The organism is Cellulomonas humilata (assembly GCF_030814415.1).
Lineage (GTDB): Bacteria > Actinomycetota > Actinomycetes > Actinomycetales > Cellulomonadaceae > Cellulomonas > Cellulomonas humilata_A.
Map to the genome: position 1 here is coordinate 170509 of NZ_JAUSVB010000005.1, position 55874 is coordinate 226382.

53 protein-coding genes (2 of these 53 only partly in view) are annotated in these 55874 nt (G+C 72.3%); 33 read left to right on the forward strand and 20 right to left on the reverse strand.

What is annotated here, in order from left to right:
- The 4 genes in view from J2X26_RS17100 to narI are tightly spaced (each overlapping or abutting the next) and all read left to right on the forward strand, a layout consistent with a single transcriptional unit that may run on beyond the window.
- Positions 1 to 1876, forward strand: the 3' portion of a protein-coding gene (locus J2X26_RS17100) for a nitrate reductase subunit alpha (protein WP_307493909.1). The gene continues 1817 nt to the left of window position 1, outside the view; only the last 1876 of its 3693 coding nucleotides appear in the window; its start codon lies beyond the left edge, outside the window; the stop codon is at positions 1874 to 1876.
- Positions 1876 to 3537 (forward strand): nitrate reductase subunit beta, encoded by a 1662-nt coding sequence (narH, locus tag J2X26_RS17105; RefSeq protein WP_307493910.1) that lies wholly within the window; start codon positions 1876 to 1878, stop codon positions 3535 to 3537. Before J2X26_RS17100 ends, narH begins: the two co-directional genes overlap by 1 nt.
- Complete coding sequence (narJ, locus tag J2X26_RS17110; RefSeq protein WP_307493911.1) at positions 3534 to 4142, forward strand: nitrate reductase molybdenum cofactor assembly chaperone; 609 nt, start codon at positions 3534 to 3536, stop codon at positions 4140 to 4142. Before narH ends, narJ begins: the two co-directional genes overlap by 4 nt.
- A complete protein-coding gene (gene narI / locus J2X26_RS17115; protein WP_307493912.1) occupies positions 4139 to 4882 on the forward strand; it encodes a respiratory nitrate reductase subunit gamma in 744 nt (247 codons plus the stop codon). Before narJ ends, narI begins: the two co-directional genes overlap by 4 nt.
- Here the strand turns inward: narI and J2X26_RS17120 are convergent.
- Entirely contained in the window at positions 4879 to 5118 is a 240-nt protein-coding gene (locus tag J2X26_RS17120) for a hypothetical protein (protein WP_307493913.1), read from the reverse strand. The two genes, narI and J2X26_RS17120, sit on opposite strands and share 4 nt — an antisense overlap.
- Positions 5119 to 5479: 361 nt before the next feature.
- On the opposite strand from J2X26_RS17120, the gene J2X26_RS17125 reads away from it, so the two are divergent.
- Together J2X26_RS17125 and J2X26_RS17130 are read left to right on the forward strand one after the other, a co-directional pair.
- On the forward strand, positions 5480 to 7126 hold the full coding sequence (locus J2X26_RS17125) for a glycosyl hydrolase family 18 protein (RefSeq protein WP_307493914.1): 1647 nt from the start codon (positions 5480 to 5482) through the stop codon (positions 7124 to 7126).
- A 143-nt stretch (positions 7127 to 7269) separates the two neighbouring features.
- Positions 7270 to 7809, forward strand: coding sequence for an AMIN-like domain-containing (lipo)protein (locus tag J2X26_RS17130; protein WP_307493915.1), 540 nt, complete (start codon positions 7270 to 7272; stop codon positions 7807 to 7809).
- Here J2X26_RS17130 and J2X26_RS17135 read toward each other — a convergent pair whose 3' ends face one another.
- Positions 7810 to 8595: an alpha/beta fold hydrolase gene (locus J2X26_RS17135; protein ID WP_307493916.1), complete on the reverse strand. Its 786-nt coding sequence runs from the start codon at positions 8593 to 8595 to the stop codon at positions 7810 to 7812.
- A 141-nt stretch (positions 8596 to 8736) separates the two neighbouring features.
- On the opposite strand from J2X26_RS17135, the gene J2X26_RS17140 reads away from it, so the two are divergent.
- The 6 genes from J2X26_RS17140 to J2X26_RS17165 are packed head-to-tail and all read left to right on the forward strand — an operon-like array spanning position 8737 to position 16296.
- Complete coding sequence (locus J2X26_RS17140; RefSeq protein ID WP_307493917.1) at positions 8737 to 9075, forward strand: YciI family protein; 339 nt, start codon at positions 8737 to 8739, stop codon at positions 9073 to 9075.
- Positions 9072 to 10280, forward strand: a complete 1209-nt coding sequence (locus tag J2X26_RS17145; RefSeq protein ID WP_307493918.1) for an RNA polymerase sigma factor — start codon at positions 9072 to 9074, stop codon at positions 10278 to 10280. The genes J2X26_RS17140 and J2X26_RS17145 overlap by 4 nt, the downstream gene beginning before the upstream one ends.
- 16 nt (positions 10281 to 10296) lie before the next feature.
- A complete protein-coding gene (locus tag J2X26_RS17150; RefSeq protein ID WP_307493919.1) occupies positions 10297 to 11775 on the forward strand; it encodes an outer membrane protein assembly factor BamB family protein in 1479 nt (492 codons plus the stop codon).
- A gap of 53 nt (positions 11776 to 11828) precedes the next feature.
- Positions 11829 to 13286, forward strand: a complete 1458-nt coding sequence (locus J2X26_RS17155; protein WP_307493920.1) for an outer membrane protein assembly factor BamB family protein — start codon at positions 11829 to 11831, stop codon at positions 13284 to 13286.
- 25 nt (positions 13287 to 13311) lie between these two features.
- Positions 13312 to 14790, forward strand: a complete 1479-nt coding sequence (locus J2X26_RS17160) for an outer membrane protein assembly factor BamB family protein (protein WP_307493921.1) — start codon at positions 13312 to 13314, stop codon at positions 14788 to 14790.
- 24 nt (positions 14791 to 14814) lie between these two features.
- The gene (locus J2X26_RS17165) at positions 14815 to 16296 is read left to right on the forward strand and encodes an outer membrane protein assembly factor BamB family protein (RefSeq protein ID WP_307493922.1); all 1482 of its coding nucleotides are present in this window, start codon (positions 14815 to 14817) and stop codon (positions 16294 to 16296) included.
- Between the two features lie 9 nt (positions 16297 to 16305).
- On the opposite strand, the gene J2X26_RS17170 is transcribed toward J2X26_RS17165, so the two are convergent.
- Positions 16306 to 17082, reverse strand: a complete 777-nt coding sequence (locus J2X26_RS17170) for an aldo/keto reductase (RefSeq protein ID WP_307493923.1) — start codon at positions 17080 to 17082, stop codon at positions 16306 to 16308.
- A 59-nt stretch (positions 17083 to 17141) separates the two neighbouring features.
- On the opposite strand from J2X26_RS17170, the gene J2X26_RS17175 reads away from it, so the two are divergent.
- Positions 17142 to 18632: a glycosyltransferase family 39 protein gene (locus J2X26_RS17175; protein ID WP_307493924.1), complete on the forward strand. Its 1491-nt coding sequence runs from the start codon at positions 17142 to 17144 to the stop codon at positions 18630 to 18632.
- Between the two features lie 245 nt (positions 18633 to 18877).
- On the forward strand, positions 18878 to 20920 hold the full coding sequence (locus J2X26_RS17180) for a glycosyl hydrolase family 28-related protein (protein WP_307493925.1): 2043 nt from the start codon (positions 18878 to 18880) through the stop codon (positions 20918 to 20920).
- Positions 20921 to 21008: 88 nt separating this feature from the next.
- Here J2X26_RS17180 and J2X26_RS17185 read toward each other — a convergent pair whose 3' ends face one another.
- The 3 genes from J2X26_RS17185 to J2X26_RS17195 form a co-directional block, all read right to left on the reverse strand.
- On the reverse strand, positions 21009 to 22292 hold the full coding sequence (locus J2X26_RS17185; RefSeq protein ID WP_307493926.1) for an alpha-amylase family glycosyl hydrolase: 1284 nt from the start codon (positions 22290 to 22292) through the stop codon (positions 21009 to 21011).
- Between the two features lie 256 nt (positions 22293 to 22548).
- Positions 22549 to 22902: an MmcQ/YjbR family DNA-binding protein gene (locus tag J2X26_RS17190; protein ID WP_307493927.1), complete on the reverse strand. Its 354-nt coding sequence runs from the start codon at positions 22900 to 22902 to the stop codon at positions 22549 to 22551.
- 56 nt (positions 22903 to 22958) lie between these two features.
- Positions 22959 to 24500, reverse strand: a complete 1542-nt coding sequence (locus J2X26_RS17195; RefSeq protein WP_307493928.1) for an HNH endonuclease signature motif containing protein — start codon at positions 24498 to 24500, stop codon at positions 22959 to 22961.
- A 146-nt stretch (positions 24501 to 24646) separates the two neighbouring features.
- Between J2X26_RS17195 and J2X26_RS17200 the strand changes: the two genes are divergently transcribed.
- Positions 24647 to 24928: a hypothetical protein gene (locus J2X26_RS17200; RefSeq protein ID WP_307493929.1), complete on the forward strand. Its 282-nt coding sequence runs from the start codon at positions 24647 to 24649 to the stop codon at positions 24926 to 24928.
- Between the two features lie 79 nt (positions 24929 to 25007).
- On the forward strand, positions 25008 to 25763 hold the full coding sequence (locus J2X26_RS17205; protein ID WP_307493930.1) for a M15 family metallopeptidase: 756 nt from the start codon (positions 25008 to 25010) through the stop codon (positions 25761 to 25763).
- Positions 25764 to 25769: 6 nt separating this feature from the next.
- Here the strand turns inward: J2X26_RS17205 and J2X26_RS17210 are convergent, their stop codons facing one another.
- Both J2X26_RS17210 and J2X26_RS17215 read right to left on the reverse strand, forming a co-directional pair.
- Positions 25770 to 26144, reverse strand: a complete 375-nt coding sequence (locus J2X26_RS17210) for an iron chaperone (RefSeq protein WP_307493931.1) — start codon at positions 26142 to 26144, stop codon at positions 25770 to 25772.
- 8 nt (positions 26145 to 26152) lie between these two features.
- Entirely contained in the window at positions 26153 to 26542 is a 390-nt protein-coding gene (locus J2X26_RS17215) for a nitroreductase family deazaflavin-dependent oxidoreductase (protein ID WP_307493932.1), read from the reverse strand.
- Positions 26543 to 26657: 115 nt separating this feature from the next.
- On the opposite strand from J2X26_RS17215, the gene J2X26_RS17220 reads away from it, so the two are divergent.
- Positions 26658 to 27008 carry an adhesin gene (locus tag J2X26_RS17220; protein WP_307493933.1) on the forward strand — a complete coding sequence of 117 codons (351 nt, stop codon included), beginning with the start codon at positions 26658 to 26660 and terminating at the stop codon, positions 27006 to 27008.
- Positions 27009 to 27155: 147 nt separating this feature from the next.
- Here J2X26_RS17220 and J2X26_RS17225 read toward each other — a convergent pair whose 3' ends face one another.
- Complete coding sequence (locus tag J2X26_RS17225; RefSeq protein ID WP_307493934.1) at positions 27156 to 27776, reverse strand: FMN reductase; 621 nt, start codon at positions 27774 to 27776, stop codon at positions 27156 to 27158.
- 20 nt (positions 27777 to 27796) lie between these two features.
- A complete protein-coding gene (locus tag J2X26_RS17230) occupies positions 27797 to 28951 on the reverse strand; it encodes an LLM class flavin-dependent oxidoreductase (protein ID WP_307493935.1) in 1155 nt (384 codons plus the stop codon).
- Between the two features lie 161 nt (positions 28952 to 29112).
- Here J2X26_RS17230 and J2X26_RS17235 point away from each other — a divergent pair, with 161 nt between their 5' ends.
- The 8 genes from J2X26_RS17235 (at position 29113) to J2X26_RS17270 (ending at position 37226) form a co-directional block, all read left to right on the forward strand.
- Complete coding sequence (locus tag J2X26_RS17235) at positions 29113 to 30195, forward strand: response regulator (protein WP_307493936.1); 1083 nt, start codon at positions 29113 to 29115, stop codon at positions 30193 to 30195.
- Positions 30192 to 31160 carry an ATP-grasp domain-containing protein gene (locus J2X26_RS17240; RefSeq protein ID WP_307493937.1) on the forward strand — a complete coding sequence of 323 codons (969 nt, stop codon included), beginning with the start codon at positions 30192 to 30194 and terminating at the stop codon, positions 31158 to 31160. Before J2X26_RS17235 ends, J2X26_RS17240 begins: the two co-directional genes overlap by 4 nt.
- 13 nt (positions 31161 to 31173) lie before the next feature.
- Positions 31174 to 31884, forward strand: a complete 711-nt coding sequence (locus tag J2X26_RS17245) for a PHP domain-containing protein (protein ID WP_307493938.1) — start codon at positions 31174 to 31176, stop codon at positions 31882 to 31884.
- Positions 31881 to 33365, forward strand: coding sequence for a glycosyltransferase (locus J2X26_RS17250; RefSeq protein ID WP_307493939.1), 1485 nt, complete (start codon positions 31881 to 31883; stop codon positions 33363 to 33365). Before J2X26_RS17245 ends, J2X26_RS17250 begins: the two co-directional genes overlap by 4 nt.
- Complete coding sequence (locus J2X26_RS17255; protein WP_307493940.1) at positions 33362 to 33547, forward strand: hypothetical protein; 186 nt, start codon at positions 33362 to 33364, stop codon at positions 33545 to 33547. Before J2X26_RS17250 ends, J2X26_RS17255 begins: the two co-directional genes overlap by 4 nt.
- A complete protein-coding gene (locus tag J2X26_RS17260; RefSeq protein ID WP_307493941.1) occupies positions 33544 to 33894 on the forward strand; it encodes a response regulator in 351 nt (116 codons plus the stop codon). Before J2X26_RS17255 ends, J2X26_RS17260 begins: the two co-directional genes overlap by 4 nt.
- A 7-nt stretch (positions 33895 to 33901) precedes the next feature.
- Positions 33902 to 35692 carry a sensor histidine kinase gene (locus J2X26_RS17265; protein WP_307493942.1) on the forward strand — a complete coding sequence of 597 codons (1791 nt, stop codon included), beginning with the start codon at positions 33902 to 33904 and terminating at the stop codon, positions 35690 to 35692.
- Positions 35693 to 35822: 130 nt separating this feature from the next.
- Complete coding sequence (locus J2X26_RS17270; RefSeq protein ID WP_307493943.1) at positions 35823 to 37226, forward strand: FAD-binding oxidoreductase; 1404 nt, start codon at positions 35823 to 35825, stop codon at positions 37224 to 37226.
- 42 nt (positions 37227 to 37268) lie between these two features.
- Here the strand turns inward: J2X26_RS17270 and J2X26_RS17275 are convergent, their stop codons facing one another.
- The 4 genes from J2X26_RS17275 to J2X26_RS17290 all read right to left on the reverse strand — a co-directional run bounded on the left by J2X26_RS17275 (position 37269) and on the right by J2X26_RS17290 (position 41031).
- The gene (locus J2X26_RS17275; RefSeq protein WP_307493944.1) at positions 37269 to 37478 is read right to left on the reverse strand and encodes a hypothetical protein; all 210 of its coding nucleotides are present in this window, start codon (positions 37476 to 37478) and stop codon (positions 37269 to 37271) included.
- On the reverse strand, positions 37459 to 38196 hold the full coding sequence (locus tag J2X26_RS17280; protein WP_307493945.1) for a signal peptidase I: 738 nt from the start codon (positions 38194 to 38196) through the stop codon (positions 37459 to 37461). The genes J2X26_RS17275 and J2X26_RS17280 overlap by 20 nt, the downstream gene beginning before the upstream one ends.
- A 5-nt stretch (positions 38197 to 38201) precedes the next feature.
- Positions 38202 to 38900, reverse strand: a complete 699-nt coding sequence (locus J2X26_RS17285) for a TasA family protein (protein ID WP_307493946.1) — start codon at positions 38898 to 38900, stop codon at positions 38202 to 38204.
- Between the two features lie 73 nt (positions 38901 to 38973).
- Positions 38974 to 41031: a putative bifunctional diguanylate cyclase/phosphodiesterase gene (locus J2X26_RS17290; RefSeq protein WP_307493947.1), complete on the reverse strand. Its 2058-nt coding sequence runs from the start codon at positions 41029 to 41031 to the stop codon at positions 38974 to 38976.
- Positions 41032 to 41283: 252 nt separating this feature from the next.
- On the opposite strand from J2X26_RS17290, the gene msrB reads away from it, so the two are divergent.
- The 3 genes from msrB (at position 41284) to J2X26_RS17305 (ending at position 43155) form a co-directional block, all read left to right on the forward strand.
- On the forward strand, positions 41284 to 41697 hold the full coding sequence (msrB, locus tag J2X26_RS17295; RefSeq protein WP_307493948.1) for a peptide-methionine (R)-S-oxide reductase MsrB: 414 nt from the start codon (positions 41284 to 41286) through the stop codon (positions 41695 to 41697).
- A 115-nt stretch (positions 41698 to 41812) separates the two neighbouring features.
- The gene (locus tag J2X26_RS17300; RefSeq protein WP_307493949.1) at positions 41813 to 42595 is read left to right on the forward strand and encodes a nuclease-related domain-containing protein; all 783 of its coding nucleotides are present in this window, start codon (positions 41813 to 41815) and stop codon (positions 42593 to 42595) included.
- Between the two features lie 110 nt (positions 42596 to 42705).
- Positions 42706 to 43155: a MarR family winged helix-turn-helix transcriptional regulator gene (locus J2X26_RS17305; protein WP_307493950.1), complete on the forward strand. Its 450-nt coding sequence runs from the start codon at positions 42706 to 42708 to the stop codon at positions 43153 to 43155.
- 69 nt (positions 43156 to 43224) lie between these two features.
- Here the strand turns inward: J2X26_RS17305 and J2X26_RS17310 are convergent, their stop codons facing one another.
- The 3 genes from J2X26_RS17310 to J2X26_RS17320 form a co-directional block, all read right to left on the reverse strand.
- Positions 43225 to 44889, reverse strand: coding sequence for an MDR family MFS transporter (locus tag J2X26_RS17310; RefSeq protein ID WP_439897869.1), 1665 nt, complete (start codon positions 44887 to 44889; stop codon positions 43225 to 43227).
- A gap of 33 nt (positions 44890 to 44922) precedes the next feature.
- On the reverse strand, positions 44923 to 45396 hold the full coding sequence (locus J2X26_RS17315) for a MarR family winged helix-turn-helix transcriptional regulator (RefSeq protein WP_307493951.1): 474 nt from the start codon (positions 45394 to 45396) through the stop codon (positions 44923 to 44925).
- A gap of 139 nt (positions 45397 to 45535) precedes the next feature.
- Positions 45536 to 47020 (reverse strand): sugar porter family MFS transporter, encoded by a 1485-nt coding sequence (locus J2X26_RS17320; protein WP_307493952.1) that lies wholly within the window; start codon positions 47018 to 47020, stop codon positions 45536 to 45538.
- A 172-nt stretch (positions 47021 to 47192) separates the two neighbouring features.
- Between J2X26_RS17320 and J2X26_RS17325 the strand changes: the two genes are divergently transcribed.
- The 3 genes from J2X26_RS17325 (at position 47193) to J2X26_RS17335 (ending at position 49807) form a co-directional block, all read left to right on the forward strand.
- Positions 47193 to 47792 (forward strand): hypothetical protein, encoded by a 600-nt coding sequence (locus J2X26_RS17325; RefSeq protein WP_307494154.1) that lies wholly within the window; start codon positions 47193 to 47195, stop codon positions 47790 to 47792.
- 384 nt (positions 47793 to 48176) lie between these two features.
- Positions 48177 to 48797 carry a DUF47 domain-containing protein gene (locus J2X26_RS17330; RefSeq protein ID WP_055911795.1) on the forward strand — a complete coding sequence of 207 codons (621 nt, stop codon included), beginning with the start codon at positions 48177 to 48179 and terminating at the stop codon, positions 48795 to 48797.
- 5 nt (positions 48798 to 48802) lie between these two features.
- Positions 48803 to 49807, forward strand: a complete 1005-nt coding sequence (locus J2X26_RS17335; protein WP_307493953.1) for an inorganic phosphate transporter — start codon at positions 48803 to 48805, stop codon at positions 49805 to 49807.
- On the opposite strand, the gene J2X26_RS17340 is transcribed toward J2X26_RS17335, so the two are convergent.
- From J2X26_RS17340 to mshD, 3 genes are read right to left on the reverse strand one after another with little or no spacing between them, the layout of a single operon-like run.
- Positions 49804 to 50781: an NUDIX hydrolase gene (locus J2X26_RS17340; protein WP_307493954.1), complete on the reverse strand. Its 978-nt coding sequence runs from the start codon at positions 50779 to 50781 to the stop codon at positions 49804 to 49806. The two genes, J2X26_RS17335 and J2X26_RS17340, sit on opposite strands and share 4 nt — an antisense overlap.
- The gene (locus J2X26_RS17345) at positions 50778 to 53015 is read right to left on the reverse strand and encodes an RNA degradosome polyphosphate kinase (protein ID WP_307493955.1); all 2238 of its coding nucleotides are present in this window, start codon (positions 53013 to 53015) and stop codon (positions 50778 to 50780) included. The genes J2X26_RS17340 and J2X26_RS17345 overlap by 4 nt, the downstream gene beginning before the upstream one ends.
- Entirely contained in the window at positions 53012 to 53983 is a 972-nt protein-coding gene (mshD, locus tag J2X26_RS17350) for a mycothiol synthase (protein WP_307493956.1), read from the reverse strand. Before mshD ends, J2X26_RS17345 begins: the two co-directional genes overlap by 4 nt.
- A 70-nt stretch (positions 53984 to 54053) precedes the next feature.
- Here mshD and J2X26_RS17355 point away from each other — a divergent pair, with 70 nt between their 5' ends.
- Together J2X26_RS17355 and J2X26_RS17360 are read left to right on the forward strand one after the other, a co-directional pair.
- A complete protein-coding gene (locus J2X26_RS17355; protein ID WP_307493957.1) occupies positions 54054 to 55283 on the forward strand; it encodes an FAD-dependent oxidoreductase in 1230 nt (409 codons plus the stop codon).
- A gap of 62 nt (positions 55284 to 55345) precedes the next feature.
- Positions 55346 to 55874: the 5' portion of a TIGR03086 family metal-binding protein gene (locus J2X26_RS17360; protein ID WP_307493958.1), read on the forward strand. 62 nt of this gene lie beyond the right edge of the window; 529 of the gene's 591 nt are visible here — the first part of the coding sequence; the start codon lies at positions 55346 to 55348; its stop codon lies beyond the right edge, outside the window.

Here is a 55874-nt window from a genome sequence, read left to right on the forward strand (position 1 = left end):
CGCCTACTGGTACCTGCACACCGACCAGTTCCGGTACGACCACTTCGGCGCGGACGCGCTCGCGGCGAGCAAGGCCGGCGGGCTGTGGGCCGGCATGACCACCGCGGACGTGCTCGCGCAGTCCGCCCGCCTCGGCTGGATGCCGAGCTACCCCACCTTCGACCGCAACCCGCTGACGCTCGCCGACGACGTTGCCGCCTCGGGCACCCCCGCGGGGGAGTACGTGCCGGCGGCGCTGCAGGACGGGTCGCTGCGGTTCGCGGGGGAGGACCCGGACGCCCCGGAGAACTTCCCGCGCGTGCTGACCATCTGGCGCTCCAACCTGCTGGGCAGCTCCGCCAAGGGCAACGAGTACTTCCTCGAGCACCTGCTGGGCACGGACTCGTCGCTGCGGGCGCAGGAGGCGCCGCCCGAGCACCGGCCCCGGGACGTCGTCTGGAGGGACGAGGCGCCACGGGGGAAGCTCGACCTGCTGCTGACGCTCGACTTCCGGATGACGTCGACCACGGTGTTCAGCGACGTGGTCCTGCCGGCGGCGACCTGGTACGAGAAGTACGACCTGAGCAGCACCGACATGCACCCGTTCGTGCACTCGTTCAACCCGGCGATCTCGCCGCCGTGGCAGACCCGCACCGACTTCGACGCGTTCCACGAGATCGCGCGGGCGTTCAGCGCGCAGGCCGCGACGCACCTCGGGGTCCGTCAGGACCTGGTCGCGGTGCCCCTGACGCACGACACCCCGGACGCGATGGCGACGCCGTCGGGGATCGTGCGCGACTGGAGGGCGGGCGAGTGCGACCCGGTGCCGGGCGTGACGATGCCGAAGCTGGTGGTCGTCGAGCGGGACTACCCGGCGGTCGCGGACAAGCTGGGCGCCCTCGGGCCGCTCGCGTCGTCGCTGGGCGCCACCACCAAGGGCATCACGTTCGACCTGACGAAGCCCATCGACTATCTCGGCCACAAGAACGGGCTGGTCCGCGGGGGCGCGGGCGACGGGCGGCCGTCGCTGCAGCGGGACGTGCACGTCTGCGAGGCGATCCTCGCGCTGTCGGGCACCACCAACGGGCACCTGGCCACCGAGGGGTTCCACACGCTGGAGAAGCGCACAGGGCGGAAGCTGGCCGACCTGGCGGCCGAGCACGAGGGCAAGCAGGTCACGTTCGCGGACACGCAGGCGGCGCCGACGCCGGTCATCACGTCCCCCGAGTGGTCGGGCTCGGAGTCCGGGGGCCGGCGGTACTCGCCGTTCACCATCAACGTCGAACGCCTCAAGCCCTGGCACACCCTGACGGGCCGGCAGCACTTCTTCCTCGACCACGACTGGATGACCGAGCTGGGGGAGAACCTGCCGGTGTTCCGACCACCCCTGAACATGGCGGCCCTGTTCGGGGAGCCGCAGATCGGGACGAACGGCGAGCTCGGCATCGCGGTGCGGTACCTGACCCCGCACAACAAGTGGTCGATCCACTCGGAGTACCAGGACAACCTGCTGATGCTGAGCCTGTCCCGCGGTGGACCGGGCATCTGGATGAGCCAGAAGGACGCCGACACGATCGGCGTCACGGACAACGACTGGATCGAGGCGGTCAACCGCAACGGCGTCGTCGTCGCCCGCGCGATCGTCTCCCACCGGATGCCCGAGGGGACGGTCTACATGCACCACGCGCAGGACCGGCTCATCGACGTGCCCCGCTCGGAGACGTCCGGGAAGCGGGGAGGCATCCACAACTCGCTGACCCGCATCCTCATGAAACCCAGCCACCTCATCGGGGGCTACGCGCAGCTGACCTTCGCGTTCAACTACCTCGGCCCGACAGGCAACCAGCGGGACGAGGTCACCGTGATCCGCCGACGCTCGCAGGAGGTGCAGTACTGATGCGGATCATGGCGCAGATGTCGATGGTGATGAACCTCGACAAGTGCATCGGGTGCCACACCTGCTCGGTGACGTGCAAGCAGGCGTGGACCAACCGGGCCGGCACCGAGTACGTCTGGTTCAACAACGTGGAGACGCGTCCCGGGCAGGGGTACCCGCGCACGTACCAGGACCAGGAGCGCTGGCAGGGCGGGTGGACGCTGAACAAGCGCGGCCGGCTCAAGCTCAAGGCGGGCGGCCGGCTGAAGAACCTGGCGACGATCTTCGTCAGCCCGAAGATGCCGTCCCTCGACGACTACTACGAGCCGTGGACGTACGACTACGAGACGCTGACCACGGCGCCGCTGCAGGAGCACACCCCGGTGGCGCGGCCACGTTCCCTGATCAGCGGCGAGCCCATGCAGATCGGGTGGAGCGCCAACTGGGACGACGACCTGGGCGGCAGCGCCGCGACGGCGGTCAGCGACCCGATCCTGGCGAGGGTCTCCACGAGGATCAAGCTCGAGTTCGAGCAGACGTTCATGTTCTACCTGCCCCGCATCTGCGAGCACTGCCTCAACCCGTCCTGCGCCGCGTCGTGCCCGTCGGGGGCCATCTACAAGCGGGCCGAGGACGGGATCGTGCTGGTCGACCAGGACCAGTGCAAGGGGTGGCGCAAGTGCGTGACCGGGTGCCCGTACAAGAAGGTCTACTTCAACCACCGCACCGGCAAGGCGGAGAAGTGCACGTTCTGCTTCCCGCGCATCGAGGTGGGCCTGCCGACGGTGTGCTCCGAGACGTGCGTCGGTCGACTGCGGTACCTGGGCCTCGTGCTCTACGACGCCGACAAGGTGCTGGCGGCCGCGTCGGTGACCGACGAGCACGACCTGCTGGAGGCCCAGCGCGGGGTGTTCTGCGACCCGCACGACCCTGCCGTCGTGCGGGAGGCCGAGCGGGCCGGCATCCCGCGCGACTGGATCGAGGCCGCGCAACGCTCCCCGATCTGGTCCCTGATCAGCACGTACAAGGTGGCGCTGCCGCTGCACCCGGAGTACCGGACGATGCCGATGGTCTGGTACATCCCACCGTTGTCGCCCGTGGTGGACGCGGTCGCGGAGACGGGCGAGGACGCCGAGGGCAAGGGCAACCTGTTCGCCGCCATCGACCAGCTCCGCATCCCGGTCGAGTACCTCGCGGAGCTGTTCACGGCGGGCGACACCGTCCCGGTCACGGGCGTGCTCAAGAAGCTCGCGGCGATGCGGTCCTACATGCGGGACATCTCGATGGGTCGCGACGCCGACCCGTCGATCCCCGCCGCCGTCGGCATGAGCGAGCAGGACATGCTCGACATGTACCGGCTGCTGGCCATCGCCAAGTACGACGAGCGGTACGTCATCCCAGCAGCGCACGCGGAGGCCGCCCACGGCCTGGAGGAGATCGCCACCGAGTGCAGCCTCGACTACGAGGGCGGCCCGGGCATGGGCGGCTCGGGACCGTTCGGAGAGGGGTCGGGGTCGAACACCCCGCTGGCGGTGGAGAACTTCCTGGCGCTGAAGGACCGGCAGACGGCCGACGAGGTCACGCCCTCCGGGGGCCAGGGCGGCCGCGTGAACCTGCTCAACTGGGACGGCAAGGGCTCCCCGCCGCCCGGACTGTTCCCCGAGCGGAAGGACCCGTCGTGAAGCGCGACGACGCCCGTACCCGAGCTCTCACCCATCGGATCGCCGCGCTCCTGCTGGAGTACCCGACGAGCGAGCTGGTGACCCAGGTGCCCGACCTGCGCGCCGCCGCGCCGACACCGGCGTTCGACCCCCTGTTCGACCACCTGGGCACGACCCCGCTCACCGCACTGACCGCCGAGTACGTCGACACGTTCGACCTGCGTCGCAAGGTCTGCCTGTACCTGACCTACTACGCGTACGGCGACACCCGGGAGCGGGGGATGGCGCTGCTCGCGTTCAAGCGGGCGTACCGGTCGGCGGGCCTGGAGGTCAGCCCCGAGGAGCTACCCGACCACCTGTGCGTCGTGCTGGAGTTCAGCGCCACCGCAGACGTCGAGGCGGGCACCCGGCTGCTGCTGGAGCACCGCGCAGGCCTGGAGCTGCTCCGGCTCGCGCTGGTCGACCGCGGCTCTCCGTGGGCCGGTGCGCTGACCGCCGTCTGCTCGACGCTCCCTGCGCTGCGTGGCGACGAGCGCGAGGCCGTGGCTCGGCTGGCGGCGGAGGGCCCCCCGGGGGAGCAGGTCGGCCTCGAACCCTACGGAGCGATGGCGGCGGCCCCGCGATGAGCGGCGTCCTGCTCTGGGTGGTCATCCCCTACGTGTGCCTGGCGTTCTTCGTGCTCGGCCACGTGTGGCGGTACCGGTACGACAAGTTCGGCTGGACCACGCGCTCGTCGCAGCTGTACGAGAGCCGGCTGCTGCGGTGGGGGAGCCCGCTGTTCCACTTCGGCATCCTGGCGGTGTTCTTCGGGCACGTGATGGGTCTGGGCATCCCGGAGAGCTGGACGTCCGCCGTCGGGATCTCCGAGGAGCTGTACCACGTCATGGCGGTGACGATCGGGGCCGTGGCGGGCTTCTGCACCCTCGTCGGCCTCACGCTCCTGATCTACCGGCGTCGCACGGTCGGGCCGGTGTTCAGCGCGACCACGCGGATGGACAAGGTCATGTACCTGTTCCTCGCACTGGTGATCCTGCTGGGCGTCTGGAACACGGTGGCCGGCTCGGTGCTCAACCTCAACGGCGAGTACGACTACCGGACCGGGGTGTCCGAGTGGTTCCGCGGCATCTTCCTGTTCCAGCCGAAGCCCGAGCTGATGGTCGACGCGCCGTTCGGGTTCCAGGCGCACGCGATGGTCGCCATGCTGCTGTTCGCGCTGTGGCCGTTCACGCGGCTGGTGCACGTGCTGAGCGTGCCGATCTTCTACCTGTGGCGCCCGTACGTGGTCTACCGGAGCCGGTCCGACCGCACGGGGAGCCGGGCCGCGCGACCCGGCTGGTCGCCGTCGGACGACCGGGTGCGGCGCTAGTCCCTCGGCGGGTGCAGGCGGTCCGTCGCCTCGGCCAGCACGCGCTCGAGGACCGCGTGCCGGTTCAGCGCCTGCAGCAGGGCGACGTCGTCGTGCCCGCGCAGCGCGTCGTCGACGGCGTGGTGCGCCTTGCTGGTGGCGGACGCGAGCTGGAACCACGTGGCGCCCGCGACCTCGCGGCGGATCTGCGCCTCGGTCTGAGGCGGCCCTGCCTGGTGCTGATCGACGACGGTCATGTCCCCGACCTCCTTCGTGTCCGTGCGCTCCCCATGCTGCTCGCCACCACCCACACGACCGGGACGACACGCGCGAGCACTACCGACAAAGAGCGCGTCGACGTCGGCCACATACATTTCTCGGCCCCGTGACGGAGGCCTTTCCGGGTGCTTTTCGGAGCCCTTTCGACGGCGCCGTGGCAGCGCGTCCACGCAGGTCACAGACTGCGCTTTCCGTCGGCTCTGTACCGCGGAAGACGACGGAAGTTCTCCGAGCCGACCCGTTGACTTCACCCTGTGACGGTTGTTAGCGTCGCTGTGAACCATTAGTACACACTCCTTACATATTCGACGCTCCGACGATGGACAGGGGAACCGCACGATGGCTTTCGCCCGACACTCCAGCTCGACCCCGACGGGACGACGACGTCCCGTCCTGATCACCACGGCGCTCGCCGCGGTGATGACGCTGCTCGCCGGACTGGTCGTGACCCAGCCGGCGTTCGCAGCAGGCACGATCGGCGCCACCTTCACCTCCGCCGGCGACTGGGGCACCGGTCACCAGGTCAACGTGAAGGTGACCAACTCCGGCTCCGCGCCCGTGAACGGCTGGACCATCGAGTTCGACCTCCCCGCCGGGGACACCATCAGCAGCTCGTGGGACGCCGACGTCACCCGGGCCGGGAACCACTACACGGCGAAGAACAAGAGCTGGGCCGGCTCGCTCGCGCCCGGGGCCTCGTTCACGTGGGGCTACGTCGCGACGGGTCCCTTCAAGACCCCGACCACCTGCAGCATCAACGGCGTGGCCTGTACCGGTGGGACCCCCACCAGCACGCCGACCACCACGCCGACACCGACGCCCACCCCGACGCCCACCCCGACGCCGACCACGACGACGCCGCCGCCCCCGGGTGGCAAGAAGCTCGTCGGCTACTTCGCCGAGTGGGGCGTGTACGGCCGCAACTACCACGTGAAGAACATCCAGACGAGCGGCTCGGCATCGAAGCTGACCCACATCCTCTACGCGTTCGGCAACACCACCGGCGGCCAGTGCTCGATCGGTGACTCCTACGCGGCCTACGACAAGGCGTACACCGCGGCTGACTCCGTCGACGGCGTCGCCGACACGTGGGACCAGCCGCTGCGCGGCAACTTCAACCAGCTGAAGAAGCTCAAGGCCATGAACCCCGGCCTCAAGGTCATCTGGTCGTTCGGCGGCTGGACCTGGTCGTCCGGCTTCACGCAGGCGGCGGCCAACCCGACCGCGTTCGCCACCTCCTGCTACAACCTGCTCAACGACTCCCGCTGGGCCGGTCTCTTCGACGGCATCGACATCGACTGGGAGTACCCGAACGCGTGCGGCCTGTCGTGCGACTCGAGCGGTCCCCAGTCGTTCAACAACGTGATCACGGCGCTGCGCAACAAGTTCGGCAGCAGCAAGCTGATCACAGCGGCCATCACGGCTGACGGCAGCAACGGCGGCAAGATCGACGCCGCCGACTACGCCGCCGGGGCGCAGAAGCTCGACTGGATCATGCCGATGTCCTACGACTACTTCGGGGCGTTCAACCCGACGGGTCCGACGGCGCCGCACTCACCGCTGACGTCCTACGCGGGCATCCCGCAGGCGGGCTTCAACACCGAGGCGGCCGTCGACAAGCTCATCGGCAAGGGCATCCCGGCCAACAAGATCCTGCTCGGCGTCGGCTTCTACGGCCGTGGCTGGACCGGGGTCACGCAGACGGCCCCCGGAGGCTCGGCGACGGGCGCCGCTCCGGGCACCTACGAGGCCGGCATCGAGGACTACAAGGTGCTCAAGACCAAGTGCCCCGCCACGGGCACCGTCGGCGGCACCGCGTACGCGAAGTGCGGCTCGGAGTGGTGGAGCTACGACACCCCCAGCACCCTGGCCGGCAAGACGACGTGGGCCAAGAACAAGGGTCTCGGCGGCGCCTTCTTCTGGGAGCTGTCCGGTGACACGTCGAACGGCGAGCTGATCAGCGCGCTGTCCAACGGCCTGAGGTAGGCCACCACGCTGACGCCCGGCCGCTGGTCCTCTCCCCGGCGGCCGGGCGTCATGTGTTTTCATCCGATATGCCCCGGTTCTGCGGTCGTAAACTGGACGATCGGGCTCATGCAGGGGGCCCGCGCGACGGAGGGAGTCGTGCGATGAGACGTGCATTCTTGTCGGTCGTGCTGTTGGTGAGCGCGTTCCTGGTCGTCCTCGCGTTGCCGGCCACGGCGGCGCCGTACTGCGGACTCGTGTGGGGGTCGCTCGACGAGACGGCGGGGGACGTGTGGCCGTCGCCGATCGTCGACGTCCGCACCGGTCAGCACGCGTGCTACGACAGGCTCGTCGTGGATGTCGCCGGTGACGTCGGCGGGTACCACGTGTCCTACGGCCAGTACCTGGTGAACCCCGGTTCGGGTGAGGCCACGGACCTCCGCGGCGGCATGGTGCTGCAGATCACGGTGAACAACCCGGCCCATGACGAGAACTACAACCTGACGTACAACCCGGCCAACCCGCTCGAGCTGCGCAACGTCGCGGGGTACCGCACGTTCCGCCAGGTCGTGTCCGCGGGGACCTACGAGGGGTACACGACCATCGGGCTCGGCGTCCGGGCACGGCTGCCGTTCCGGGTCTTCGTGCTCGACGGGCCGGGCACGTCGTCCCGCCTGGTGGTGGACGTCGCGCACCGCTGGTGATCAGACCAGGACGGTCAGCAGGTCACGGACGACCGCCGCGGTGGCGTCCGGGGGGATGCCGTGGTCGGCGCCCCCGGGGACGACGACGTGCCGGGCGTGCGGGAGCAGCGCGGCCAGCGCGGCGGCGGACTCCGGCAGGCCGGGCCACGTCTGCGCGCCGGTGATCACCACCGTCGGGACGTCGACAGCGCACATCGCCGGCGTCGGCACCCCCAGCACCGAGGTGATCGTCGCGTCGTAGACGGTGCTCTGCACGATCGCGACGAGCGACGCCCAGCCCGGCGAGCTGCGGAACTGCTCGACCATCGCCGCGGGGATGCCCACCCCCTCGGTCTGGAACAGTGCGACGGCGTCGCCGGGCCGCCCGTCGGCGATCAGCTCCGTCAGCCGCCCCGGCAGGTCGGCCGGTCGTGCGGGCAGCGTGCCGAGTGCGAACGGCACCTCGTAGAGCGCGAGGTGCGTGACGGGGAGGCCGGCCGCGGCCGCCGCGAGGGCCAGGTTGCCGCCCGAGGAGTACCCGAACACCGCCGCGCTGCCGCCCGCGACGTCGATCACCGCGGCGAGGTCCTCGATCTCCCGCTCGATCGCGTACGGGGCCGTGTCGCCGCTGCGCCCGCGCGCACGGCGGTCGTAGGTGACCACGGTGTGGTCGCCCTGGAGCAGCGCCGCGAGGGCGGCGCAGGTGGTGTGGTCGTTGAACGCGCCGGTCGCGAACACGACGGCCGGGCCGGTCCCGGCGTGCACGTAGGCGATCGGGGTGCCGTCGGCGGAGGTGAGGGTCTGCATCGGAGCTCCTGGGTGGTCGGGCTGCTGTCACCTGGGGGACGAAGGGTGCTGCCGCGGATGGACACCTCGCGCGATGCTGTCCATCGTGGCGCTCGCCGCTCGTCCAGGGGGAGGACCACCCGTCGACAGTCAGGAGCCGTCATGCAGTACCTGTTGCTCATCAGTGCCGACGAGGACCTCGCGGTGACGCGGATGCGCGAGGGCGCGTTCGCCTCGTTCGACACCTGGATCACCGACCTGGAGCAGCGCGGGGTGCTGCGCGCGCACGTCGGGCTGCACGAGAGCGCGACGGCGACGACCGTGCGGCTGCGCGACGGCGAGGTCCTGCTGACCGACGGCCCGTTCGCCGAGGGGCGCGAGCAGGTGGGCGGGCTCGCGGTCGTGGACTGTGCGGACCTCGACGAGGCGGTCGCGATCGCGGCGGCGCACCCCGCGGCGGCGTTCGGGCAGGTGGAGGTCAGGCCGGTGCGGGTCTCGTGACCGACGACGTCGAGCGGGTTCTCGCGGACACGTTCGCCCAGGACTGGGGGCGCCTCGTCGCCACCCTGATCCGGCTCACGGGCGACTGGGACCTGGCCGAGGAGTGCACGCAGGACGCGTTCGCCGCGGCCCTGCGCACCTGGCGTCGCGACGGCATCCCCGACGTGCCGCGCGCGTGGCTCACGACGACCGCGCGCAACCGGGCCATCGACCGGATCCGGCGCGAGCGCGTCGGCGCCGAGAAGGTGCGCTCCCTCGTCGTGCCGACCGACGAGCCCGACCTGGACGCGATCGCCAGCGGGATCGCCGACGACCGCCTCCGGCTGCTGTTCACGTGCTGCCACCCCGCCCTGTCCCTGTCGTCTCGGGTCGAGCTCGCGCTGCGGACGCTGTGCGGCCTGACGACCGCCGAGATCGCGCGGCTGTTCGGGGTGCCCGAGCCGACGATGGCCAAGCGGCTGGTCCGGACCAAGCACAAGATCGCCGTCGCCGGCATCCCGTACCAGGTGCCGTCGGCGGACCGGCTGCCCGAGCGCACGCCCGCCGTGCTCGCGGCCCTCTACCTGATGTTCACCGAGGGCTACGCGGCGACCGCCGGTCCGCACCTGGTCCGCGTCGACCTCTGCCACGAGGCGATCGACCTGGCGCGGGTGCTGACCGGGCTCGTGCCGGACGACCCGGAGGCCGCAGGGCTGCTCGCGCTGATGCTGCTCCAGCACGCCCGGGCGTCGGCCCGCACGGGCGTCGACGGTGTCCTCGTCCCGCTCGAGGAGCAGGACCGGACCGCGTGGGACCACGCCGCGATCGACGCGGGCCTGGCCGAGCTGCGGCGGGCGGTGCGTCGCGAGCGCGTCGGCCCGTACCAGCTGCAGGCGCTGATCGCCGCGTGCCACGCGACCGCGCCGACGGCAGCGGCGACCGACTGGGTCAGGATCGTCGGCCTCTACGACGAGCTCGTCGCGGTCCTGCCGTCCGCCACCGTGCAGGTGAACCGTGCGGTGGCGGTGGGGATGGCGCGGGGGCCGCAGGCCGGTCTCGACGCGCTCGCCGGCACCCCGGACCACCCGCTCAGCCCGGCCGTCCGCGCGGACCTCCTGCGTCGGCTGGGCCGGGCGACCGAGGCTGCCGAGGCGTACCGGGAGGCGCTCACGCGCACGGACAACCAGGCGGAGCGGGCCTACCTCGAGGGCAGGTTGCGCACCTGAGGCCTACTGTCGCGGGATGGGGCCGACGCGTCGCATGCAGCAGGTGGAGGTGGTCGACGACGACCATCTGATCGCCGCTGCGGACGGGCCGCGGACCTCCGGGCGCGTCCGTCGCTGGGTCGCCGTGCTGCTCGTCGTGACCCTCGTGCTCGCAGGTGCTCAGCTGGTCCTGGCCGCCCGGGACCGCGCCACGTCCGCCCGGTTCGCGCAGCTCCCCGGGGCCCTTCCTCCGGTCGACGCGGACGTCGGCGCGCTCTGGCGGGTCGACGAGGCCGACCTGGAGGTGCTGACCGAGGGCGTCGAGGTCGAGGGCGGCCTCCTGGGGGTGCGGACCGGTGGCGACGGGGCGGCGAGCGTCGTGTCGCTCGACCCGCGGACCGGGGCCGAGCGGTGGAGCACGCCGCTGACCGACGCGGACACCGTGCTGGCGCAGCGGGGTGCGCGGTCCTCCGTCACGTCGTGCCTGCAGGTGCCCGAGGCGGACGATGCCGAGCCCCTGGTCGCCTGCCTGGTGTCCGACGCGCTGCTGAGCTTCGGCATCCGGGGTCGCCTGACCGTCACCCGGCCACCGACGACGTCGCGCGTGGTCGTGGTCGACGCCGCGGACGGCCGGGTCGTCGCCGACCGGACGGCTCCGCCCGCCATCGCGTTCGCGGTGCTGCCGGGGCTCGTCGCGGTCGGCCTACCCGGTCACGACGGGCACGCCGAGGTCACCGCGCAGGACCTGCTCAGCGGCGAGGTGCTGTGGCACCACAGCTCTCCGCGACCCGCGGTGGACCCGGTGGGCGACGTCTCGGGCTTCGAGGTCGTCGCGCTGGACGACCTGGTGGCCGTGGTCGAGGTCGGCTCGAACGTGACGCTGCTCGCGGCCGACGGCACGGTCGCGCGCGAGCGTGAGCGGTACGACCGGCTCTCCCAGGACGAGGCCGCCACCCGCCTGGAGGTGCTGTCGGGCTACCTGGCGTTCAAGCCGGTGACCACGATCGTGCAGCCCGGCCGGGCCGACCGGCGGATCCCGGGCCGCCTGGTGACCCGCACCGTCGACGACGGCAGCCTGCCGGGCATCGAGCTGATCGAGGGGTCGCGCATGCAGGCGCGGGACGCGACGACCGGCGACCGCCTGTGGCAGGCGGACCGGCACACGAGCGGCCCGGTCCTCGTCCTGCGCGGGCTGGTCTACTGCACCAGCGGGGACAGCCCCGGGGAGCTCGTGGCGTTCGACGGCCGGTCGGGGTCCGTCGTCTGGTCGGCGAACGTCGGCACGTACGACCAGCTGGCCCGGCTGATGACCGACGGCCGCGTCCTGCTCGTCGGGCTCACACCGGCGGAAGGCGAGGCCGAGGGCTCGCTCGCGGCGTTCGCGCTCGCCGACGGGGAGCGGCTCTGGCGCGTGCCGCTGCCCGACGGGCTCGACGCGGCGTGGACGCTGGGGCACGTGCTCGTCGCCGGCGACGACGCCGATCCCACGGTGTCGGTCGTGCTGGGCAGCCCATGATCCTCACCCGGTCTGCGCGCGCCGCCGAGCCGGTGCGGGGTTAGTGTCCGGCCATGTCGCGCGGTGCGATGCAGCACGTGGAGCTCGACGAGGCGGGGGTCCCCGTCCCCACCCGGCAGCCCCGTGCCCGTCGTCGAGGTACAGGGTGGTGGGTGGTCGGGACCGCCCTCGTCGTCGTCGCGGTGCTCGTCGCCACGCAGGCCGTGCTCGACGCCCGGGAGCGGGCGGTGGCCGAGCGGCTCGCCGCGACACCGGGGGTCGTGCGGTCCCTCGGTGCCGACGTCGGCGTGCTGTGGCGACCGGACCCGGCAGCGACGGCGGTGATCGTGCAGCGCATCGACGTCGACGGCGCGGTCCTCGGGCTCGCCGTCGCCGATGACGGCTCGCAGGCGTTCGTGTCCCTCGACCAGCGCACCGGCAGGCAGCGCTTCAGCACCCCGCTGCTCGATCCGGACCCTGCCCGCGCGCGGTCGCTGGACCGGACCGCGGCCGGCACGTGCGTCGCCGTGCCGGTCGACGAGGGGTCGCCCGACCAGGCCGCGTGCCTGGTGAGCGACGGCTTCGTGCAGTACGGCGACGAGGGCGTCGAGACCCGCAAGCCCGCGACGACCACCCGGGTGGTCGTCCTCGACACCCGCGACGGGCACGTCGTCGCCGACACGTCCGTGCCCGGCGCCACGGCGCTCGCGGCGCTGCGGGGGCTGGCGGTCGTGGCGGTCCCCGGGCGGGACGGACAGACGGAGGTGACCGGTCGGGACCTGTTCACCGGCGAGGTCCGCTGGCGGTTCAGCCCGCCGCTCCCCGGCGCCGACCGTCGCGTGTTCGCGGGCGAGGTGCAGCTGTTCGCCGTCGACGGCCTGGTCGGCGTCACGATCCCCGGCTGGACCGCCACGGTGCTCTCGTCGTCGGGCGAGGTGCTGCGCGAGAGCCGGCCGGGGGACGCCGACCACCTGCTGGACCCGGTCGCCGGCCGGCTCGTCCTGCTCTCGACCACCGGGTCGGGGGCCCTGCTCTCCACCCTGGTCGAGCGCGGCCGCGCGGACGTCGACGTACCCGGAGAGGTCCTCCCGCTCACGGTCGACGACGGGAGCGTGCCGGACCTCGTCCTGACGTCCAGCGGCAACGTGCGCGGCTGGGACGCGGCCACGGGAGAGTCGCGCTGGACGTCCGACGTCGTCGCGTCGGTGAACGCCCTCCTCCTGGACGGACGGGTGTACGTGAGCACCCGGGCCGGTGTGGCCGCGCTCGACGGTCGCACCGGCGACCTGCTGTGGCGGGCGAGCACGGCGGGGAGCACCGTGCCCGGGTTCGTCGCCACCGACGGACGGCAGCTGGTCACGACCGAGCAGCCCGTCGGCGGGGGGAACATCAGCGACCTCGCGGCCTTCGCCCTGGACGACGGCCGCACCCTCTGGCGGGTCGCGTTCCCCGACAACCTGTGGTCCAGCGCCGCCGTCGGGCACCTGCTGATCGGGTGGGGCCGGGACGGCCGGCTGGTGGTGCTCGGGTAGCACTCCTGGCGCGTAGTGTCCCGACATGGTGCGCGACGGCGAGACGCAGGAGGTCGAGCTGATCGACAGCGACTCCGAGCCGTCCGGGCCGGGGCCGGGCACCTCGCGCGTGCGGCGCTGGTGGTTCGTCGCCGGTGCGGCGGTCCTCGTCCTGGTGCTCGCCGGCGTGCAGTGGGTGGTCGACGCTCGCGAGCGCGCGGCCCTGGCGGCGCTCGCGGCCGTGCCTGGCGTGCTCGATCCGCTCGGGGACGAGCTCGAGGTCGTGCGCGCGCTCGGGGAGGAGGAGACCCGGTCCATGCTGACCTCGATCTCGCTGCCGGACCAGACGTGGGCGAGCATCCGGGTCGGCGAGGACGGGTCCCAGGCCTTCACCGCGACCGACCTCCGCACGGGCGAGGCCCTCTGGTCCACGCCGCTGCTCGGGCCGAACCCCGGCCGCGCGGCCGGCCGTCAGAAGAGCAGCGGCGGCGAGTGCAGGCCGGGTGCCGACGCCCACGCGGCAGCGGCGACATGGGCCGTGTGCACGGTCACCGACGGCTACAGCACGTTCTCCATCGCGGAGGGCGAGGAGCCCGTGCAGGCGACCACCACCCGGGTCGCGGTCCTCGACACGGGCGACGGGCACCTTCTGGCCGACTGGCCCGCGGAGCACGACGCCCGGATCGGCGTGCTGCCGGGCATGGTGCTCGTCGGTCTCCGGCGGGACGGGGACATCGAGATCGTCGCGCACGACGCCCGCACCGGCGCCGAGCTCTGGCGCCACCAGGACTCGCCTGCCCCGAACACGTCGGTGCCCGCCAGCTCCTGGTCGTTCGACACCGCCGGCGACGTCGTCGCGTACCGCGACGGCGACCGGCTGACGGTGCTCTCCGCGGATGGCGAGGTCGTCCGGACGGACCTGCAGGCCGCTCGGGGCGAGGGCCTCGTCACCGATCCCGGGACAGGTCTGCCGACCCTGCCTCTCCGGACGCAGACCGGGGACCTGACGGGGACGACGACGATCCTCGCGCGCGACGCCGACCCGGCCCGCGACCGCGTGCTCCTCGGCCGCGTCCTGCAGCTGACCGTCGACGACGGGAGCGTGCCCGGCCTCGTGCTGAGCTCGCGCGACAAGCTGTACGCGTGGGACGAGGAGACCGGCCGGCCGCGATGGGACCGGGACCTCGCGGGGGTCGGGGTCGGCGCGCTCGTGGTGCACGGCCGGGTCTTCCTGTGCAGCGGGACGTCGCTCGTCGCGCTCGACGGCCGGACGGGGGAGCAGCTGTGGGAGGCGGAGGTGCCGTCGTGCTCGTACTCAGGTCTGCTGACCGACGGCCAGGACCTCCTGGTCGGCTCGATCACCACAGGAACCTCGGGGCTGGGCGGCCTCACGGGGTACGACTTCGCGACCGGCGAGGTCACCCGGCGGTTCGAGTACCCCGCGGGACTCGTCCAGCTCGGGACCTTCCAGGAGCACCTCCTGGGCTACACGCGGACGTTCGAGGAGGTCGTCGTCCTGCGCTGACCGGGCGGCAGGTACAGTCCCGCCATGGCGCGCGGTGGCGACATGCAGGAGGTCGAGCTGCTCGACGGTGACGAGGACGTCGCCGTGCAGCCGTCGCCGCCTGCCCGGGACCGGCGGCGCCTGTGGTGGGTCCCGGTCGGTGCCGTGGCGGTGGCGCTGTCGCTCGTCGGCACGCAGCTGGTCCTCGACGCCCGCGAGGACGCGGCGGCGGCACGGCTCGCGGCCGTCCCCGGGGTGTTCCCGCCGCTCGGCGACGAGCTCGGCGTGCTGCGCACGATCTCCCAGGCGGACGCCACGGGCATCTGGGGAGGCCTCCGGCTGGGCGGCGCGCGGACGGCCGGCATCCTGGTCGCGCCGGACGGGTCGCAGTCCTTCACGGCGATCGACCAGCGGACCGGCGACACGCTGTGGTCCACCCCGCTGCTGGGTCCGGACGCGGACAGGGCCGCATCGCTCGAGAACGCCTACGGCGGCGCGTGCCAGGGCGACGGGACGCGAGGCGCGCCGGCGACGGTCGCCGCCTGCCTGGTCACGGACGGTTTCGTGCGCTACGAGGACGACGGGACCGAGGAGCGGTCACCCGCGACCACCACGAGGGTGGTGGTCCTCGACACCACTGACGGGCACGTGATCACCCAGTGGGAGGTGGAGGAGACCTCGCAGCTCGCCCTCGTCGGCGACCTCGCCGTGGTGGGGACCCGCAGTGCGGAGCGCGGGGTGGTGGTCGTCGCGCACGACGTGATCACCGGCGACGAGCAGTGGCGGTACCAGGAGCCTGTCGACGGCACCCTCGTCGGGTCGCCGCAGGAGTACTGGGGGCTCATGGCCGCCGGCGACGTCGTCGCCATGCATGACGGCCACGGCCTCGCCTTCCTGTCGCCGACCGGGACCCTCATCCGCGAGGACCTCCGCGCCGCGAGCCGTGATGCCGGCTTCGCCACCGACCCCGTCACGGGGACCTTCGCGATCACCAGCTACTCGAGCGGCAGCGCGCGGATCACGACGCTGCTGGCTCCCGACGCCGACCCGGCCGGCGACGTCGTGCTGCAGGGTGAACCCGTGCACGTCTCCGTCGACGACGGGAGCCTGCCGGGTGTGGTGCTGACGTACCTGTCCCACGCGTACGCGTGGGACCGGCAGACCGGTGAGCAGCTGTGGGAGGCCGAGGTCCAGCCGAGCTACAGCGGCCTCGTGATCCGTGGACGCGTCTACCTGACCACCTCGACCGAGGTCCTCTCGCTCGACGGGCTCAGCGGCGAGGTCCTGTGGCGCACCCAGCTGCCGTCCTACGGCATGGGTGAGCTCGCCACCGACGGTCGCGACCTCCTGCTGCTGTCGTCGTCGTACGACGGCACCAGCGACGGCGCGGTGACCGTCTACGACCTCGCCAGCGGTGACGAGCTGCGGACGATCCCGTACCCGGAGGGCGTCGACGACGTCCAGCTGCTCAACGGCCTGCTCGTGGGCTGGTCGCAGGTGTCCGAGGAGATCACGCTCCTCGAGTGACCCGGTCGGTCACCCCAGGGCGTCGATCGCGACCATCTCGTCGTCGGTCAGCGTGAACCCGAGGACGTCGAGGTTGGTCGCGATCCGCTCCGGCGTCGTCGACTTCGGGATGACCACGACGTCGTGCTGGACGTGCCAGCGCAGCACCACCTGCGCAGGGGTCACGCCGTGGGCGTCCGCCGCGTCGGTCAGCGCCGTCGACCGCAGGTCGGTGCGCTTCAGCGGGCTGTACCCCTCGACCACGACACCGCGCTCGAGGTGGGCAGCCAGCAGGTCCGGGTCGTGGTCGCGCGGGCTGTACGGGATCTGGTTCACGGCCGGTGCCTCCCCCGTGGCGGCGATCAGCTCGTCGAGCTGGGCGAGCGAGTAGTTGGACACGCCGATCGACCGGACCAGGCCCTCGTCGCGCACCTCGCGGAACACCTGCCACGTCTCGGGGGAGGCGTGGCGTCCCGGCGGCCAGTGGATCAGCCAGAGGTCCAGGTGGTCGGTGCCCAGTGCCGTCAGCGACTCGGTGAGGGTGCGACGGGCGCGGCCGGCGTGGTCCGGGGGGAGCTTGGTGGTGACGAAGACGTCGTCGCGGTCGATGCCGACGCCTCCGAGGGCGCGGCCGACCTCGGCCTCGTTGCCGTAGCCGGTGGCGGTGTCGATGTGGCGGTAGCCCAGCTGCAGGGCCACGCTCACCGCACGCTCGGCGGCCCCGCCCTCCGACTGCCAGGTGCCGAGGCCGACGACGGGGATCTGGCCACCGGGGAGGGTGAGAGTGGGGATCGGTGCGTTGATCATGCGCCCCAGTCTCGCCCGGGACCTCCCGCCGCGCCCGACGGTCTCGCTACGCTCCCCGGGTGGTCGTCGCCGACGTCGGCCGGCGTCGCGGCGCACCCCCCGCCGTGCCTCCGTTCTCGACGCTCTGGGTTCTCACCGCCGCGGGTGTCCTGCTCGCGGTGCTCGTCGCCCTGTCCGGGCGGTACGGCCCGCACCGCGACGAGCTCTACTTCGTCGCCGCCGGCCGGCACCTCGCGTGGGGCTACCCCGACCAGCCGCCACTGACCCCGCTGATCGCCCGCCTGATGGACCTGCTCGCACCGGGCTCCCTGGTCGCGCTGCACCTACCCAGCGCGCTCGCCGCGGCTGCGGTCGTGGTTCTGGCGGCCCTGACCGCACGGGAGCTGGGCGGGGGGACCGGGGCGCAGCTGCTCACGGCCGTCGCGACCGGGACCGGCGTGGTCGTCGTGACGCTCGGGCACATCCTGTCGACGACCACCATCGACACCCTCTTCTGGGTCGCGATCGTCTACGTGGTGCTGCGGACCCTCTCCCGGGACGCGCCGCGCGGCTGGCTGCTGGTCGGGCTGCTCACCGGGCTCGGGCTGCTGGACAAGCACCTGGTCGCGTTCCTGCTCGCGGCGATCGTCGTCGGCGTCGCCCTGACGCCGCAGGTCCGGCACCACCTGCGCTCGCCGTGGGCGTGGGCAGGCGTCGGTCTCGCCGTGCTGCTCTGGCTGCCGAACCTGCTGTGGCAGGCCACGCACGGGTGGCCGCAGCTGGAGCTCGCCGCGGACATCCGCGACGAGTACTCCGGGGTCGGCCCGCGGCTCGAGTTCGTCGGGCTCCTGCTCGTGCAGTTCAGCCCGGTCGCCGCGGCGCTGTGGATCTACGGGCTCGTGCGGCTGCTGCGCGTGCCGGCGCTGGTGCGTGCCAAGCCGCTGGCGTGGGCGTTCCTCGTGCTGGTGGTCCTGTTCCTGGTGACCGGCGGCAAGGCGTACTACGTCGTCGGCGCGGTGCCGGTGCTGCTCGCTGCGGGCGCGTGCGGGCTGGAGGAGCGCTGGTCCCGACGGGGTCTGGTGGTGGCCGGTGCCGTGCTCGCGCTGAGCGCGTTCGTCGTGTGGCCGGCCGCACTCCCGGTGCTGCCGGAGAGGGCGTTCGGCGCCTCGGTGTACCCGGAGCTCAACGACGACCAGGCCGAGATGATCGGTTGGCCCGCGCTCGTCGACGCCGTGGGCTCCGCCGTCGCCGACAGCGATGCCGAGCTCGTGGTGACCGGGAACTACGGCGAGGCGGGCGCGCTCGAGTGGTACGGGTCCGACGTGCCGGTGTTCAGCGGGCACAACGGGTACGCCGCATGGGGACCGCCGGCCACGGACCTGACAGGCCCGGTCGTGCTCGTCGGCTACGAGGCCGCGCCGGACTGGGCGGTCGGGTGCCGGGACGTGGGGCGCGTCGACAACGGGGTCGACGTCGACAACGAGGAGCAGGGCGGCCTGGTGCAGGTGTGCGACGGGCCGCGGGGCTCGTGGGCCGACGTGTGGGACGAGGTCCGCCGGCTCGACGCGTGAGTCCGGGGTCGGCCACCCGCGGCTCCCGGTCGGCCCGAACGTGGAGCTGCACCGGCTTCCTGCTGTCCGCGTTGCACCGCGTCGTCGCCTCTCGACGTTCTCTTGCGCACATGTACGTAAGTTCTTGCTTTGTCTGATTCGATCTTGTCAGTCAGATTGTCCAGAACGTACGGTGTGTCCCGTCCATGCGGCACCGTTGCCTCCCTGTCGGCCGGTGCCGTCCCGGCTGCGCAAGGAGGCGCTCCGTGAGGAACACAGTCAGCTGGTCACGCCGTCGAGCGGCACGAGCCCTCGCCCTCGTGCTCGCCGCCGCCACCGTCGTCGTCGGCACCAGCAGCGCGGCCTCGGCCCACGGTCGGCCCCCCGCCCCGACGCCGACCCCGGTCACCCGCGCCGCCCTCGACCCGGCCCTGGTCAGCGGGCGCGGTGCAGCGGTCGGCTTCCTCGAGCAGGAGGCGGAGAAGGCGGTCACGAACGGCACGGTCATCGGCCCCGACCGGACGGCGTACACGCTGCCCGCGGAAGCGTCGGGACGCTCGGCCGTGCAGCTGGCGCCCGGGCAGTACGTCGAGTTCACGCTGCCGAAGGCCGCGAACGCGCTCACCGTCCGGTACTCGATCCCCGACTCGGCCACCGGCGGCGGCATCACCGCGCCGCTCGACGTCACGGTCAACGGCTCCGGCAAGCGGACCATGACGCTGACCTCGCAGTACTCCTGGCTCTACAACCAGTACCCGTTCAGCAACGACCCCAACGCCGGGCTGCTGCACCCCGACTGGTGGATCACCGAGTGCGGGTGCGTTCCCGCGTACACGACGCCCACGCCGACGATCACGACGCCGTTCCGGCCCATGCACTTCTACGACGAGCAGCGCCTGCTGCTCGGGAAGACCGCGAAGGCCGGCGACACGGTCCGCCTGACGGCCCCCGCCGGGACGAACGCCGCGTGGACCGTCATCGACCTGCTCGACTCCGAGCAGGTCGGGCTGCCGCACGTCCGGTTCAAGGCCGCCAACGTGCTGCTGTTCGGCGCCGACCCGTTCGGCAAGAAGGACTCTGCCGCGGCGTTCGACAAGGCGATCGCGTTCGCGCAGAAGAAGGACCTTCCGGTGTACGTGCCGCCGGGGGTCTACCAGGTGAACCGGCACATCATCGTCGACGACGTCACGATCGAGGGCGCCGGCAGCTGGTACACCACCATCCGCGGGAAGGAGGTCGCCCTGTCGACCCCCGCCCCGGACGGCTCGGTCCACACCGGCGTCGGGTTCTACGGCAAGGACGCGTCCGTCGGCGGGTCGTCGAACGTGCACCTGTCCGGGTTCGCCATCCAGGGTGACGTGCGCGAACGCATCGACACCGACCAGGTGAACGGCGTCGGCGGCGCCCTGAGCGACTCCACCATCGACGGGCTCTACATCCAGCACACCAAGGTCGGCGTGTGGGTGGACGGGCCGATGGACAACCTCGTCGTGAAGAACAGCTACTTCGTCGACCAGATCGCCGACGGGCTCAACTTCCACACCGGCGTCACCAGCTCGGTCGCGTCGAACAACTTCGTGCGGAACACCGGCGACGACGGCCTCGCGATGTGGGCCGAGAACACGACGAACTCCGGCAACAAGTTCGAGAACAACACGGTCCAGACGCCGACGCTCGCCAACGGGATCGCGATCTACGGCGGTCACGACACGACGCTCGTCGGCAACCTCGTCGCTGACCCGATCCGCGAGGGGAGCGGCATCCAGGTGGGCTCCCGGTTCGGCGCCGAGCCGTTCACCGGCAGCCTCTGGATCACCGACAACACGACCGTCCGTGCCGGCACCTACGAGCTCAACTGGAACATCGGGCTCGGGGCGATCTGGTTCTACGCGCTCCAGGGGAACATCGACGCGGACATCCAGGTGGTCGGCGACCACTTCCTCGACAACACCTACAACGCGATCATGGTCGTCGCCGACTGGCCGGTGAAGGATCTCTACTCGGTCACCAACGTCCACTTCAAGGACATCCGCGTGGACGGCACCGGCACGTCGGTGCTCAGCGCGCGGGCCGCCGGGTCCGCCACGTTCGAGAACGCGGACGCCCGCAACGTCGGTGCCGTCGGCATCAACAACTGTGGGTCGTTCAACTTCCCGCCCACGGGGTCCGAGTGGTCGTCGATCGACCTCGGCGGCAACGACGGCGGCGGCACCACCGGCCCATGGTTCGGGTCGTGGCAGCTGCCGAACACGATCACGTGCGACGACCGGCCGCCCGTGGTCGTCCCGCCCGCGCCGTCGCCCTGGTGACGACGGCAGGACCGCCGCCGGGGGTGCGGTGAGAGAAGGGCGGCGTCCGGGGCTGGGTACCCGGACGCCGCCCTTCTCGCTGCCCCCGTCACCTGCCCTCGAGCACAGCCCAGCCGTGGGGTGCGACGGCGGACTGGTCGCCACGCGTCGTGTCGTCGCAGGCCACCGGGGTCCCGGCCGGCATCGCCAGCGGTGCGTCGTCCAGGTTGAGCGCGACGGTCAGCACGTCGTCGCCGTCGCGCACCTCGTAGACGAACGTGGTGTTGGTGAGCTCGACCTGCGTGGTGCGCGCCCGGTGCAGCCACGGGTGGCGACGGCGCAGGCCGATCAGCTCCTGGTGGAGCCGCAGGACGGGGTTGTCGTCGTCGCCGGGTCCGTCGGGTGTGAGCTCCGGGCGGACGGCGTCGTCGCCACCCTCGCGCTCCTCCTTCACCCCGGTGGCCCCCAGCTCGTCGCCGGCGTAGACCGTGGGGGTGCCGCCCACCGTGCACAGCACCACGACTGCGTGCGTACGGTGCCGGGGGTCCTCGATGGTGCTCGCGATGCGCGTGGTGTCGTGGTTCCCGACGAACGTCTGCGGCGCGAACGACTCGAGGAACTCGTCGTGCCGCGTCAGCGACCAGGCCAGCTCCCACAGGTTGGCGTCGCTGATGGAGCTCCAGATCGCCTTCCAGAGCTCGTACTGGGTGACCGAGTCGACGGTCGACTCCTGCACGAACGCGGGGTAGTCACCGTGGATGACCTCCGCGACGAACCACGCGTCCGGGTGCTCCGCGCGCACGCGGGGCAGGACCTGCGCCCAGAACGTCGTCGGCACCGCGTACGCCGCGTCGAGCCGCCACCCGTCCGCGCCCCGGCCCAGCCAGTGGTTCATGACCCGGACCACGTAGTCGACGACGCCCGGGTGCGCATGGTCGAGCGTGACGAGCGCGCCGTGGCCCTCGAAGCCGACGAACCCACCGTCGTCGTCGCGCAGCAGCCAGACGTCGTCGTCGGACCGGCCCTCGATCGCGTCGACCGACCGGCGTGCGATCGCCGAGTCCCGGCCCACGTGGTTGAAGACCCCGTCGAGCAGCACCTTCAGACCCCGGCCGTGCGCCTCCGCGACGAGGGCGTCGAAGTCCTCGTCGCCACCGAGGCGCGGGTCGATGCGCAGGTGGTCGACGGTGTCGTACCCGTGCGTGGTGGACGCGAAGACCGGACCGAGCAGGATGCCCGAGGCGCCCAGCGTGACGACGTGGTCGAGCCACCCGACCAGGCGTCGGAGGCGGTGCTCGTCGGGACCGGGCGGCTCACCCGGGTACGCGCCGACGGCGCCGAGCGGGTAGACGTGCCACCAGATCGCGTGTCGGACCCAGTCGGGCTCGGTCATCTGCTCCCTCGTCCCCGTCGTGGTTCGTCGTCGAGCGTAGGCCGTGGGCGGGGCGGTCGCAGGGTCCGAGCGGTGAGGCGGCGCGGGCGGTGCTTGCCCGCGGACATGCCCGCAGGGATAGTCCGGACGTGGAGCCCGACCCAAAAGGGGGGCCCGAGGCCCTCGGGCAGCTGACGCGTCAGCCGTGCGGCCGATCCACCGGTGTGATGGGACCTCGCACACGCGGTCCGGCTGGTCCCTTCCAGACCGGCCCGGCTCAGCCGGTCTCCTCCGGTGGGCCGAGGTGCGGGTACCGGCGTCGTAGTACCGGCGGGGCCGCCCACCACCACGACTCCGCGAGGTGCGCCCGCAGCGTCTCGTCATCCACGACGTCCATCGCGATGAGCACCAGGTTGGTGCCCGCGTGGTGGTCGGTGGTCGAGTACAGCGCCGGCTCCTGCTCCACCAGCGCCAGCCGCTCCCCGTCGTCCTCGACACGCACCGTGAGGCGGTCCTCGTCCCACAGGCGTGCCACCAGGTTCCGGTGGAACCACGCCGGCTGCCCCCAGCTCTGCCGCTCGGTCACCTCCGGCAGAGCGAGTGCCGACCGTCGGGCGTCGTCGAGGTCCATCGACCCATCCTCGCGGTGACCACCCACATCGGCGGCGGCTGACAGACGGGCCAGAGTCAGAAAGGTGGGTCGCCGAGGTCAGGTGGTGCGGGTGGTGGTGGTCGGTGCTGGAAGGCGTCGGGGGCCGTGTGGATGCGTTGAGGGTGGCGGGCGTAGGTCAGTCCGTGGCGGTCGGTCCAGGTGGAGATGCCGGTGGTCGGGTCCCAGGTCACGCTCCACCAGCGCTTCGTCTTGGCTTGGTGGTGGTGCTTGCACAGGGAGTGCAGGTTCTCGGTCGTCGTCTGCCGCGCGCTGGCCGGGTCGGTCGCCTGGTGGTCGTAGGGGATGCGGTGGTCGATCTCGCAGCGGGCGGCCGGTTGGCGGCAGCCCGGGAAGGTGCAGGTGATGTCGCGGGCGGCCACCGTGCGGGTCAGGTCCGCACCGGGGCGGTAGCTGGTGGTCCCGACCGCGGTGACCTGGCCGGTGCGGTCGGTCAGGATCCGGCGCCAGGTGGCGTCCTGGGCGAGCTCGCGGGCGACCTGGGCGGGGATCGGCCCGTAGGAGCCGAGGGTGCCCGGGTGGTCGTCGAGGCCGAGCAGGGTCGAGGCGGCGACGGTCACCTGGAGGGCTGCGCGTTCGCCGTGCCTGCGGGGCAACGGCGTGCCGTCGGGCGTCAGCTGGGTGTCCAGGATGCCGGTGAAGATGTCGGCGAAAGCGTCCGCTCGTCGCTGGTCGATGGTGCGGGTGTCGCCGTCCACCGCACTGTGACCGGCCAGGGCGTCGATCGCGGTGAACGCCGCGGTGGCCTCGGCGGCGGGCAGGTAGGCGATGAGGCGGGCCATCGCGTCCGGAGCCAGGGCCAGCTCGACCGAGCGGCGGTCGCGTTCCGTGCGGCGGCGGCGCTCGGCGGCGCCCGGATCGGTGGCGATGAGGGTGGCGCGCACGTGGCGGGTCAGCTGGGGCGTGGTCATCTCTCCGGCCCGGGCCACCGCGTCGGCGACGACGATCGCGGCGATGTCCGGCGCGGCTGAGGACGTCTCGGCCAGGATCACGTCTACCTTGCGGGCCTCGATCGCGCCGGCGGCCCAGGCGTCGGCCAGCACGGGGTGCTGTCCGGCGCCCCAGGCGCGCACGAACAGGGCGGTGGCGGCGCGCCTGGTGCACGCCAGGGCGCAGGCGAGCTCGTCGGGGACGCGCGCCAGGGCGTCGGTGGTCCGGGCCTCGATCTCGCGGATGACCTCGGCCTGCGCGGCCTGGGCCATGTTCACGACCTGCTGCCACGCCGAGGCAATGTTCACCAGGGCCACGTCCGAGACGTCGGCGACCGGCACCGACGACAGCATCGAGGCCAGCTCACCGACCTCGACAGCGGGGATCGGAAAGGCCGGGACCTCCCGCAGGTTCACCACACGTGCCCCGCCATCGTCACCTCCGCCGTCCGAGGCGCCGGGGACAGCGAGACCGCCCGCACCGAGATCGTCGGCGGCTGCGCTCGGACCCCGCGCGGCGCCCGGACCCCGCGCGGCGCCCGGACCCAGCGCGGCGCCCGCGCCGGCGGTGCCCGTGACATCGCCCGCGAGATCTGCGGCGTCGAGTCGGTCCTCGAGCATCGCCGTCATCGCCGCCACCTCCGACCTCGTTCCGCGAATTCACCCGATCCGGGCATAGAACAACTGTACGACCGACCACTGACATTCGCCGCTGACCAGCACAAACGCGGACAGCGGCGATGAGGCCAGAGACATGGGACTCGTACACTTGTTCGATGGCTCGGGAGATCGACTGGTCGAAGTGGCAGCGGACGCCACGCGGCTGGGTGCGGGTGCCGCCGGGTGGCTGCCCGGCCGGTCACCGGTGGACGACGAGCGGGCCGGGCCGGCCGTCGGAGCGGTTCGTCACGTGCGGGTGCACCGTCGACCGGCACCACACGCTCTGGGTGTGCCCGACGTGCGGGATGCACTGCGCGGAGGGGTGCACGGACACGGACCTGTGGGCGGGCACGACGGTGTCGTCGGGGATCATCGGCAGCCGCCGCGGGCTGGTGTGAGTGGGGGTGCGAGAGGCGGTCGAACACACCAGAGACCCGCGACGGCCGCGGCGTGGTGCGTCGCGAGATAGTGGGTGGCATGGGGCGCCGGTGGGGGATCGTCGTGATGGCCGTCGCGCTGCTGTCCGCATCGTGCGCGTCGTCGCAGGCGAGCCGTGCCCCGACGGTTGCGCCGACCGCAGGGTCGTCGACCCCGAGCCAGGCACCGGTGACGGCTCCGGCGGTCCCGGACGTCGCAGACGCCCCGGTCGTCGTCCTTCCGCCCCCGGACTTCACGTCCACCATCTCCGAGATCACCCCGGAGCTGGCCGCCCGGATGGAGCCGTCGTGGCGCCCCGGGTGCCCGGTCCCGCTGGAGGACCTCCGCTACGTCACGGTGACCCATCGCGACTTCGCGGGGGAGAAGGTCCAGGGGGAGCTGGTGGTGCACGCCGACGCGGCGGAGGACATGGTCACGGTGTTCCGCGCGCTGTTCGACGCGGGCTACCCGGTCCGGTCGATGCGGCTGGTCGACGACTTCGGAGCCAGCGACGACGCGTCGATGGACGCGGACAACACGTCGGCCTTCAACTGCCGGGCGATCACCGGCGGGACGGGGTGGTCGGAGCACGCCTACGGGCGGGCGATCGACGTCAACCCCGTCGAGAACCCGTACGTGTCGGGCTCGTCGGTGGGGCCGAGCGCCGGCCGCGAGTTCGTGCGGCGCCCCGACAGCCCGGGCGTGATCCACGGCGGTGACGAGGTGGTCGGTGCGTTCGCCGCGGTCGGGTGGCTCTGGGGTGGCGACTGGGACTCCCCGGTGGACTACCAGCACTTCTCGCCGTCGGGCCGCTGAGCGCGGTCAGCCCAGCCGCGCGTCGACCTCCGCCATGCGCCGCTCGGCGATCAGCCGCACGGTCTCGGCGCTCAGCGGCGAACCCGCGTCGAACTGCAGGGTGGCGCCGGACAGCTTCCCCTCGCCGACCACCCCGGCGAGCGACGTGGCCAAGGGTGGGCTCATGAGGTGCAGGCTGCAGTGCGTCTTCGCGACGGACAGCGCGACGAGCCCGGTCCCGCGGTACTTGATGGTCGGCACCTGGTAGGAGATGACCTGCTCGGCGTCGGGCACGACCTCGAGCAGCCGGTCGCGCACCACGCGCAGCGCGGCGCCCTGCTCGGGTGGGACGGCGTCGAGGTACTCGTCGACGGTGCTGGCCGGGTAGCCCTCACGAACCATGGCTCCTCCTAGGGGTGTGCTCGAACGGTGACCTCGACGAAGTCGTCGACCCGCATCACGCGCAGCCCGGCGCGGATCACCGCAGGTACCAGGTGGGCTCCGTCGTCCCCGTGCAGCCGGACGGGTGCGCCGAGGACGAGCACGCGCCCCTGACGCACCATCCGTGCTTCGCCTGCGGCCTCGAGGTTGCGCAGCCACTGGACCTGGGTGCCGTAGGTCAGGGCGATGACGAGGCCCCGCGGCGTGGTGAACGCGAAGACGGGGGTGCGGTACCGGCGTCCGCTGCTGCGCCCGACGTGGTGGAGGGTGGCCATCGGCCAGACCTGGTCGGAGATCGACCCCAGCACGGGGTTGGTCACCCGGCGGTTGAACCGCGTGACCCAGAGCGGGATCGGCATGTCCTCGACGGTAGTGCGCAGGGTAGGGCGACCGCACGAGGAGTGCGAGCCCAGGGGCGGTCTGGACACCCGGGGTCTCGCCCAGCGGACCGGGAGTTGCACCCGCGGGGCAGACATGAGCACGGTGGAGACGCCCGATCGAGCCGCCCGCGAGGGTGGCGCCACCGGCAACCGAGAGGAGAGCCCTGTGCTCACCCTGACCGACACCGCCCGTACCGCCGTCCACACGCTCACGACGAAGGCAGGTCTTCCCGACGAGACCGGGGGTCTGCGGATCGCGCAGCAGGAGGCCGGCGGCTTCGCGCTGGCGCTCGTCCCGGAGCCGTTCCCCGGCGACGACGTCGTGACCGACGGGTCGACCCGCGTGTACGTGGACCCGGAGGCGTCCGTGACCCTGGCCGACCAGCGCCTGGACGTCGAGCCCGCTGCGGACGGCACGATGTTCACGCTCGGCCCGCAGCAGTAACCACCAGCACCACAGCCGCCCGAGCCCGCTCGGGCCGACGACGACGGCGAGGACCCTTCCCCCTCCGAGGTCCTCGCCGTCGTCGTGCCAAGAACGACGACGGCCCGACGCATGTGCGTCGGGCCGTCGTGTCGGTAGTGCGAGCGGTCAGGCGCCGCCGAGCAGCTGCTCGAACGACGGGACCGCGTCGTAGAGGCCGACGGGCGCGGACGGCTCCCGGTCTGCGACCATCTCGGCGAGCTCGCGGCCGGCGCGACGGATCCGGTTCGGCAGCGGGTTGACGTCGTCGCCGCCCCCGTCCGCCCAGTCGTCGGTGGCCGCGAACACGGCGGTCCCGGCGACGTCGGCCCGCAGGTAGGCGAACAGCGGCCGCAGCGCGTACTCGAGCGCCAGCGAGTGCCGCCCGGTGCCGCCGGTCGCGCCCACGAGCACGGGCCTCCCGACGAGGGCGTCCTTGTCGAGGATGTCCACGAACGACTTGAACAGACCGGAGTACGAGGCCGAGAAGATCGGCGTGACGGCGATGACGCCGTCGGCGGCCGTGACCTTCTCGATGACCTCCTTGAGCGGCCCGGAGGCGAAGCCCGAGAGGGTCATGTTGACCACCTCGTGGGCGACGTCGCGCAGCTCCACGTACTCGACGTTCGCCGTGATGCCGCGAGCGGCGAGCTCGGTGACGGTCGCGTCCGCGAGGCGGTCGGCCAGCAAGCGTGTCGACGAGGGCTGGGACAGCCCGGCCGAGATGACGACGATGGAGCGGTTGCTCATCGTGGTGCCTTTCCCCAACATCAAGAAGAGAGCGTGTCTTCGGCCCGGAGGCCCGTGAAGGTGTCCTCGGCGACGACCTGCTCATGCACGGTACCCGCGGCCACGGCCTTCGCCACCCGCTCGGCGTGGGTCGGCGGGTTCGCCGGCACGTGCGCGGGACGGGCGGACTCGGCCTCGGCGCGCAGCACCGGGACGACCTCGGTCGCGAGGATGTCGATCTGCTCCAGCACGGTCTTCAGCGGGAGTCCCGCGTGGTCCATGAGGAACATCTGGCGCTGGTAGTGCCCGACCTGGTCGCGGAACTTCCCGTACCGGTCGATGACCTCCTGCGGGCTGCCCACGGTCAGCGGGGTGTCGCGCATGAAGTCCTCCATCGCCGGGCCGTGCCCGTAGACGGGCGCGTTGTCGAAGTACGGCCGGAAGTCCTTCACGGCGTCCTGCGAGTTCTTCCGCATGAACACCTGCCCGCCGAGCCCGACGATGGCCTGGTCGGCCTGCCCGTGCCCGTAGTGCGCGTAGCGCTCGCGGTAGAAGTTCACCATCTGCGCGGCGTGCTCCAGCGGCCAGAAGATCGCGTTGTGCAGGAAGCCGTCACCGTAGTAGGCGGCCTGCTCGGCGATCTCAGGGCTCCGGATCGAGCCGTGCCACACGAACGGCGGGACGCCGTCGAGCGGCCGCGGGGTCGACGTGAAGCCCTGCAGCGGGGTGCGGAACTTGCCCTGCCAGTCCACGACGTCCTCCTCCCAGAGGCGGCGGAGCAGCGCATAGTTCTCGATGGCCAGCGGGATGCCCTGGCGGATGTCCTGACCGAACCACGGGTAGACGGGGCCGGTGTTGCCGCGGCCCATCATGAGGTCCATCCGGCCGTCGGAGATGACCTGGAGCATCGCGTACTCCTCGGCCAGCCGGACCGGGTCGTTGGTGGTGATCAGCGTCGTCGCGGTCGACAGGATGATGTTCTTCGTCGTGCCCGCGAGGTAGCCGAGCATCGTGGTGGGGGACGAGGGGACGAACGGCGGGTTGTGGTGCTCGCCGGTCGCGAAGACGTCCAGCCCTGCCTCGTCGGCGTGCTGGGCGATGGTGAGCATCGCGCGCACCCGCTCCGTGTCGTCCGGCGTCCGGCCGGTGGTCGGGTCGGTGGTGACGTCGCCGACGGTGAAGATCCCGAACTGCATCTCGCGCCTCGCTAAGGGAATGAGGTTCATGCGTTTGCATGTACTTGCCGCTCAACAGGGTCACCCCCCGACCTATTCCCCGAGGCTGGCCCCGGTGAGCCGGAGCGCGAGCCCCCTATAGCGTGGGGGCCACACCGGCCGGCTGGGGAGGGCGACTCGGGGTGAGCGAACAGATCAGGGTGCTCGTCGTCGAGGACGACGCCGACACCGCCCAGTACGTGCGCACGGTGCTGGAGCGCCGGGGCGGCATGCACGTGACCGTGGCGCACGAGCCGATGTCCGCGCTGGCCGAGGTCGCGGCGAACACCTTCGACGTCGTGCTGACCGACATCCAGATGCCGGGCATGAGCGGGCTCGACCTGCTCGGGGAGCTGCGCTCCCGCGCGGCCGGCACGCCCGTGGCCGTCATGACGGCGTTCGCCAGCGTGGACTACGCCGTCGAGGCACTCCGTCGCGACGCCGACGAGTTCCTGGTCAAGCCCGTCGCCGCCGCGACCCTCCTGGAGCGCATCACCGCGCTCGCGGTCGAGGGTCGCGCCAAGCGCGCCGCCGAGGGAGCCACCGAGACGGTGCTGGCCGTGGGCGCGCACCCCGACGACGTGGAGATCGGCGTCGGGGCGACGCTCGCGTCCCACCGCGCGGTCGGTGACACGGTCGTCATCCTCACGCTGTCCAGCGGCGCGATCGGGGGCGAGGTCCAGCTCCGCAGGCACGAGGCGCTCGCCGCCGCCGGGGTCATCGGGGCACGCCTCTACCTGCACGACTTCGAGGACACACGGCTCGATCCCGCGGGCGGCCTGATCACGACGATCGAGGAGCTCATCCGCGAGGTCGACCCGACCGTGGTCTACACGCACAGCGAGCACGACCGGCACCAGGACCATCGCGCGGTCCGGCAGGCCGTCGACGTCGCCGCCCGCCGCGTCCCGTCGCTCGCGTGCTTCCAGAGCCCGTCCTCGACGATCGACTTCCGGCCCACCCGCTTCGTCCCCGTCGACGGGTTCATCGAGGCCAAGCTGCAGATGCTCGCGGCGTTCGAGTCCCAGTCCCACCGCGACTACATGGAGCCGGACCTCGTGCGCGCCACCGCCCGGTACTGGTCGCGGTTCGGCGGTGGGCAGCAGTACGCCGAGCCGCTGGAGATGGTGCGCGCTGCCGCGATGCTCAGCACCAAGGCGCGGGCCGCCGGCGTCGTGGCCGTCCCCGAGTCGGACGTCGTCGACGAGCACGGAGGTCACGCATGAGGGTCCTGGTCACGGGTGCCGGCGGACCGGCGGGGGTCGCGGTGATCCGCTCTCTGCTGCGCCGCGGCGACGTCGAGGTGATCGCCGCCGACATGGACCGCTGGGCCAGCGCCCTGTACCTGGTGGACGCCGGGTCGCGGCACCTGGTGCCCGCCGGCCGGGCGGAGAACTTCGTCGACGTGGTGCGCGGGATCTGCCGAGACGAGCGCGTCGACGTCCTGTTCCCGACGGTCGACGTCGAGCTGCCGAAGCTCGCCGCCGCCCGCGACGAGCTGCTGGCCGACGGCACGATCCTCGCGTCCCCCGCGCTGCAGACGCTCGAGACCTGCCTGGACAAGCTGGCGCTCGCGGCGGCGTGCGCACGCACCGTGCGCGTGCCGCGGACCGAGCTGCTGGGCACCCCGCAGGCGGTCTCCGGCTGGGACTTCCCGATCATCGTCAAGCCCCGCCGGGGTGCCGGCTCGCGCGGCGTCCGGCTGGTCGGCACGCAGGCCGAGCTCGACGCGGTGCACGACGCCGACGAGGACCTGCTGGTCCAGGAGCTCCTGCCCGGCGACGAGTACTCGGTCGACGTCCTGGCCGGGCTCGACGGTCGGGTGATCGCCGCCGTGCCGCGTGCCCGCCTGCGGGTGGACTCCGGCGTCGCGGTCGCCGGGGTGACCGTGCACGACGACGAGCTGATCGAGACCGCCTCGGCGGTGGCGCGCGCGATCGGGCTCACGACCGTCGCCAACGTGCAGCTCAAGCGGGACGCCGACGGCCGGCCCGCCCTGCTCGAGGTCAACCCGAGGTTCCCGGGCGCGATGCCGCTGACCATCGCGGCGGGCGTGGACATGCCGTCCCTCACGCTCGACGCCGTGCTCGGCCTGCCCGTGCCGGACCACGTCGACTTCCGGGAGATCGCGAACGTCCGGTACCTCGAGGACGTCTTCCTCCCGATCGCCGACGTGCTGCCCGCGCCATGAGACCCGTTCGACGATGAGCACGCCGTTCCGCACCGGCGACCACCACGTCCACTCGACGTTCTCCGACGACGCGGTCAGCACCCCCGCCGAGAACCTCGCGGCCGCGCAGGCCGCGGGTCTGCGCGAGCTCCGCATGGTCGACCACGTCCGCGTGTCCACCACGTACGTCCCGGAGTTCCTCGCGGCCGTCCGTGCGCTGCCGACGGTCGACGGTCTGACCGTGCTCACCGGGGTCGAGGCCAAGATCCTCGACGCGTCCGGCGCCGTGGACGCCCCGCCCGACGTGCTCGCCGCGCTCGGCACGCCGCACGGGCCCGACCGGGTGCTGCTCGCCGACCACCAGGTGCCGGGCCCGGACGGTCCGTGGAGCCCGCGGTCCACCCGGCAGCGGATCGAGGCGGGCCTGGACCCGGCCGACGTGCTCGAGATGCTGGTCACCGCGACGATCCGTGCGATGCACGCGGTCGGGCGGGCGCAGCTGGCGCACCCGTTCTCGGTCCTGCCCAAGATCGGCCTCACCGAGGACGCCGTCCCCGACCAGCTGCTCGACGCGCTGGCCGCTGCCGCGGTGGGGACGGGTACCCCGGTCGAGGTGAACGAGAAGTGGCACTGCCCCGGCCCGCGGGTCGCCGAGAGGCTCCGCGCGGCCGGCGTGCTGCTCGTCGCGTCCACGGACGCGCACCGGGCGGACGACGTCGGCGTGTACGACTGGGTGCGCGGATGAGCGAGGTCGGTCAGGACGTCCTCGTCGCGATCTTCGTCGCCTTCGTCGGCATCGGCGCGATCCCCGTGCTCGCCGGCCTCTACCAGTACCTGCTCGTCCCCGTGCACGGGTTCCGCAACCACCTGCGCCGGGCCGCGCCGCACCTGCCACGTGTCGTCGTCATCGTCCCCGCCTGGAACGAGGGCGCCGTGCTGGCGGCGTCGCTGGACCGGCTGATGGGCCTCGAGTACCCGCGGGACCGTCTCAAGGTGTTCGTGGTGGACGACGCGAGCACCGACGACACCCCCGACGTGGTCCGCGCCAAGGCGGCGCAGTACGACGACCGCATCGTGCACCTGCGTCGCGAGCAGGGTGGGCAGGGCAAGGCGCACACCCTCAACCACGGCATCCGGTACGCCCTGGCCGACGACTGGATGCAGGCGCTGCTCATCATGGACGCCGACGTCATCTACCGACCGGACTCGCTGCGCCGCATGGCCCGGCACCTCGCCGACGAGAAGGTCGGGGCCGTCACGGCGTTCATCCGCGAGGGCAGCGGCCGGCCGGGCAGCGTCGCGCGGTTCATCGGCTACGAGTACGTGACCGCGCAGGCCGCCGCCCGGCGCGCGCAGAACGTCATGGGCGCGATGGCGTGCCTGGCGGGCGGTGCGCAGCTGCACTCGCGCGAGAACCTCGAGGCCGTCGGCGGACAGGTGGACACCACCACGCTGGCCGAGGACACCTACACCACCTTCCTCACGCAGCTGAACGGGCGCCGCGTCGTGTTCGAGCCGGCCGCGGTGGTGCTCGCGGAGGAGCCGGACACGGTCACGGCGCTCTGGAAGCAGCGGGTGCGCTGGGCGCGGGGGAACGTGCAGATCACGCGCGACTTCCGGCGCGTCTGGTTCCGGCCGTCCCGGACGCACCACCTGGGCAACCTCGACTTCGGGATCATCTGGTTCGCGATCTACCTGCTGCCCGTCGCGATGGGGTTCGCGGCCGTGGGCCTGGTCGGTCTGTACTTCGTCGCCGAGGTGACGGCGACGCAGGTGTTCCAGGGGTTCTGGTGGGTCGCGGTGATCGCCTACGTGTTCATCACCGCCGCGACCCTGCTGCTCGACCGGGAGACCGCACGCCGCTCCTGGTTGCAGGGTCTGCTGTTCCCGGGGATCGGCGCGCTCGTCGTGATGAGCGCCGCCTGGTTCCCGAACCTGTGGGAGGTGCGCCTGCCCAGCCTGCTGGGAGTCGAGATGTCCGAGACCGGCCGCATGGTCTGGACCCTGACGCTCTACTCGTGGTCCGTGCTCGCGATGGCGCTGGCCTGGGTGGTGAGGCTGCTCGAGCGGTCGCGTGCGGTGCGGTGGCTCGCCACGCCCCTGCTGTACGTGGTGGGCTTCGGTCCGGTGCTCTGCGCGATCACGCTGGACGCGTACGTCAAGCAGGCGCGGGGGGCCAGCGCGGTGTGGGACAAGACGGAGAAGACGGGACGGGTGATGGGATGAGCAGCTCGCACCGGGCGGCCCCGGGCGACGACGCCCGCTGGTGGGCGACGCTGTCGCCCGACGCCCTGGAGGACGAGATCCGGTCCAACCGGCGCTCGGAGCGACGCCTGCTGGTCGTCGTCGCCCTGGTCTCGCTGGTGATCACGGTCGGCGCGCTCCTGCTGCACGGCGGTGCGGCGTGACCCCCCGCGTGCTCATCGTCGACGACGAGCCCGACGAGCTCGCCCTGATCACCCGGCACGTGCGCCGCCTCGGCCACGACGTGGTCCCCGTGAAGAGCGCCGAGGAGGCGCTGGCCGCCCCGGAGCTCGACTCCGTGGACGTCGCCATCGTCGACCTGCGGCTGCCCGGCATGGGCGGCTGGGAGCTGATCGACGTCCTGCGCGTCCGGCGGCCCGACCTGCCCGTGGTGGTGACGTCCGTCCTCGACGCCGACGACTACCCGCACGTCGAGGCCTGGCTGCCGAAGCCGTTCTCCGGCGACGGCGTCCAGCTCGCGCTCACCCGGGCCTTGGGCGGTGCGCCGTGAGCCGCCCATGACCGAGCTCTGGTCCAACGAGCGCACCGACCTGATCACCATGGGATCGCGCTACCTGCGTCGCCTGGCTCGTCACCTCGGGCCCGACGGCGGTGTGGTCGAGCGCCAGCTGCCGTTCGTCGGGGTCTTCCTGGTCGCGCTGCTCACGCTGCTGATCCCGGGCGTCAAGGTGGCCAGCCAGACCGAGGTCGTGATCGCCGCGCTGATCACCGTCGGGCAGCTGGTCCTCGCGCGCTTCCTGCCGTGGGGGCGCTGGCCCGAGGGCCGGCAGGACATCCTGCCGATTCTCCAGCTGCTGGCCGTGGCGTTCCTGCGCACGGGCACGGGCGGTCCCGGTTCGGCGTACACGACGCTCGTGTTCTTCCCGGTGATCACCCTGGCGTCGCAGCGCGGTCGGCGCGGGATCGTGCTGTCGGCGCTCGGGGTGGCGGGGGTCGTCCTCTCGCCGGTCCTGCTCTCGCCGGCGGTGCCGCTCACCGTGGACACGGGCGTCCGCACGCTGTTCGTCACGCTCGTCTCCGTGGTCGTCGCCGCCACGGTGCACGAGATCACGGCGCGCCTGCGGGCCCGCAGCAACGCGCTCCTGTCCCTGCAGATGGACCAGGCCGTGCTGCTCGACCGCGCCCGCGCCGACGCGCTCTCGCTCGCCCGCGTGGCCGACCAGCGCCGCGCCGCCCGCGACGCGCTGGTCTCCGTGATCGACTCCGCGACCGAGCAGGCCATCATCGCGACCGACGCGTCGGGGATGGTCGAGGTGTTCAACGCGGGGGCCGAACGGCTGCTCGGGTACGGGCAGGGCGAGGTGGTCGGACGCATGCGCCTGACCGACTTCCACGACAAGGCGGAGCTCGAGGCCCGCCGCAGCCTGCTGTTCGCCGACGACTCCCCGGTCGACAACCCGCAGGCGCTCGTCGACGCGCTCGTCGCGCCCGCCCTGGCCGGTCGCCCGGAGGTGCGCGACTGGACCTACGTGGCGCGCGACGACGCCCGCATGACCGTCCGGCTCGCCGTGACCCGGCGCTCCGAGTCGGACGGCACCACGACGGGGTACGTCGTCGTCGCCACCGACGTGACCTCCGAGCGCGAGGCGGCCCGCCTCCAGGACGAGTTCGTCAGCCTGGTCAGCCACGAGCTGCGCACCCCGCTGACGTCGGTGCTGGGCTACCTGGAGCTGCTCACGGACGGCACGGACCCGCTGACCGAGGAGCAGCGGGAGTACCTCACCGTGATCGAGCGGAACGCCCGCCGGCAGCTGCGGCTCGTGGGCGACCTCCTGCTCAGCGCGCAGGTGGACGCGGGCCGCTTCTCGATCGCACCGCAGCGCATCGACGTCGCCGACATCGTGCGCGCGTCGGTCGAGGCTGCCACCCCGGTGGCGGACGCCGCGGGTGTCCGGCTCGACGCGTCGGCGGTCCCGACCCTCCTGGACGGCGACCCGGTCCGGCTCGCGCAGGCCGTCGACAACCTGGTGTCGAACGCGATCAAGTTCACGCCGTCGGGCGGCACCGTCCGGGTCGCGGTGACGCCGCACGGCCCCCACGCGTCGGGGGGCGCGGACATCGTGGTCGCGGACACCGGCATCGGCATCCCGCCCGACGAGCTCTCCCAGCTGACCACCCGGTTCTTCCGGGCGTCGACGGCCACCCGCCGTGCGATCCCGGGCGTCGGACTGGGGCTGTCGATCACCAAGGCCGTCGTCGACGCGCACGGCGGGACCCTCGCGATCACGAGCACGCTCGGCGAGGGCACGACGTTCACGATCACGCTCCTGGCGACCCCGCCCGGCTGACCGGCACACACCGCCGGGGTACTCCCCGGTAACTTCGGACATCCCAGGATGTATCAGACAGGGTGACCCGCGTCCCTTCCTGCCCGTGCGCCGACGACGGCGCAGGACAGGACGACGAAGGACAACCCTCATGACCATCCTCAGCTCGCCGATCAGCGCGGACTACCGCCCGGCCACCGCCGCAGCCGTCACGGTGCTCTCCGACGCAGGAGTGCCCGTGCACCTGCCGGGCACCGAGGCGTACACCGCGCTCACCGGCACCAGCAACCTCACGAAGGCGATCCGGCCCGTCGCGGTCGTCCCCGTGCGCGACCCGGAGGACGTCAGCCGCACGGTCCGCGTGGCGGCCTCGGCGGGGCTGCGGGTCGCGGTCCAGAGCACGGGCCACGGCGCGACGGAGACCATGCAGGACGCGATCCTGGTCAGCACCGCGGCCCTCGACGAGCTCACCGTGCACGCCGACGAGCACTGGGCGCGCATCGGTGCCGGCGTGCGGTGGGCGGCCGTCCTGGAGGCGTGCGCGCCCTACGGGCTCGCCGGGCTGGCCGGTTCCTCGCCCGACGTCGGCGTCGTCGGCTACCTGACGGGTGGCGGGCTGGGCCCGGTGGCCCGGACCCACGGGCTCGCGTCCGACACCGTCCGCGCGTTCGAGGTCGTCACCGGCGACGGCGTCGCCCGCCGCGTCACCGCGACGAACCACCCGGAGCTGTTCTGGGGCCTGCGCGGCGGCAAGGGCACGCTCGGCATCGTCACCGCCGTCGAGATCGACCTGATCGAGCAGGCGGAGCTGTACGCGGGTGCTCTGTGGTTCGCCGGTGCCGACGCGTCCGCCGTGGTCCGCACCTGGAGCCGGTGGTGCGACGTGCTGCCCGAGGCGGGCACCACGTCGATCGCCGTGATGCGCCTGCCCGACCTGGACGTGTTCCCCGAGCCGCTGCGCGGCACGACCTCGGTCGCCGTGCGGTTCGCGTGGACGGGTGACCCGGCCGTGGGCGAGGAGATGATCCGCGCGATCCGCTCCGTCGCGCCGCCGCTCATCGACACCGTGCAGGTCATGCCGTACGCGGCGCTCGGCGACGTGCACAGCGACCCCATCGACCCGATGCCCCTGCACGAGCACCACAGCCTGCTCGACGCGTTCCCCCTGGAGGCGGCCGACCGGCTGCTCGAGCTGGTGGGTCCCGACGCGCAGACCGCACAGGCGATGGTGGAGGTGCGCCAGCTGGGCGGCAAGGTCCTCGACGACGGCGGGGTGCCCAGCGCGTTCCCGTACCGCGACGCGGCGTTCTCGCTCTTCACGATCGGCGTCATGGTCCCGGAGATCGCGCAGGTGGTCACCCGGGACACCGCGCGCGTGCACGACGGGTTCGCACAGTGGGCGCGGGACGGCGGCCTGCCCAACTTCACCGGCTCCGCGGGTCCGCTGTGGGCGCAGCGGGTGTTCACTCCGCCCGTCGCGCGACGGCTGCAGACGCTCTCGATGGTCTACGACCCCGACGCGGTGCTGCTCGCCGCCCGCGGCGTCCGGTCCTGAGCCAGGAGGCGCCGGGCCGGGCCGATCCAGGCCGGTCCGGCGCTAGGGCTGCTCGGGTGTCACGTAGAACGTCATCGACACCTCGGCGCCGTCGGTGAACTGCGCGGACGTCGACCCGACGAGCGGGCTCAGCATGGCCGCCAGCGCGAACGCGACCGCGACCCCGAGACGCACGAGGCCGCTGCGGTCCACCGACAGGAAGGTGCGCCGACGGACGTCGGTGGCGGGAGGCTCAGTCGAGGAGGAGCTCATCGACCCTCCTGTCTGCGCTGTCCGGGCGGGAGACGGGGTCCCCGCGGCGTTCGCGCCGGGCATCACCCATCGCGAGCAGCTCGAGCGTAGCGAGTGCGACCAGGGGAGGCACGAGCATCACCGCGCGTCCCTGCGGCGAGCCGGCCCACTGCAGCACCCAGCCCCAGCCCTTGTGCACAGCCAGCTGGACCCCGCGGATGCGGCCGATCGGGGTCGCGTTGACGTCGGCGTCCTCGTTGGCGTCGCCCTTGGTCACGACGTACGACTTGGTCAGGCGCTCCCCGTTGGCGTCGAGCTTGGGCACCATGTTGCCGGTGGCCTCGTCCTGCCGGAGGTCGGGCAGCTTGCGGAGCGCGACGATCCGGTGCGTGACCAGCTCGTCGGAGCCCGTCGGCCAGAACGAGATGATCTGGCCGACCTTGAGGTCGGACTCGTCGGAGATCGCGCGGAGCACCACCGCGTCGCCCGCGTCGAACTTGGGCGCCATCGAGCCCGAGGTCACGATGAGGATGCGCTGCTGGTGGATCTGGAACCACAGGGGGACGGCCAGCGACGTGGCGTACGCCGCTCCGCAGATGACGACGACGGTCCACAGCGCGACGCCGAGGAGCCGGCGCCAGGTCGGCTTCGGGGCACGAGAGCGCCGCCGACCGATCACGCGCGGCGCGCGTCGGTCGACGGCTGGGGCGTCTCGTTGCCCGTCCGACCAGGAGGTCATCAGGCTCAGGGGTTGTTGGCCGTCTGCTCGGCGTTGAACGTCAGGTCGAGCGTCACCCCGGCGTCCTGGAAGTCGTTGCCGGACCCGAGCGGGAAGTCGACCCGGAAGCAGAGCCACTCGCTCGCCGTCGCCGGGTCCACCGTGAGGTCGCGGTCGCCCGCCTGCCCACCGGGGAAGTTGTCGCCGACGAGCCGGGTGACGGTCGAGGGCCAGTTGGTGACCGTCGCCGCGTCGTTGAGCTGCGTCGCACCCGCGACCCCGGCCGCCGTGCAGCTGGCCTGCGGGACGGCGTACACGCGGAGCTCGAGGACGGTACGCAGGTCGCCGGCGACCGCCGGGGGATCGAGGTCCGGGTTCGGCAGCGCGTTCGTGGCCATGGTGGCGGCGTACGAGATGGAGTACCGCAGCGCCAGCGACCCGTTGCTCTGGACCTGGAGCGGGGCGAACGTCGAGTCCCCGGGGACGAGGTTGCCCGGCGCGAAGACGAACGGGACGTCCTCGCCGATGGCCAGGTCGACCGTGCCGCTCTCGATGGTCGCCGACGTCGAGTCGTTGTCGGTGAAGATCGCCGACGTGGTCAGCGTCGTGGCGCCGACGGCCGCGAGGCCGACGATCGCCACGGTGCTCCAGAGTCGTCGTCGCCGCGGTGCGTCGTGGTGCACCGGCGCCGGGTCGATCATCTCTTGCAGCAGATCGTCCATCATGGTGGGAACCCCCGTAGGTGAATAGTTTGTTATCGGCCATCCCCGCGTCCGACTTGAGCCGAACGCACGATACTCACCCGTTCGTGTCGTCCGTGCCAGGTGACCTGGGAGGACGCGTGTGGCGTGTCGTGGCGGGACGCGACCCGGCGACGGCGACACCGCCGCGAGTGCCGGCCCGGTCCCGGCGTGGCCGCGGCACCGACGGCGTGAGCCGCAGGTCGTCCGCCGGCACCGCCTGCGAGTAGAGGAAGCCCTGCGCCTGGTCGACCCCGAGCCGGCGCAGGATGACCGCGGTGGGCTCGTCCTCGACGCCCTCGGCGACCACGCGCAGGTCGAAGGAGTGCGCGAGGTCGACCATGGCCTGCACCACGACCTCGGACCCCTCGCGGCCGTCGACGCCGAGGTCGGCGACGAACAGGCGGTCGATCTTCAGCTCGTCCACCGGCAGGTCCCGCAGCTGGGAGATCGACGTGTTGCCGATGCCGAAGTCGTCGATCGCCACGCGGATCCCCAAGGCGCCGAGCCGCTCCAGCACGGGCACCACGCGGGACGGGTCGGCCACCAGGGCGGTCTCGGTGATCTCGACCTCGAGCAGGTCGGCCGGCACGGTGTGCTCCTCCAGCAGCGACTCGATGAGGTCGACGACGGCGACGGTCGTGACGTCGTGCGCGGACAGGTTGACCGCCACGGGCGTGGCCCGGCCCTCGGCGCGCCAGGCGGCCAGCTGCGTCACGCACTCGGTGAGGGCGTACCGCGTGACGTCGTGGATCAGGCCGGACTGCTCCGCCAGCGGGATGAACGTGGTGGGCGGCAGCACGCCGCGCGTGGGGTGCACCCAGCGCATCAGCGCCTCGAGACCCACCGTCCGGCCCGTCGCCAGCTCGATCTTCGGCTGGTAGTGCATCCGCAGCTCGCGCGGGGCGCCCGGCGCGGGGGTCAGCGCGCGGTGCAGGTCACCCAGCAGGACGAGGCGCGCGGGCGACGAGTCGTCCTCGTCGGCCGAGTACACCGAGACGCCCGTGCGGTGGTGCTTGGCCGCGTACATGGCGACGTCCGCGGTGCGCATCAGCGACGACGGGTCCGTCGCGTGGTCGGGCAGGCACGCGACGCCGACGGAGGTGTCGACGTGCAGCGGCAGCTCGCCGAGCATGAACGGCGGCACGAACAGCCCGCGCACGCGTCGCGCCAGCCGTTCGGCGTTCGCGACGGAGCGCACGTCGGGCAGCAGGATCGCGAACTCGTCGCCGCCCAGCCGCGCGACCACGTCGTCATCCCGCAGCGCGCCGCGCAGCCGCTCGGCGACCTGCTCCAGCAGCTCGTCGCCGCGGTCGTGGCCGAGCGAGTCGTTGATGTCCTTGAACCGGTCGATGTCCAGCAGCATGAGCCCGACGCGGGAGCCGGTCTCCTCCGCCTCGAGGATGGTGCGGCGCATCCGCTCCGCGAGCATGCGCCGGTTGGGCAGGCCCGTGAGCGAGTCGAGGAGCGCGAGGCGGGCGTTCTCCAGGGCGGTGGCCTGCAGGCGGCGGGACGCCGTCCAGACGGTCCGGAACAGCACCATCCAGAGCGCGAGCAGGCCGAGCGCCACGACGAGGGCGAGCGTGCGGACGGCCTCGGCGAGCGCGGCACCCGCGGCGGTGTGGTCGAGCATCACCTCGGCGGCGCCGATCACGTCGGAGTCCTCGCGCGACGGGTCGGGGTCGACGACGTCGCCGGCGTGGACCGGCACGTAGACGTCGAGGACGTGACGCTCGGTGCCGCCCTCGGAGCTGGTGCCGGACCCGCGCACGTCGGTGATCACGCGGGCGCTCGGCTCGCCGCCGGTGGTGACCAGGTCGAGCCGGTCGCCGTCGGGGAACCCGGTCTCCGTGTGGTCCGCCGAGCTGTAGATGAGCGAGCCGTCGAGGGCCCAGAGCCGCAGCTCGACCAGCCGCTCACCGAAGCCGGAGGTCGCCGTCGCGACGGCGTCCTTCTGGGTCTGGTCGAGGTTCTCCGGGAGCACGAAGGAGTCGGTCGGCACGGTCGCCGTCGCGTAGTTCGTCACCGTCTCGGCCGTCGCGATCCCGTCGCGCACCGACTGCTGGCTCATCACGCTCCACGTGACCCAGACGAGCGCGCATCCGAGCACGAGCATGGCGACGCTGCTGATGACCGCGAACGATCGGGTCAGCGGCCAGCGGCGGCGGACTGCTCTTGGCACGTGGACCTCACGAGCTGGGGCGAGCGCGGCTCGGGAGGGGGCCGTGCTGAGCCGAGAGTATGCGGAAGTTGCGCCGCACAGCGACAGGCCAGGTCAGAGCGCTGGTCCGGCGCGTCGGGATCGTCCGGGAACGTCCGCGTCCCGCCGACGGTTGCAACGGACGCCAACTCATCCCAGGAGGATCCGATGACGTACGAGGTGACCAAGTCCGACGAGCAGTGGGCCCTGGAGCTGGAGCCGCAGGAGTTCGCGGTGCTGCGCCGCGCCGGGACCGAGCGGCCGTGGACCGGGGAGCTGCTGGACGAGAAGCGGGAGGGTGTCTACCGCTGTCGGGCCTGCCACAACGAGCTGTTCCGCTCCGACACCAAGTTCGACTCGCACTGCGGCTGGCCCAGCTTCTTCTCGCCGCTGGCCGGTGACCGGGTGGAGCTCATCTCCGACCGGAGCCTCGGCATGGTCCGCACCGAGGTGCGCTGCGCGAGGTGCGGCTCGCACCTCGGGCACGTGTTCGACGACGCGCCGCAGACCCCGACGGGCGACCGGTTCTGCATGAACTCGGTGAGCCTCACGTTCGAGCCTCTCGGGGCCGAGACGGCCTGATCCACTCACTCCTCCGGGGTGTCCCGCGGCGCGCCGAGCAGGACACCCCGGACGGGTGACGTCCAGATGGTCGACACGTGTGAAGTCGTGGCCCGCAGGTGCCGATAATGCTCACGTGGAAGATGTCCTGACAGTGCGGCGGTGGAGGCGCTACGGCGCCGACCGCCTCTACGTCACGCAGGAGAGCGGTGCCCGGGTCGGCTCGGTCGACCTCCAGTCCGGCGAGGTCGTCGTCGACGACCCGCAGCACGAGGCCGGCCTGCGCCGCGCGGCGCAGGCGTACCTGCGCGCCGACGTCGCCGAGCTCGCCATGAGCCTGCCCACCTCCGGCGCCGGCGCCCTCGACCCCGTCGACGAGTCGGCGCTGCAGGCGTGGCTGGGTGGGGACGACTGGGACACGATCAACCTCGCGGCGATCCGCGGCGAGCGCGGCAGCTCCGTGCGGACGCGGCTGGAGCGGATGGGCGACGAGGGCTGGCAGGTCGTCCACGACGTGCCGCTCGGCCGGCAGGGCAGCATGGTCGAGCACCTCCTCATCGGTCCGGCCGGCATCTTCACGGTCGCCGAACGGCGGCACCCCGGCCAGCGCATCGTCGTCGAGGGACGCACCCTCGTCGTCGACGGGCGGTCCATGTCCTACCTGCGCGACGCGCGGCTCGAGGCCACCCGGGTGCAGGGTGCCCTGCTCGCCGCGGCGTGCGCCGCGATCACGGTGCGCGGCGTCGTCGTCGTGCACGGCGACCTCGAGGTGCGTTCGGTCCAGCCGCAGCACGACGCGTTCGCCATCGCCCGCCAGGACGTGCAGACGGTCTTCCGTGCGATGCCGGTGCGGCTCGACCCGGCGCGGATCATGGCGATCGCGCACGTCGCGCGCCAGCGGGCCACCTGGTCGCGCTGAGCACACCCTGGGTGTTGACACCCAATCCCCGCGGTGATCTGCTGAAACGCACCCTTTCTGCTCGGGTGGCGATGCGGCGATATTCGTAGGGGTCCCGTCAGGATGTGACCGTGGTCGACGAACAGTTCCGCCAGCTCGAGCGCGAGCTCGGTCTCCTCCTGCGGCGTGCGCAGGCCTCCTCCGCCCAGATCTCCCGGGACGTGCACCCGGACCTCGAACCGGCCGCCTACTCGCTCCTGGCGCTCATCGCGGCCTCGCCGGGCGTGCGGGCGAGCGACCTGGCCACGACCATCGGCGTCGGGCGGGGCACGATGTCCCGCCAGCTCGCCCGGCTCGGCACCCTCGGGCTCGTGTCGCGACGGCCCGACCCCGACGACTACCGCGGCCAGCTCCTCGAGCTCACCGACGAGGGTCTGCGCCGCTTCGAGGCCGCTCAGCAGGCGCGGCGCGCGTTCCTGCGGCACGCGCTGAGCGGGTGGAGCGAGACCGACGTCGAAGGGTTGGCCGCCCAGCTCGGCCGGCTCAACGCGGACCTGGCGGCGGCCCGCCGGGCGCACTGAGCGCACCTCCAGCACAACAGCGCCGCCCGGCCGGAGGGGCTGGGCGGCGCTGTTGCTCGTGCGGTGAGGTCAGCTGCGCGGGGTGACCTTCTGCTCCGCGTCGAGCGCGTCGAGCTCGGCGTCCACGCCGGCCGATCCCGTCGAGAGCGCCTCACCCTCCTGCTCGAGGAGCCGCTCGATGCCCGAGCGCGTGCCCAGCGGCACCTCCTTGAGGAACAGGACCGCGATCAGCGAGATCAGCGCGACCGGCGCGGCGACCAGGAACAGGTCCGCGATGGCGTTGCCGAAGGACTGCTCGACGACGATCCGCACGTTGTCGGGGAGCGTCGACAGGTCCGGGATCGCGCCGTCGGAGCCCATCGCGGACGGGTCGATGCCGATCGCGACCAGGCCGCGGACCATCAGGTCGGTGACCCGGTGGGAGAGCACGACGCCCAGCGCGGACACGCCGAGCGCGCCGCCGAGCGTCCGGAAGAACGCCACGGTCGAGGTCCCGGAGCCGATCTCGCGGACGTCCAGGGTGTTCTGCACGGCGAGCACCAGGTTCTGCATGAGCATGCCGACGCCCGCGCCGATGATCACGAGGTAGAGCGACACCAGCGTGAACGACGTGTCGAAGTGGATGGTGCCCATGAGCCCGAGGCCCGCCGTGAGCAGGACGGCGCCGGCGATCATGAACTTCTTGTACCTGCCCGTGCGGCTGATGATCTGGCCGGAGACGGTCGACGACACGAGGAGGCCGACGATCATCGGGATGGTCAGCAGGCCGGACTGCGTGGGGGTCTTGCCGCGGGCCAGCTGCATGTACTGGCTGAGGAACACCGACGTGCCGAACAGTGCGACGCCCACGGCGATGCTGGCGACGACGGACAGGACCAGCGTGCGGTTCTTGAACAGGTGCAGCGGGATGATGGGCTCGCTCGCGCGGGACTCGACCCAGATCGCGGCCGCGAGGGCCAGCAGGGAACCGCCGACCATGGCGGCCGTCTGCCACGAGGCCCAGTCGAACGAGGTGCCCGCGAACGTGATCCAAAGGAGCAGGGTCGCGATGCTGATCGACAGGAGCGTGGCCCCGGCGTAGTCGATCTTCACCTTGCGCGCCTTGCGTGCGGGCAGGTGCAGCGTGCGCTGGAGCACGATGATCGCGGCGACCGCGAACGGCAGTCCGATGAAGAAGTTCCAGCGCCAGCCCGCGCTGTCCGTGATGACACCGCCGAGCAGCGGGCCGCCGACCATGCCGATGCCCATCACGGCGCCCATGAGGCCCATGTACCGGCCGCGCTCGCGCGGGCTGATGATGTCGGCGATCAGGACGGTGCCCAGCGCGGTGAGGCCGCCGGCGCCGATGCCCTGCAGGGCACGCATGCCGATGAGCATCCCGGTGCCGTGGGACAGCCCGGCGAGGGCGGAGGAGACCACCGAGATGACGAGCGCGAGCTGGATGAGCAGCTTGCGGTCGACGAGGTCGGCCAGCTTGCCCCAGATCGGGGTCGAGATCGTGGTGGTGAGCAGGGTGGCGGTGACCACCCAGGTGAAGGCCGACTGCGTGCCGTCGAGGTCGGAGATGATCCGCGGCAGCGACGAGGACACGACGCTCGTCGCGAGGATCGAGACGAACATCCCGAGCAGGATGCCCGAGAGGGCCTCGAGGACCTCGCGGTGGGTCATCTTCGGGGTGCTGCCGTCGACGATCTCGGCGGTGCTGGTGGGTTCTGGTGCGGTGGTGCTGGACATGGTCTCGCTCTCGTGGTGCTGGGCTGGGGAGGTTCAGGCGGGGGTGAGGACGGCGTCGGCCGGTGCTCGGTCGGCGAGCGTGGTGGTCAGCCGGTCGAGGGTCGCGGCGGCATCGGCCAGCTCCTCGCTCGACCAGTCGGCGAACACCTCGTGGGCGCGCCGCTCCAGGACGGCGGCGATGTCGACGGCCAGCGAGCGGCCGGCGGGGGACAGGCGGATCGTGCGGACGCGACGGTCGCCGTCGTCGACCGTGCGCTCGACCAGCCCGTCGTCGACCAGCTGGCTGACCTGGCGGCTGGCCACCGAGATGTCCACGCGCAGGGCGTGCGCGATGTCGCTCACCTGGAGGGTGCCGCGGCGCTGCAGGATCCGGACGATGGCGAGGGTGCCCTTGGAGCACCCGATGTCGCGGGCCACCCCCAGGGACGACTCGCGCAGGGTGCGGCTGAACGCCTCGACCGACCGCAGCAGCGTCTGCGGGGGTGTCTCGGGCAGGTCGGACGACATGCGGCTCCTTTTGTTGCTCGACGCAACCATATGACTAACGCTTGCTTCAAGCAACTGATGAGCGCATGTATTCCTGTGTTCCCGCACACACCGCACGGCCGGACCCGCAGGGAGGTCCGGCCGTGCGGTGGTGCTGGTCTCAGGCGGCCGGTGCCGCCCCCCGACGCGTGCGGTCCACCTTGACGCCCTCCATGTCCTCCAGCTCGATGCCCTTGGTCTCGGGCACCTTCCAGAGCGTGAAGAAGAAGGACAGCGTCGCGAAGATCGCGTACATGAGGTACGGGATCGACGCCCCGAACGTGTCGAGCAGGGGCGGGAACGTCACCGTGATGAGGAAGTTGGCGATCCACTGCGCGGCCGCGGCCACGCCGAGTGCGGCCGCACGGATGCGGTTGGGGAACATCTCGCCCAGGAGCACCCAGACGAGCGGGCCCCAGGTCGCGCCGAAGAAGACCACGAACAGGTTCGCGGAGACCAGGGCGATGACTGCCCACGAGCCGTCGAGGGTCACGTCCTTGCCCGTCCCCGTCGACTGCGTGAAGGCGAGCGCCATGAGCCCGAGCGTCACCGCCATGCCGAAGGAACCGGTGAGCAGGAGCGGCCGACGACCGATCTTGTCGATGAGCGCGATCGCGATGAACGTGACGAGCACGTTGGTGACCGACGTGATCGTGGAGATCATGAACGACTGGCTCTCCTCGAACCCGACGGCCTGCCACAGCGTGTTCGAGTAGTAGAAGATCACGTTGATGCCGACGAACTGCTGGAACACCGACAGCAGGATGCCGATCCACACCACCGGCAGCAGCCCGAACCGCGGACCCTTCAGGCTGGCCTGGGACGCGAGCTTCTTGTCCGTCGCGATCGTGTGCTCGATCTGGACGACGTGCGCCTCGACGTCGTCGTTCTCCGGCAACGTCGTGGCCAGCACCTTCTTGGCCTCCTCGCGCTTGCCCGTCGCGATGAGGTAGCGGGGCGACTCCGGGATCTGGAGCGCGAGGATGCCGTACACCGCCGCCGGGATGACCGCGACGATGAACATCCAGCGCCACGCCTCGAGCCCGAGCCAGAGCTCTTCGGACGCGCCGCCCGCCGCCGTCGCCAGCAGCTGGTCGGACAGCAGGGCCGCGAAGATACCGAGCGTGATGGCGAGCTGCTGGAGCGACCCCAGCCGGCCGCGCATGGCCGCCGGGGCGATCTCGGCGATGTACGCGGGTGCGATGACCGAGGCGATACCGATGCCGATGCCGGCCATGATGCGCCACAGCACCAGGTCCCAGACGCCGAACGCGATGCCGGACAGGATCGAGGAGACGAAGAACAGGACTGCCCCGAGGAACATCACGCGGGTGCGTCCCCAGCGGTCCGCGAGCTTGCCACCCAGCCAGGCACCGAAGGCGCAGCCCAGCAGGGCGATCGCGACGACGAGCCCGGTGACGGCGGGATCGATCTCGAACTCGCCCTCGATCGCGTCGACGGCGCCGTTGATGACCGAGCTGTCGAAGCCGAAGAGGAAGCCACCGACCGCCGCGGCGACCGCGAGACCGATGGCCTTGTTCTTGTACGGGTGCGGGGGTACGGCCGAGCCGCCCGTCGCCCCCTGCGGCGACGCTGCCTGGGACATGATCTGCACCTCCGTCGGACCCCGGGCCGCTCCCGGGGAGAACACCCCCACCTTGGCCCCGACCGGGTAGAGGCGCACGTCGGGCGCGTGGCTGTTGGCCGGGGCGCGGCGGGGGAGGCAAGATCGTCCGATGGACGGCACCGGTGGAGCGAAGCGCCCTCGGCGCCCCGCCATGCTCGATCCCGCGCAGGCCGAGGAGCTGCCCGGCGGCTACGACCCTGCCCTGCGCAACGAGGCTGCTCACACCACCGCAGCGGCGCTCGTGCACCAGGGCAGGGCCAACGACGACCCCGAGGTCGTCGCCCGGCTGGTGTCCCTGGTCGAGCGGGAAGGCCTCGACGTCGTCGCCGCCCTGTGGTCCGACAGCCCGGCGGACAGCCTGCCCGGTGCGCTCTGGCGGCTGTACGTGCTGCGCGAGTGGGTCCGGCGGGACCCCGCGACCGTCGCCGACCGGTACCGCCTCGGAGTCGCGGCCGCCCCGGTGCACGACGTCGTCGCCGGCGTGGCCGAGGCGCCGGGCCCGGCGGACGTCCTCGCGGTGGCCGACGAGGTCCTCTCCGGCGTCTACACGGGTGATCTCGACGTCGCCCTGGAGCGGGCGGCGGCGTTCGGCCGCGTGCTGGCGACAGGTGCGGCCTTCGACGCCGACCACCTGGACGACGTCGACCCGTCTGCGGCCCAGCGACTGACCCGCGGTGCCGCGTCCCTCGTGCGCACCGCGGAGGAGCTCGAGCACGCCGCGTCGCTCTGGCGGGCCGACCGGCTGGAGTGACGTCGCCCACGTACGCTCGGGTGAAGGCGCAGGTCCGGGCCGGATGGCCGGGACGGCGGGCGTCGATCACCCGCTCGCGCCGAGCGGGCGGGCGTACGATGAGCGGCGACGTCGGGCCGCGGTAGCCCCGGGCTCCATCTCAAGCCGCTTCGAGCGGCCTCGCGCCGAGAGGCGCTCCGCGGTCCGGCGTCGCCCACCCTGTCGATGTGGACCACGTGTCGCCGCCGTGGCCATCTGGCTGTCACCATGTGTCCACGCGCGCGTCGTCGCGCGTTAGGCACAGAAGCAGTCGTGACCTAGCCTGATCCCGCCCTTCCCCGCTGGTCGTTCCCTCCTCCCACCCTGCTTGTTCCCTCCTCCCACCCTGTCTCCCCGGAGCCCGCCGTGCGCCTGCGCCTCACCCCGCGCGACACCACGTTCTTCGACCTCTTCGCCGCTCAGGCGATCCATCTCGTCACCGGCGCCAACCTGCTGGGCGAGATGCTCGGGGCCGACCGCTCCACCCGCAAGGAGATCGGCAAGCGCATCGCCGACGCCGAGCACGAGGCGGACGACGCGACCCACTCGATCATGCGTCGGCTCAACCAGACGTTCGTCACCCCGTTCGACCGGGACGACATCTACACGCTGGCCTCGAGCCTCGACGACTGCATGGACTTCATGGAGGAGGCCGCGGACCTCATCGTCCTGTACAAGGTCGATGCCCTGCCCGCGCGCGTCTCCGACCAGGTCCAGGTGCTCCAGCGTGCCGCCGAGCTCACCGCCGAGGCCATGCCCCGGCTGCGCTCCATGGACTCCCTGTCCGAGTACTGGGTCGAGGTCAACCGCCTCGAGAACCAGGCCGACAAGATCCACCGCAAGCTCCTGGCCCAGCTGTTCGACGAGGTCACCGACCCCATCCAGCTGATGAAGGTCAAGGAGATCGTCGAGAAGCTCGAGGACGCCGCCGACGCGTTCGAGAAGGTGGCGAACACCGTCGAGACCATCGCGCTCAAGGAGTCCTGAGCTCGGTGGAACTCGCGCTCGTCATCATCGTCGTCGCGTTCGCGCTCGGGTTCGACTACACCAACGGGTTCCACGACGCGGCCAACGCGATCGCCACCTCGGTGTCGACCCGCGCACTGACGCCTCGCGCCGCGCTCATCATGGCGGCCGTCTTCAACCTCGTCGGCGCCCTGCTGGGCACCCAGGTGGCGACGACCATCGCCGAGGACATCATCAACGTCGGCGGGGTCTCCTCGCAGGAGGCGCTGATCATCGTCCTGTCCGGCCTGATCGGCGCGATCAGCTGGAACCTCATCACCTGGTGGCTCGGGCTGCCGTCGTCGTCGACGCACGCCCTCATCGGTGGTCTGACCGGCGCCGGCATCGCGGCCAACGTCACGGTGTACTGGGGCGCGATCCTGGACAAGGTCGTGATCCCGATGATCCTGTCGCCGGTCGTCGGCTTCTCGCTGGCGTTCGCGCTGATGGTGGGCGTGCTGTGGCTCGTGCGGAACTCCGCGCCGGCCCGCACCATGCGTCGCTTCCGGCTGGCGCAGACCGCGTCCGCCGCGGCGATGGCCCTCGGGCACGGCCTCCAGGACGCGCAGAAGACCATGGGCGTGATCATGCTGGCCCTCATTGCCGGCGGCTTCTACAACCAGGGCGACGCCATCCCGCTGTGGGTCAAGCTGTCGGCGGCCACCGCGATCTCGCTGGGCACCTACTCCGGCGGCTGGCGCATCATGCGCACGCTCGGCCGCAAGATCATCGAGCTGGACCCCGCCCGCGGCTTCGTCGCCGAGTCCGTGGCCGCGTCCGTGCTCTACGCCAGCGCCTACTGGCTGCACGCGCCCATCTCGACCACGCACACGATCACCTCGGCGATCATGGGCGTCGGCGCCACCAAGCGTCTGTCCGCGGTCCGCTGGGGTGTCGCCAAGAACATCGGCACCGCGTGGGTGCTGACCATCCCGATGGCGGCCCTGGTGGCGGCCTGCGTCTACTGGATCCTCAACCCGATCCTGACCTAGACCTCGCCCGGGCGGTGCGTCTCGGTCGCGACCACGCGCGGGCCCTTCGGGGTCTGCGCGACGTGCGCGACGAGGACCTGCGCCGGGTGCAGGAACGGGTCCGCAGCGGGCAAGGCGTCCGCGACGCTGCGGCGGGCGTGCTGCGCCAGCACGTCGACCACCGTCGGGAGCACCGGCCGGTGCGTGCACAGCACGGCGTCCCCGGTCTGCTCCAGGAGCTGGAGGACCTCCGCCGCCACCCGGGCGGGCGACGTCGAGTGCTCCGCCTCGGTGAGCACGGGCAGGACCTCGGCAGCGATCTGCGCGGACGCCGCGTAGGGCGCGACCGTGCTGACGCATCGCGCCCACGCGCTGGTGACCACGCGCGCGACACCGAACGTGGACAGCACCGGCACGAGCGCCCGGGCCTGCCGCTGGCCCTCGGGGGTGAGCGGCCGGTCCAGCTCCGTGCCCTTCCAGTCCGATCGGCGGCGGGCCGTCCCGTGCCGGGCGATGACGAGCGCGCGCGTGTCCAGGCGGTCCTTCTCGTACGCCTCGACCAGCTCGGCCAGCGGGGCCCGGTCGTCGTCGCGGGTGAGCCGCTTGGCGGCCGTGGCCACGTCGAACCAGCGCAGCTGGTCGATCTCCTTCGGCGACACGGGCGGGACGGGGGCACGTGCACGCAGCGCGGCGGCGTCCGGGCGGCCGGCCACCTGGGCGGCCCAGTAATGGACGCGCTTGCGGCGGCCGTCGGACAGCGCGTACTCGAGCCCGGGCAGCGGGATCCCGAGGACGACGTCGTGCGCGGTCTCCTCGGCGACCTCACGGGTCGCCGCCGCGAGGATCGTCTCGCCGTGGTCCACCTTGCCCTTCGGCCACGACCAGTCGTCGTAGCGCGGGCGGTGCACGAGCGCGACCTGCAGCGTGCCCAGACGGACGCGCCAGACGAGGGCCCCGGCCGCCTCGACGACGACCGGTGCGGCCACTGGGCTCACCGTCCCGTGCCCGGCCGGCGGCGCTGCCGGTAGATCAGTGCGGCCTGCAGGTCCACGAGCGGTCCGTCCGGGCCGCGGTGGTGCCGCTGCCAGGTCCCGTCCTGCTCGAGGTGCCACGAGGACGTGCCGTCGTCGGTCGACTCGTCCATGAGCTCGATGAGCTCGCTGACCTGGTCGGGGTCGGCGATGCGGACCAGGGCCTCGACGCGGCGGTCCAGGTTGCGGTGCATGAGGTCTGCCGAGCCGATGTACACCTCGGGGCCCTCGAAGGGGGCGTCGGCCTGCGCCGTCGAGTTGGCGAACGCGAAGATGCGCGAGTGCTCGAGGAACCGGCCGAGGATCGAGCGGACGCGGATGGTCTCGGACAGGCCGGGGACCCCGGGGCGCAGCGCGCAGATGCCGCGCACGACCATGTCGATGGGGACGCCCGCCTGGGACGCCCGGTACAGGGCGTCGATCGTGGCCTCGTCGACCATCGAGTTGACCTTGATCTTGATCCACGCCGGCTGGCCCATCCGCGCGGCGTCCGCCTCACGGTCGATGCGCTCGACGAGACCGGCGCGCACGGACCGCGGCGCGACCAGCAGCCGGTGGAACCGGGACTTCGGCGCGTAGCCCGACAGCTGGTTGAACAGCCGCGTCAGGTCCTGGCCCACCTCGAGGTCGCTGGTGAGCAGCCCGTGGTCGGTGTAGAGCCGCGCGGTCTTCGGGTTGTAGTTTCCCGTGCCGATGTGGCAGTAGCGGCGCAGCCCGTCGGACTCCTGACGCACCACCAGCGACAGCTTGCAGTGCGTCTTGAGGCCGACGATCCCGTAGACCACGTGCACGCCGGCCTGCTCGAGCTTGCGCGCCCAGGAGATGTTGTTCTGCTCGTCGAACCGCGCCTTGATCTCCACCAGCGCCAGCACCTGCTTGCCGGCCTCCGCGGCGTCGATCAGGGCGTCGACGATGGGGGAGTCGCCCGACGTCCGGTACAGGGTCTGCTTGATGGCCAGCACCTGCGGGTCCGCCGCGGCCTGCTGCAGGAACGTCTGCACGGAGGTCGAGAACGAGTCGTACGGGTGGTGGAGCAGGATGTCGCGCTCGCGGATCTTGGCGAACATGTCCGCGGGCGTCGCGCTCTCCACCTCGGCCAGCTGGCGGGGGGTGGAGGCCACGAAGCGGGGGAACTGCAGGGCCGCCCGGTCGAGGTCCGCGATGAGGTTGAGCCCGGTCGCGTCCAGCGGCGCCGGCAGCTGGTACACCTCGTCCTCCGCGACGTCGAGCTCCCGGATGAGCAGGTTGCGGATGCGCGGGCTGATGCCGTCGGCGATCTCGAGGCGCACCGGTGGGCCGAAGCGGCGGCGCAGCAGCTCCTTCTCCATCGCCTTCAGGAGGTTCTCGGCGTCGTCCTCCTCGACCTCCACGTCCTCGTTGCGGGTCACCCGGAACGTGTGGTGCTCCTGGACGACCATGCCGGGGAACAGCTGCTCCAGGTGCTCCGAGATGACGTCCTCGACGGGCACGAACGACATCGGGCCCTTCTCGGGGGACGCGGCCTGCACGTCCGGTGCGCTCGGCCGGCCCGACGCGTCGACGGCGATGAACCGCGGCAGCAGCGGCGGCACCTTGACCCGGGCGAAGTGCTCCTTGCCGGTCGCCGGGTTGGTGACCACGACGGCCAGGTTCAGCGACAGCCCCGAGATGTACGGGAACGGGTGCGCCGGGTCCACCGCGAGCGGCGTCAGCACGGGGAAGATCTGCCGACGGAAGAACTTGCGCAGCCGGTCCTGCTCGCTCTCGCCCAGCTCGTCCCAGCGGACCAGCGTGATGCCCTCCTGCGCGAGCGCCGGCTGCACCTGCTCGGCGAACACCGCCGCGTGGCGGGCCGTGAGCTTGTGCGCCTCCTCGCTGATCGCCTCCAGGACCTGCCGCGGGGACAGCCCCGAGGCGGCCGTGACCGCGATGCCGGTGGCGATGCGCCGCTTGAGGCCGGCCACCCGGACCATGAAGAACTCGTCGAGGTTGGACGCGAAGATCGCCAGGAACCGCACGCGCTCCAGCAGCGGGATGTCCCCGTCCTCGGCCAGCTCCAGCACGCGCTGGTTGAAGGCGAGCCAGGAGAGCTCACGGTCGAGGAACCGTCCGTCGGGCAGCGGCTCGGCGGTGTCGATGTGCTCCGCGAAGTCGCTCTGGGCCATGTGCTCGGCGATGGCCGCGGCCAGGGCCGGGTCGAGGGCGGTGGCGTCCGTCATGCGCCCATCGTGACACCCGGAGGTGAACTCGGGGTATCCGAACCGAACATCACGTCCACGGCCGACCGGACGAAGCCCGCGCGCTCGTACGTGTGGACCGCGACGGTGTTCTCCGCGCCGGTGTAGAGGATCGCCGCACCCAGGCCGCGGGCGGTCAGGTGGTCGAGGCCCAGCGCGGTCAGCGCGCGGCCCAGGCCCAGACCCTGCGCGTCCGGGTCCACGCCCACCACGTAGATCTCGCCCACCGGGTCCGGTCCGTGCTCGCCGGCCGGGTGCACCTTGGTCCACACCGAGCCCAGCAGGATCCCGTCGCGCTCCGCCAGCAGGAACCCGGCAGGGTCGAACCACGGCTCGGACTCCCGGGCGCGCAGGTCCGCCGACGTCATGCGCCCCTGCTCCGGGTGGTACGCGAACGCGCGGGAGTTCACGCGGCGCCACGCCTCCTCGTCGCGACCCGGCTCGAACGGCCGCACCGTGACCCCCGTGGGGAGCCGGGGCGGGTTCGCCGGCCGCGTCGTCAGGTCGACGCGCATCTGGAGGAGCTCACGCACGACGGCCATGTCCAGCTCCTGGGCGAACCCCCTCGCCGCCGGCAGGTCGCCGTGCGCCCACACCCGCAGCGTGCGCCCCGGGACGACCGCGGTCTCGGCGAGCGCCCGGGTCAGCAGCGCGCGGCCGACCCCGGCGCGGCGGTGCTCCGGGTCGACGACCAGCTCCGCCTTGGTGGAGGTCTGCGTGCCCACGTCGAGCTGGGCGTAGCCGACGAGGTCGGCGCCGAGCGTCGCGTGCAGGTGGACCACGGGCGCCTCGCTCGCGCTGAGCCACAGCAGCGGTTGCTCCGAGAGCGGGGGCACGCCGTCGACCGCGGCAGCCCGGTCCGCGAGGGCGCGCACGGCATCGGCGGCGCCGGCGGACAGCGGGCCGGCTGTCGCACTGAGGATGACCTGCGCGGACACGTCGTCGAGCATGGCCCCATCCCACCACGCTTGGGGCTGGGCCCGATGGCTCCGCCCGGGTGAGCGGGTACCTTGGCGGGCGATGGATGCCTCGCGGAACGCCCCGCTGCACGACGACCGCCCGCAGGACACCCGCCGGTCGAGGCGGGCGCGACGCGCGGACGAGGCGACCGCCCCGGTCGACGTGACGGTCGTCGTGATCGGCGCCGGGCAGGCGGGCCTGTCCACGGCCTACCACCTGCGGCGCGCGGGGCTCGTCGCGGTCGGGGAGCGCGGCTGGGAACGCGCAGCGGCCACGTTCGTCGTGCTCGACGACAGCGCGCAGGCCGGTGGCGCGTGGCAGTACCGGTGGCCGGGCCTGACGATGGCCGACGCGCACGGCGTGCACGAGCTGCCGGGCATGCCACTGGTCGTCGGCGACCCCACCGAACCCGCCGCCTTCGCCGTCCCGTACTACTTCGCGCAGTACGAGGACGCGTTCGAGCTCCGCGTCCAGCGCCCCGTCCTCGTGGACCGCGTGGAGTCCGACACCGAGGAGCCCGAGCGGCTCCTGGTCCGCTCGCACAGCGTCGACCGGACAGGGGAGACCGTCGTGTGGCGGGCGCGCGGCGTCATCAACGCGTCGGGCACGTGGAAGAAGCCGTTCTGGCCGGCCTACCCCGGCCGCGGCGGGTTCCGCGGGCGGCAGCTGCACTCGCACGACTTCCGGCTCCCCGAGGACCTGGCCGACGGGCACGTCGTGGTGATCGGCGGAGGCACCTCGGCCGTCCAGCTGACGCTCCTGCTCGCCCGCGTCACGACGACCACCTGGGTCACCCGTCGGCCGCCCGCCTGGCGCGACGACACGTTCACGCCCGAGGTCGGCCGGGACGCCGTCGCGCAGGTCGACGAGCGCACCCGCGCCGGGCTGCCACCGCAGAGCATCGTCAGCGTGACCGGGCTGCCGCTCACGCCCGCCTACCGCAACGGCATCACCGCCGGGGTCCTGCGCGCCCGGCCGATGTTCTCCCGCATCACCCCGGACGGCGTCGAGTGGGACGACCCCGACGGCCCGGGTGAGGGCTGGGTCGGCGGAGCCGCGCACGTCGAGGCACGCACGCTCCTGTGGTGCACCGGGTTCCGCGCCTCGCTCGACCACCTCGCCCCCCTCGGCCTGCGCGCTCCCGGCGGCGGCATCGTCATGGACGGCACCCAGGTCGTCGCGGACCCCCGGATCCAGCTGGTCGGGTACGGCCCGAGCGCGTCGACCGTGGGCGCCAACCGCGCCGGCCGCGAGGCGACCCGGAACCTGCGGCGGTTGTGGGAAGAGTAGTGGAATGGAACATTCCGTTCTGATATGCTGAGGTCATCGACCCGCCGACGGAAGGTACGACGATGACCGACCAGACCAGCACGTGGACCGTCCTCGACCAGTCGCACCGTGCCCTGCGCGAAGCTGCGGCGTCCGTGCCGTCGGACGGCTGGGACCGCCCGACGCCCTGCGCGCTGTGGACCGTCGCGCAGGTGCTGCAGCACGCCGTGGGGGACCAGCAGGGCTACGCCGCCACGATCACCGGCGAGGGCTGGCCCACGGAGAACCCCTTCGAGCCTTCCGGACAACTCGCCGGGGACCCGGTCGACCTCGTCGAGTCCGCCACCCGCGCCGCCGCCCTCGCCTGGTCGACCGTCCCGGCGGACGGCCCGGACGTCACGACCCCGCTGCCCGTGGGCCCGCTCGCGCCGTGGGTCGGGGCGAGCGCGTGCGCGCTGGACGCGGCCGTGCACGCCTGGGACATCGCGGTGGCCACCGGCCGGCCCTCGCCGCTCACGCCCGAGCTCGCCGCGGCGCTGCACGAAGCCGCGGTGCAGTTCGTCGAGCCGCTGCGCGGGTTCGCCTACGCTCCCGCGCTGCCCGCCGCCGAGG

Bases quoted from the DNA above. Each gene is read 5' to 3' on its own strand.
- narH (WP_307493910.1), top strand. From the start codon at position 1,876: ATGCGGATCATGGCGCAGATGTCGATGGTGATGAACCTCGACAAGTGC.
- narI (WP_307493912.1), top strand. From the start codon at position 4,139: ATGAGCGGCGTCCTGCTCTGGGTGGTCATCCCCTACGTGTGCCTGGCG.
- J2X26_RS17120 (WP_307493913.1), bottom strand. From the start codon at position 5,118: ATGACCGTCGTCGATCAGCACCAGGCAGGGCCGCCTCAGACCGAGGCG.
- J2X26_RS17125 (WP_307493914.1), top strand. From the start codon at position 5,480: ATGGCTTTCGCCCGACACTCCAGCTCGACCCCGACGGGACGACGACGT.
- J2X26_RS17130 (WP_307493915.1), top strand. From the start codon at position 7,270: ATGAGACGTGCATTCTTGTCGGTCGTGCTGTTGGTGAGCGCGTTCCTG.
- J2X26_RS17135 (WP_307493916.1), bottom strand. From the start codon at position 8,595: ATGCAGACCCTCACCTCCGCCGACGGCACCCCGATCGCCTACGTGCAC.
- J2X26_RS17140 (WP_307493917.1), top strand. From the start codon at position 8,737: ATGCAGTACCTGTTGCTCATCAGTGCCGACGAGGACCTCGCGGTGACG.
- J2X26_RS17150 (WP_307493919.1), top strand. From the start codon at position 10,297: ATGGGGCCGACGCGTCGCATGCAGCAGGTGGAGGTGGTCGACGACGAC.
- J2X26_RS17155 (WP_307493920.1), top strand. From the start codon at position 11,829: ATGTCGCGCGGTGCGATGCAGCACGTGGAGCTCGACGAGGCGGGGGTC.
- J2X26_RS17160 (WP_307493921.1), top strand. From the start codon at position 13,312: ATGGTGCGCGACGGCGAGACGCAGGAGGTCGAGCTGATCGACAGCGAC.
- J2X26_RS17165 (WP_307493922.1), top strand. From the start codon at position 14,815: ATGGCGCGCGGTGGCGACATGCAGGAGGTCGAGCTGCTCGACGGTGAC.
- J2X26_RS17170 (WP_307493923.1), bottom strand. From the start codon at position 17,082: ATGATCAACGCACCGATCCCCACTCTCACCCTCCCCGGTGGCCAGATC.
- J2X26_RS17185 (WP_307493926.1), bottom strand. From the start codon at position 22,292: ATGACCGAGCCCGACTGGGTCCGACACGCGATCTGGTGGCACGTCTAC.
- J2X26_RS17190 (WP_307493927.1), bottom strand. From the start codon at position 22,902: ATGGACCTCGACGACGCCCGACGGTCGGCACTCGCTCTGCCGGAGGTG.
- J2X26_RS17195 (WP_307493928.1), bottom strand. From the start codon at position 24,500: ATGACGGCGATGCTCGAGGACCGACTCGACGCCGCAGATCTCGCGGGC.
- J2X26_RS17200 (WP_307493929.1), top strand. From the start codon at position 24,647: ATGGCTCGGGAGATCGACTGGTCGAAGTGGCAGCGGACGCCACGCGGC.
- J2X26_RS17205 (WP_307493930.1), top strand. From the start codon at position 25,008: ATGGGGCGCCGGTGGGGGATCGTCGTGATGGCCGTCGCGCTGCTGTCC.
- J2X26_RS17210 (WP_307493931.1), bottom strand. From the start codon at position 26,144: ATGGTTCGTGAGGGCTACCCGGCCAGCACCGTCGACGAGTACCTCGAC.
- J2X26_RS17215 (WP_307493932.1), bottom strand. From the start codon at position 26,542: ATGCCGATCCCGCTCTGGGTCACGCGGTTCAACCGCCGGGTGACCAAC.
- J2X26_RS17220 (WP_307493933.1), top strand. From the start codon at position 26,658: ATGAGCACGGTGGAGACGCCCGATCGAGCCGCCCGCGAGGGTGGCGCC.
- J2X26_RS17225 (WP_307493934.1), bottom strand. From the start codon at position 27,776: ATGAGCAACCGCTCCATCGTCGTCATCTCGGCCGGGCTGTCCCAGCCC.
- J2X26_RS17230 (WP_307493935.1), bottom strand. From the start codon at position 28,951: ATGCAGTTCGGGATCTTCACCGTCGGCGACGTCACCACCGACCCGACC.
- J2X26_RS17240 (WP_307493937.1), top strand. From the start codon at position 30,192: ATGAGGGTCCTGGTCACGGGTGCCGGCGGACCGGCGGGGGTCGCGGTG.
- J2X26_RS17245 (WP_307493938.1), top strand. From the start codon at position 31,174: ATGAGCACGCCGTTCCGCACCGGCGACCACCACGTCCACTCGACGTTC.
- J2X26_RS17250 (WP_307493939.1), top strand. From the start codon at position 31,881: ATGAGCGAGGTCGGTCAGGACGTCCTCGTCGCGATCTTCGTCGCCTTC.
- J2X26_RS17255 (WP_307493940.1), top strand. From the start codon at position 33,362: ATGAGCAGCTCGCACCGGGCGGCCCCGGGCGACGACGCCCGCTGGTGG.
- J2X26_RS17265 (WP_307493942.1), top strand. From the start codon at position 33,902: ATGACCGAGCTCTGGTCCAACGAGCGCACCGACCTGATCACCATGGGA.
- J2X26_RS17270 (WP_307493943.1), top strand. From the start codon at position 35,823: ATGACCATCCTCAGCTCGCCGATCAGCGCGGACTACCGCCCGGCCACC.
- J2X26_RS17275 (WP_307493944.1), bottom strand. From the start codon at position 37,478: ATGAGCTCCTCCTCGACTGAGCCTCCCGCCACCGACGTCCGTCGGCGC.
- J2X26_RS17280 (WP_307493945.1), bottom strand. From the start codon at position 38,196: ATGACCTCCTGGTCGGACGGGCAACGAGACGCCCCAGCCGTCGACCGA.
- J2X26_RS17285 (WP_307493946.1), bottom strand. From the start codon at position 38,900: ATGATGGACGATCTGCTGCAAGAGATGATCGACCCGGCGCCGGTGCAC.
- J2X26_RS17290 (WP_307493947.1), bottom strand. From the start codon at position 41,031: ATGCTCGTGCTCGGATGCGCGCTCGTCTGGGTCACGTGGAGCGTGATG.
- msrB (WP_307493948.1), top strand. From the start codon at position 41,284: ATGACGTACGAGGTGACCAAGTCCGACGAGCAGTGGGCCCTGGAGCTG.
- J2X26_RS17310 (WP_439897869.1), bottom strand. From the start codon at position 44,889: ATGTCCAGCACCACCGCACCAGAACCCACCAGCACCGCCGAGATCGTC.
- J2X26_RS17315 (WP_307493951.1), bottom strand. From the start codon at position 45,396: ATGTCGTCCGACCTGCCCGAGACACCCCCGCAGACGCTGCTGCGGTCG.
- J2X26_RS17320 (WP_307493952.1), bottom strand. From the start codon at position 47,020: ATGTCCCAGGCAGCGTCGCCGCAGGGGGCGACGGGCGGCTCGGCCGTA.
- J2X26_RS17325 (WP_307494154.1), top strand. From the start codon at position 47,193: ATGCTCGATCCCGCGCAGGCCGAGGAGCTGCCCGGCGGCTACGACCCT.
- J2X26_RS17345 (WP_307493955.1), bottom strand. From the start codon at position 53,015: ATGACGGACGCCACCGCCCTCGACCCGGCCCTGGCCGCGGCCATCGCC.
- mshD (WP_307493956.1), bottom strand. From the start codon at position 53,983: ATGCTCGACGACGTGTCCGCGCAGGTCATCCTCAGTGCGACAGCCGGC.
- J2X26_RS17355 (WP_307493957.1), top strand. From the start codon at position 54,054: ATGGATGCCTCGCGGAACGCCCCGCTGCACGACGACCGCCCGCAGGAC.